Origin of the sequence: Corallococcus sp. CA054B (genome assembly GCF_003611625.1) — a bacterium.
Lineage (GTDB): Bacteria > Myxococcota > Myxococcia > Myxococcales > Myxococcaceae > Corallococcus > Corallococcus coralloides.
On sequence record NZ_RAVY01000051.1, the window covers coordinates 1 to 50,116 of the forward strand.

43 protein-coding genes and 1 pseudogene are annotated in these 50,116 nt (G+C 70.5%); 29 read left to right on the forward strand and 15 right to left on the reverse strand.

Going from position 1 to position 50,116, the window contains the following annotated elements:
* From D7V80_RS15110 to D7V80_RS15135, 6 genes are all read left to right on the forward strand, one after another.
* On the forward strand, nucleotides 1–540 hold a 540-nt coding region (locus D7V80_RS15110), incomplete at its 5' end, for an ROK family protein (RefSeq protein WP_147447111.1).
* Between the two features lie 137 nt (nucleotides 541–677).
* Complete coding sequence (locus D7V80_RS15115) at nucleotides 678–2,168, forward strand: MraY family glycosyltransferase (RefSeq protein ID WP_120588830.1); 1,491 nt, start codon at nucleotides 678–680, stop codon at nucleotides 2,166–2,168.
* Nucleotides 2,169–2,172: 4 nt separating this feature from the next.
* Complete coding sequence (locus D7V80_RS15120; RefSeq protein WP_199738650.1) at nucleotides 2,173–3,249, forward strand: nucleotidyltransferase family protein; 1,077 nt, start codon at nucleotides 2,173–2,175, stop codon at nucleotides 3,247–3,249.
* Between the two features lie 39 nt (nucleotides 3,250–3,288).
* Nucleotides 3,289–4,260: a nucleotidyltransferase family protein gene (locus D7V80_RS15125; RefSeq protein WP_120576822.1), complete on the forward strand. Its 972-nt coding sequence runs from the start codon at nucleotides 3,289–3,291 to the stop codon at nucleotides 4,258–4,260.
* A gap of 105 nt (nucleotides 4,261–4,365) precedes the next feature.
* Nucleotides 4,366–5,667 carry a UDP-glucose/GDP-mannose dehydrogenase family protein gene (locus D7V80_RS15130; protein ID WP_120588831.1) on the forward strand — a complete coding sequence of 434 codons (1,302 nt, stop codon included), beginning with the start codon at nucleotides 4,366–4,368 and terminating at the stop codon, nucleotides 5,665–5,667.
* Entirely contained in the window at nucleotides 5,668–6,855 is a 1,188-nt protein-coding gene (locus D7V80_RS15135; protein ID WP_120588832.1) for an acyltransferase, read from the forward strand. It abuts the gene before it with no gap.
* 94 nt (nucleotides 6,856–6,949) lie between these two features.
* Here D7V80_RS15135 and D7V80_RS15140 read toward each other — a convergent pair whose 3' ends face one another.
* Entirely contained in the window at nucleotides 6,950–7,225 is a 276-nt protein-coding gene (locus D7V80_RS15140; protein ID WP_120588833.1) for a hypothetical protein, read from the reverse strand.
* A gap of 186 nt (nucleotides 7,226–7,411) precedes the next feature.
* Between D7V80_RS15140 and D7V80_RS15145 the strand changes: the two genes are divergently transcribed.
* Entirely contained in the window at nucleotides 7,412–10,036 is a 2,625-nt protein-coding gene (locus D7V80_RS15145) for an O-antigen ligase family protein (protein WP_120588834.1), read from the forward strand.
* A gap of 5 nt (nucleotides 10,037–10,041) precedes the next feature.
* Here the strand turns inward: D7V80_RS15145 and D7V80_RS15150 are convergent, their stop codons facing one another.
* Together D7V80_RS15150 and astB are read right to left on the reverse strand one after the other, a co-directional pair.
* On the reverse strand, nucleotides 10,042–10,575 hold the full coding sequence (locus D7V80_RS15150; RefSeq protein ID WP_120588835.1) for an aminoacyl-tRNA deacylase: 534 nt from the start codon (nucleotides 10,573–10,575) through the stop codon (nucleotides 10,042–10,044).
* Between the two features lie 132 nt (nucleotides 10,576–10,707).
* Entirely contained in the window at nucleotides 10,708–12,030 is a 1,323-nt protein-coding gene (astB, locus tag D7V80_RS15155) for an N-succinylarginine dihydrolase (protein ID WP_120588836.1), read from the reverse strand.
* Nucleotides 12,031–12,048: 18 nt separating this feature from the next.
* On the opposite strand from astB, the gene D7V80_RS15160 reads away from it, so the two are divergent.
* The 13 genes from D7V80_RS15160 to D7V80_RS15220 all read left to right on the forward strand — a co-directional run bounded on the left by D7V80_RS15160 (nucleotide 12,049) and on the right by D7V80_RS15220 (nucleotide 23,948).
* Nucleotides 12,049–13,002, forward strand: a complete 954-nt coding sequence (locus tag D7V80_RS15160) for a lysophospholipid acyltransferase family protein (RefSeq protein ID WP_120588837.1) — start codon at nucleotides 12,049–12,051, stop codon at nucleotides 13,000–13,002.
* A 13-nt stretch (nucleotides 13,003–13,015) separates the two neighbouring features.
* Complete coding sequence (gene lptC, locus D7V80_RS15165) at nucleotides 13,016–13,564, forward strand: LPS export ABC transporter periplasmic protein LptC (RefSeq protein ID WP_120588838.1); 549 nt, start codon at nucleotides 13,016–13,018, stop codon at nucleotides 13,562–13,564.
* On the forward strand, nucleotides 13,561–14,214 hold the full coding sequence (locus tag D7V80_RS15170; RefSeq protein ID WP_120588839.1) for an LptA/OstA family protein: 654 nt from the start codon (nucleotides 13,561–13,563) through the stop codon (nucleotides 14,212–14,214). The genes lptC and D7V80_RS15170 overlap by 4 nt, the downstream gene beginning before the upstream one ends.
* Nucleotides 14,211–14,951, forward strand: a complete 741-nt coding sequence (gene lptB, locus D7V80_RS15175; protein WP_120588840.1) for an LPS export ABC transporter ATP-binding protein — start codon at nucleotides 14,211–14,213, stop codon at nucleotides 14,949–14,951. Before D7V80_RS15170 ends, lptB begins: the two co-directional genes overlap by 4 nt.
* Nucleotides 14,952–15,203: 252 nt before the next feature.
* Nucleotides 15,204–16,724, forward strand: a complete 1,521-nt coding sequence (gene rpoN, locus D7V80_RS15180; RefSeq protein ID WP_120588841.1) for an RNA polymerase factor sigma-54 — start codon at nucleotides 15,204–15,206, stop codon at nucleotides 16,722–16,724.
* Between the two features lie 60 nt (nucleotides 16,725–16,784).
* Nucleotides 16,785–17,423, forward strand: coding sequence for a GNAT family N-acetyltransferase (locus tag D7V80_RS15185; protein WP_120588842.1), 639 nt, complete (start codon nucleotides 16,785–16,787; stop codon nucleotides 17,421–17,423).
* Between the two features lie 16 nt (nucleotides 17,424–17,439).
* Nucleotides 17,440–18,225, forward strand: a complete 786-nt coding sequence (locus tag D7V80_RS15190) for a hypothetical protein (RefSeq protein ID WP_120588843.1) — start codon at nucleotides 17,440–17,442, stop codon at nucleotides 18,223–18,225.
* Between the two features lie 110 nt (nucleotides 18,226–18,335).
* Nucleotides 18,336–19,217: an SDR family oxidoreductase gene (locus D7V80_RS15195; protein WP_120588844.1), complete on the forward strand. Its 882-nt coding sequence runs from the start codon at nucleotides 18,336–18,338 to the stop codon at nucleotides 19,215–19,217.
* 226 nt (nucleotides 19,218–19,443) lie between these two features.
* Nucleotides 19,444–20,073: a ribosome hibernation-promoting factor, HPF/YfiA family gene (gene hpf, locus D7V80_RS15200; protein ID WP_120588845.1), complete on the forward strand. Its 630-nt coding sequence runs from the start codon at nucleotides 19,444–19,446 to the stop codon at nucleotides 20,071–20,073.
* A gap of 208 nt (nucleotides 20,074–20,281) precedes the next feature.
* The gene (locus D7V80_RS15205) at nucleotides 20,282–20,743 is read left to right on the forward strand and encodes a PTS sugar transporter subunit IIA (protein WP_120562033.1); all 462 of its coding nucleotides are present in this window, start codon (nucleotides 20,282–20,284) and stop codon (nucleotides 20,741–20,743) included.
* A 23-nt stretch (nucleotides 20,744–20,766) separates the two neighbouring features.
* Nucleotides 20,767–21,612, forward strand: a complete 846-nt coding sequence (locus D7V80_RS15210; RefSeq protein WP_120588846.1) for a hypothetical protein — start codon at nucleotides 20,767–20,769, stop codon at nucleotides 21,610–21,612.
* Nucleotides 21,613–21,703: 91 nt separating this feature from the next.
* Nucleotides 21,704–22,804, forward strand: a complete 1,101-nt coding sequence (locus D7V80_RS15215) for an alpha/beta fold hydrolase (RefSeq protein WP_120588847.1) — start codon at nucleotides 21,704–21,706, stop codon at nucleotides 22,802–22,804.
* Nucleotides 22,805–22,874: 70 nt separating this feature from the next.
* Nucleotides 22,875–23,948, forward strand: a complete 1,074-nt coding sequence (locus D7V80_RS15220) for an alpha/beta fold hydrolase (RefSeq protein ID WP_233585370.1) — start codon at nucleotides 22,875–22,877, stop codon at nucleotides 23,946–23,948.
* A 4-nt stretch (nucleotides 23,949–23,952) separates the two neighbouring features.
* Here D7V80_RS15220 and dtd read toward each other — a convergent pair whose 3' ends face one another.
* From dtd to D7V80_RS15240, 4 genes are read right to left on the reverse strand one after another with little or no spacing between them, the layout of a single operon-like run.
* Entirely contained in the window at nucleotides 23,953–24,414 is a 462-nt protein-coding gene (dtd, locus tag D7V80_RS15225; RefSeq protein ID WP_120588849.1) for a D-aminoacyl-tRNA deacylase, read from the reverse strand.
* Between the two features lie 53 nt (nucleotides 24,415–24,467).
* Nucleotides 24,468–25,301 carry an ABC transporter permease gene (locus D7V80_RS15230; protein ID WP_120588850.1) on the reverse strand — a complete coding sequence of 278 codons (834 nt, stop codon included), beginning with the start codon at nucleotides 25,299–25,301 and terminating at the stop codon, nucleotides 24,468–24,470.
* Nucleotides 25,298–26,212: an ABC transporter permease gene (locus D7V80_RS15235; RefSeq protein ID WP_199738652.1), complete on the reverse strand. Its 915-nt coding sequence runs from the start codon at nucleotides 26,210–26,212 to the stop codon at nucleotides 25,298–25,300. The genes D7V80_RS15230 and D7V80_RS15235 overlap by 4 nt, the downstream gene beginning before the upstream one ends.
* The gene (locus D7V80_RS15240) at nucleotides 26,209–27,825 is read right to left on the reverse strand and encodes an ABC transporter substrate-binding protein (RefSeq protein ID WP_120588851.1); all 1,617 of its coding nucleotides are present in this window, start codon (nucleotides 27,823–27,825) and stop codon (nucleotides 26,209–26,211) included. The genes D7V80_RS15235 and D7V80_RS15240 overlap by 4 nt, the downstream gene beginning before the upstream one ends.
* A gap of 134 nt (nucleotides 27,826–27,959) precedes the next feature.
* Here D7V80_RS15240 and dacB point away from each other — a divergent pair, with 134 nt between their 5' ends.
* Together dacB and D7V80_RS15250 are read left to right on the forward strand one after the other, a co-directional pair.
* Complete coding sequence (gene dacB / locus D7V80_RS15245) at nucleotides 27,960–30,197, forward strand: D-alanyl-D-alanine carboxypeptidase/D-alanyl-D-alanine-endopeptidase (protein ID WP_120588852.1); 2,238 nt, start codon at nucleotides 27,960–27,962, stop codon at nucleotides 30,195–30,197.
* 262 nt (nucleotides 30,198–30,459) lie between these two features.
* Complete coding sequence (locus D7V80_RS15250) at nucleotides 30,460–30,963, forward strand: single-stranded DNA-binding protein (RefSeq protein WP_014393863.1); 504 nt, start codon at nucleotides 30,460–30,462, stop codon at nucleotides 30,961–30,963.
* Nucleotides 30,964–31,061: 98 nt separating this feature from the next.
* On the opposite strand, the gene D7V80_RS15255 is transcribed toward D7V80_RS15250, so the two are convergent.
* Complete coding sequence (locus tag D7V80_RS15255; protein WP_120588853.1) at nucleotides 31,062–31,745, reverse strand: succinate dehydrogenase; 684 nt, start codon at nucleotides 31,743–31,745, stop codon at nucleotides 31,062–31,064.
* A gap of 272 nt (nucleotides 31,746–32,017) precedes the next feature.
* On the opposite strand from D7V80_RS15255, the gene D7V80_RS15260 reads away from it, so the two are divergent.
* The 5 genes from D7V80_RS15260 to D7V80_RS15280 all read left to right on the forward strand — a co-directional run bounded on the left by D7V80_RS15260 (nucleotide 32,018) and on the right by D7V80_RS15280 (nucleotide 39,690).
* A complete protein-coding gene (locus D7V80_RS15260; protein WP_043321052.1) occupies nucleotides 32,018–32,911 on the forward strand; it encodes an Hsp33 family molecular chaperone HslO in 894 nt (297 codons plus the stop codon).
* A 172-nt stretch (nucleotides 32,912–33,083) separates the two neighbouring features.
* Complete coding sequence (locus D7V80_RS15265) at nucleotides 33,084–33,779, forward strand: phosphoribosyltransferase (protein ID WP_120588854.1); 696 nt, start codon at nucleotides 33,084–33,086, stop codon at nucleotides 33,777–33,779.
* Between the two features lie 27 nt (nucleotides 33,780–33,806).
* Complete coding sequence (gene selB / locus D7V80_RS15270; RefSeq protein ID WP_120588855.1) at nucleotides 33,807–35,735, forward strand: selenocysteine-specific translation elongation factor; 1,929 nt, start codon at nucleotides 33,807–33,809, stop codon at nucleotides 35,733–35,735.
* On the forward strand, nucleotides 35,732–38,242 hold the full coding sequence (locus D7V80_RS15275) for an ATP-binding protein (RefSeq protein WP_120588856.1): 2,511 nt from the start codon (nucleotides 35,732–35,734) through the stop codon (nucleotides 38,240–38,242). Before selB ends, D7V80_RS15275 begins: the two co-directional genes overlap by 4 nt.
* A complete protein-coding gene (locus tag D7V80_RS15280) occupies nucleotides 38,239–39,690 on the forward strand; it encodes a sigma-54 dependent transcriptional regulator (protein ID WP_120588857.1) in 1,452 nt (483 codons plus the stop codon). Before D7V80_RS15275 ends, D7V80_RS15280 begins: the two co-directional genes overlap by 4 nt.
* Before the next feature lie 531 nt (nucleotides 39,691–40,221).
* On the opposite strand, the gene D7V80_RS15285 is transcribed toward D7V80_RS15280, so the two are convergent.
* From D7V80_RS15285 to nuoE, 7 genes are read right to left on the reverse strand one after another with little or no spacing between them, the layout of a single operon-like run.
* Nucleotides 40,222–41,781, reverse strand: a complete 1,560-nt coding sequence (locus tag D7V80_RS15285; RefSeq protein WP_120588858.1) for an NADH-quinone oxidoreductase subunit N — start codon at nucleotides 41,779–41,781, stop codon at nucleotides 40,222–40,224.
* Between the two features lie 15 nt (nucleotides 41,782–41,796).
* A complete protein-coding gene (locus tag D7V80_RS15290; RefSeq protein ID WP_120588859.1) occupies nucleotides 41,797–43,488 on the reverse strand; it encodes a NuoM family protein in 1,692 nt (563 codons plus the stop codon).
* Entirely contained in the window at nucleotides 43,485–45,713 is a 2,229-nt protein-coding gene (gene nuoL / locus D7V80_RS15295; protein WP_120588860.1) for an NADH-quinone oxidoreductase subunit L, read from the reverse strand. The genes D7V80_RS15290 and nuoL overlap by 4 nt, the downstream gene beginning before the upstream one ends.
* A gap of 25 nt (nucleotides 45,714–45,738) precedes the next feature.
* Entirely contained in the window at nucleotides 45,739–46,041 is a 303-nt protein-coding gene (gene nuoK / locus D7V80_RS15300) for an NADH-quinone oxidoreductase subunit NuoK (RefSeq protein ID WP_014393873.1), read from the reverse strand.
* A gap of 25 nt (nucleotides 46,042–46,066) precedes the next feature.
* Nucleotides 46,067–46,573 carry an NADH-quinone oxidoreductase subunit J gene (locus D7V80_RS15305; protein WP_120588861.1) on the reverse strand — a complete coding sequence of 169 codons (507 nt, stop codon included), beginning with the start codon at nucleotides 46,571–46,573 and terminating at the stop codon, nucleotides 46,067–46,069.
* Complete coding sequence (nuoF, locus tag D7V80_RS15310; RefSeq protein ID WP_120588862.1) at nucleotides 46,570–47,913, reverse strand: NADH-quinone oxidoreductase subunit NuoF; 1,344 nt, start codon at nucleotides 47,911–47,913, stop codon at nucleotides 46,570–46,572. Before nuoF ends, D7V80_RS15305 begins: the two co-directional genes overlap by 4 nt.
* A 40-nt stretch (nucleotides 47,914–47,953) precedes the next feature.
* Nucleotides 47,954–48,442 (reverse strand): NAD(P)H-dependent oxidoreductase subunit E, encoded by a 489-nt coding sequence (gene nuoE, locus D7V80_RS15315; RefSeq protein ID WP_120588863.1) that lies wholly within the window; start codon nucleotides 48,440–48,442, stop codon nucleotides 47,954–47,956.
* A 105-nt stretch (nucleotides 48,443–48,547) separates the two neighbouring features.
* Between nuoE and D7V80_RS15320 the strand changes: the two genes are divergently transcribed.
* Together D7V80_RS15320 and D7V80_RS15325 are read left to right on the forward strand one after the other, a co-directional pair.
* Nucleotides 48,548–49,300, forward strand: coding sequence for a TIGR02266 family protein (locus tag D7V80_RS15320; protein WP_120588864.1), 753 nt, complete (start codon nucleotides 48,548–48,550; stop codon nucleotides 49,298–49,300).
* Nucleotides 49,301–49,369: 69 nt separating this feature from the next.
* Nucleotides 49,370–50,116, forward strand: a pseudogene (locus D7V80_RS15325) (serine/threonine protein kinase); the annotation flags it as partial.

Consider the following 50,116-nt stretch of genomic DNA (forward strand, 5'->3'; position numbering starts at 1 on the left):
GGGGTGGGCGGGGGCCTGGTGCTCAACGGCGTGCCGTGGCGCGGGCAGGGCTCCGCTGGCGAGATTGGCCACATGGTGGTGAAGCCCAACGGCGCACGCTGTGGCTGCGGCCGGCGCGGCTGCCTGGAGGCCTACGCGGGGCGCGCGTGCATGGAGCGCAAGGCGCGCTCGGCGGCGAAGAAGGGGGAGAAGACCATCCTCTTCGACATCATGCGCGACAAGAAGCGCACGCGCCTGTCCAGCAGCGTCTGGGCGAGCGCGCTGAAGCAGAAGGACCCGCTGGCGACGCGGCTCATCGAGCGGGCCATCGACATGATGGGCGTGGCCATTGCCTCCGTCATCAACCTGCTGGACCTGGAGGCCGTCGTCATCGGAGGCGGGCTGGGGTCCCGGCTGGGCCCCATGTACATGGGCCACCTCCAGGACGCCATGCAACCGCACCTGTTCATCACGGAGCGCAAGCCCGCGATGCGCATCGCCGAGCTGGGGGACCTGTCCGGCGCCATTGGCGCGGCGCTGCTCGCGGGCCCGCAGATGTAGGGCCTGGAGGGCTCACCTGGCCCGACATCGCCGCCCGTCCCAGCAAGGAGGCAGGCGGGGCGTGACGCAACTGCGACGCCAGGACGTTGACGCGCTGCTCCGGTGGCCGTCACGATGCGGGTGGACGCTCCTCTCGCATGGTCACCTTCTTCATCGCCTTCCTCGTGTCGCTCCTCGTGGCGCTGGTGCTCACGTGGCGCGTGCGTGAGCGTGCGCTGGCGTGGGGCTGGTTGGACCAGGTGAACTCCAGCCGCAAGGTGCATGTGCGGCCCATTCCCCGGCTGGGCGGCATTGGCATCGTGGGCGGCTTCTTCGCGCCCTTGTGCGCGCTGTTCATCGTGGACTCGGGCGTGGGGGACCAGTTTGTCTCGCAGACGTCGCTCATCGTCGGCCTCTTCGTGGGCGGCGCCATCATCGCGGGGCTGGGCTTCTACGACGACCTCAAGGGCGCGGGCGCGAAGCTGAAGTTCTCCGTGCAGGTCGCGGTGGCGCTGGGCCTGTACGCGCTGGGCTTCCGCATCGAGGTGCTGGCCAACCCCTTCGGCGCGGAGCTGACGCTGGGGCTCCTGAGCCTGCCCCTGACCGTGGTGTGGGTGGTGGGCGTCATCAACGCGCTCAACCTCATTGACGGGTTGGACGGGCTGGCGGGCGGCGTCGCGTTCTTCGGCGTGGGCACCCACTTCCTGCTCGCGCTGATGCGCGGGGACGTGCTGCTGTGCCTGCTGATGGTGTCGCTCGCGGGCGCCATCCTCGGGTTCCTGGTGTTCAACTTCAACCCGGCCTCCATCTTCATGGGGGACACGGGCAGCATGTTCCTGGGCTTCGTGCTCGCGGCGGTGTCCATCAAGACGTCGACGAAGAGCGGCACCGCGGTGGCGCTGCTCGTGCCGGTGATGGCGCTGGGCCTGCCCATCATGGACACGCTGCTGGCCATGGTGCGCCGCTCGCTCCTGGGCAGACCCATGTTCAGCGCGGACAAGGAGCACATCCACCACCGGCTGATGAGCCGCCTGCTGTTGTCCCACCGCACCACCGTGCTGGTGCTCTACGCGCTGTGCACGCTGTTCATGGTCACCGCGCTGGCGCTCAACTTCGCCAACAGCTTGCAGAGCGCGCTGCTGCTCTGTGGCGTCGGCGTGGTCATCATGGTGCTGATGCGCAAGCTGGGCTACCTGGACGTGCGCCGCATGGACGCGGTCCAGCAGACGCGCCATCGCAACCTGGAGCTGCGCTCGCTGGTGCGCTCCGTCACCGCGGCGGTACGCGCGGCCGGTTCGTTCCAGGAGGTGTGGAACGCCGTCCGTCCGCTGTCCGCGGGGCTGAGCCTGTCCGCGCTGGAGCTGCGCCTGCGCCGCCCGCACGAGGACGTGAACGCGGGCGTCGTCTTCGAGTCCCAGCACCCGGACGCCGGCGCCGAGGCCGCGCTGGAGGTTCGCCTGGACGTGAAGGAAGAGGAGGCGGCCCTGCTCGGCGCGCTGCGCCTGGTCTGGCGGGATGGCCGGGCCGCCATCGACCGGGACGAGGAGCTGGCGCTGGAGGTGGTCGCGGACGTGGTGGCCGAACGCGTGGGGCAGCTGGTGGCGCTGGAAGCCGCGGAGCCCCAGCGCATCATCGCGCTCCGGCGGTGAGCCCATGAACGCCACCCCGGCCCTGCTGACCCTGCTCCATGCGTGGCCGGAGGTGCCGGATGCTCCCAGGCCTGCGAGCGAAGGCGACTGTGACGCGCTGGTGAAGGCCGCCGTGCGCCACGGCCTGGCGGGCTTCGTCGAGCACGCGCTCGCGAAGGCGGACTGGACGCTGACCCCGGACGCCGCCGCGCTGCTCACCCGCGAGGCCCGGCTGAGCGCGGCGCGGGGCATGCGCGTGCGGTCGCTCCTGTCGCGGAGCCTGACGGCGCTGACGGCGGTGGGCGTGACGCCGGTGCTGCTCAAGGGCTACGGGCTGGCGCTCAGGCTCTACCCGGAGCCGCTCCAGCGCGCGACGAACGACGTGGACCTGCTGGTGCCGCGCGCCCGGGTGCTGTGCGCCGTGCATGCGCTGGAGGGGATGGGGCTCACCACCCAGGCCGGCGACGTGGACCGGGACGACGCGCACCACATGGAGCTCACCGGCCCGGACGGGTTGGTGGAGCTGCACTACCGCGCGCTCACGGGTTACGGCCTGTCGCTGGAGGGCGACGCCTTGGTGGCGCGGGCGGTGGACGCGACGCTGGACGGCCACTCCGTGCGCTACCTGTGCCCGGAGGACGAGGCCGTGTACCTGTCCCTGCACGCGAGCAACCACCTGCTCCAGCGGCTGGCCTGGCTGTTCGACCTGAAGCTGCTGGCGCGGGCGCACCCCTGGCTCGACTGGGACCGGGTGGTGACGCGCGCGCGGCGCACGGAGCTGCCCCACCTGGTCTGGTACGCGTGGGATGCCGCGCAACGGCTGCTGGACGCACCCGTGCCCGCCTGGGTGCTCAAGGCGCTCTCACCGCCCCGGTGGCAGCGTGCCCTGGCGACGCGGCTGTTCTCCGGGCCCCGGCTGGTGGGCGCGGAGCTGGCGAAGAACAAGCCGGCATGGATCGCCGCGAAGCTGGCCCTGGCGCCCCGGGCCCGGCCCATGGTGCGGTACGCGCTGCGGCGGCTGCGCGGCATCCGGCCCCCGCCCGGGACGGGAGCGGAGCCAGGGGCGCCACGGCCCGTCCGCTCGCCTGCTGGAAGACGGTGATTGCGGCGGGCAGCCCCGGCCCATTAAAGGTGCCGCACCATGGCGCCCAGCCTCCTTGATACCTTCCGGGTCCTGTCCTCCTTCGAGCCCCCGCGCGGAAAGCTTCGGGGCGCGCCCTGGGAGGCGTACGTCGACTGGGCCATCGCGCAGGGCCTGGCGCCGCTCGCGGCGTACAACCTGGAGTACCGGATGGGCGGGGGCGAGGCGCCCGAGTGGGCCCGCGACCGGATGATGTCCATCTACACCGGCTCCGTGAACGACAACGTCATGAAGCTGGTCCACTTCAAGCGCATCGTGGATCAGCTGGAGGGCCGCAAGATCCTGCTGCTGGGCGGCGCGGCCTTCGCGGAGGCGCTCTATCCGCACGTGGGCTTCCGGCCCGTGCTGGACATCCAGGTGCTGGTGCGCCGCATGGACGTGGACGGCTTCGCCGGCTACCTGTCCAACCACGAGTTCGTCCCGGAAGAGGACACGACGAACAGCGGCGCGGCGCGCGTCGTGTCCGACGGCCGCACCCCCATCCACATCTACGCGGACGTGCTGGGCGCGAACCGACGTGAGCAGTTGGCCGGCATCTTCGAGCGCGCCCGACCCATGAAGGTCTACGGACAGTCCGTCTTCCGCCCGGAGCTGGAGGACGCGCTGCTCCTCACCGCGCTGGACCAGGCCCACCACGGGTATGACGTGCCGTGGCTGTCGTTCGTGGATTTGCGCGAGCTCATCACCGGCGCCACCTGGATGGGCGGCGTGTACTCGCGCCCGATGGATGTCCCGGCGCTGCTCGCGCGCGCGGAGGCGTTCGGCCTGGAGCGCGCCCTCTACACGTCGCTGGCCATCGTGGCGCGTCTGTTCCCGGAGGCGGAGGCACAGGCGACCGCCGCGTTCCCGCCGCTGCGCCGCGCGACCCGTGAGCTGCTGGACCGGGGCGTGGTGGGTCCGGTGAGCACCCCCGGACGTTCCTCCGCCCTGCGGGGTGTGGATCGACTGCGGCGCCTCCTCACGGGGCGATAAGGCTGTCTGGTCGCTCGGCGGTCCGTCGTGCCCGGGCTTTCTTTCAGTGCTCCGGTCGGCGTATGAGTTCATGACGCCACCTGTCGAAACCAGGACACTCAAAGAATGCGCATTGCCATTATCGGATCGGGTTACGTCGGACTCGTCGCGGGCACCTGCTTCGCGGACTCGGGCAACGACGTCGCGTGCGTGGACATCGACGAGCGGAAGATCCGCATGCTCCAGGATGGACAGGTCCCCATCTACGAGCCGGGTCTCGAGGAGCTCATCAAGAAGAACGTGAAGGAGAAGCGCCTCACGTTCACCACGAACCTGGCGGAGGGCGTGCAGAACGCCCAGGCCGTGTTCATTGCCGTGGGCACGCCGGAAGGTGAGAGCGGCGAGGCGGATCTCCAGTACGTGCTCGCGGCGGCGCAGGCGGTGGGCCGCGCGATGAAGCAGTACACGGTGGTGGTGGACAAGAGCACCGTGCCGGTGGGCACCGCGGACAAGGTTCGCGAGGCCATCGCCAAGGTGACGGACGTGGAGTTCGACGTCGTCTCCAACCCGGAGTTCCTGAAGGAAGGCGCCGCGCTGGACGACTTCTTCAAGCCGGACCGCGTCGTCATTGGCGCGGACACGGAGCGCGCGCGCAACATCATGGGGGAGCTGTACGCGCCGTTCGTGCGCACGGAGAACCCCATCCTGTTCATGGACACGCGCTCCGCGGAGCTGACGAAGTACGCGGCGAACGCGATGCTCGCGACGCGCATCTCGTTCATGAACGACGTGGCCGCGCTCTGCGAGAAGGTGGGCGCGGACGTGGACTTCGTGCGCAAGGGCCTGGGCGCGGACAAGCGCATCGGCTACCCGTTCCTCTTCCCCGGCGTGGGCTACGGCGGCTCCTGCTTCCCCAAGGACGTGAAGGCGCTCGTCACCACGGCGCGTGAGTACGGCCTGGAACTGGACCTGCTGCGCGCGGTGGAGCGCACCAACGAGCGGCAGAAGAAGCTGCTCGTGAACAAGGCCGTGAAGCACTACGGGTCGCTGGAGGGCAAGAAGTTCGGAGTCTGGGGCCTGGCGTTCAAGCCGAAGACGGACGACATGCGCGAGGCGCCGTCCATCGAGGTCATCGAGGGCCTCATCGGCAAGGGCGCGACGGTGATCGCGCACGACCCGGTGGCCGCGCACGCGGCGAAGCGCGTCTTCGGCGACCGCATCCGCTACGCGGAGCTGCCGTACGACGCGCTGGAGGGCGTGGACGGCCTGTTCGTGGTGACGGAGTGGAACGAGTTCCGCCACCCGGACTTCGCGCGCATGAAGTCGCTGATGAAGACGCCGGTGGTGTTCGACGGCCGCAACATCTTCCAGCCCGCGCGCATGCGTGAGCAGGGCTTCACCTACTTCGGCATCGGTCGCAACAAGTAGATGAAGCAGCAGTCCGGAGGCTCGCTGGATGCACTGACAGGGCTGCGCTTCCTGGCGGCCCTGCACGTTGTCTTGTTCCACTTCGGCACCCCCTGCCTGCAGGGCGTGGCGCCGGAGTGGATGGTGCAGGTGGTGGCCTCTGGCTATGCGTCCGTGGGGGTCTTCTTCCTCCTGTCCGGCTTCGTGCTCGCGTACAACTACGTGGACACGGCCGGCGGGATGCAGACCCCGCCCTGGGCCTTCTGGAGCGCGCGGGTGGCGCGCGTCTACCCGGTGTTCCTCCTGATGTTCCTGCTGTCGGCGGTGCCCACGGCGCAGGGCTCGCTGGCGGCGAACTCCGTGCCGGTGGCGGCGGCGAAGCTGACCACGGCGGGGCTCACCACGCTGATGCTGCTCCAGTCATGGGTGCCGAAGCTGGCGCTGTACTGGAACCCGCCGTCCTGGTCCGTGTCGGTGGAGGCGTTCTTCTACGCGGTGTTCCCGGCGCTGGCCGGGCGGCTGGAGCGCTTCCGGGGCGCGCGCATGACGGCGGCCCTGGTGGGGGTGTGGCTGTTGGGGCTGCTGCCGCCGGTGCTCTATCTGGTGCTGCGGCCGGACGGGCCGGGCACGCTGGACGCGGCGTCCGGCGGCATGTGGCTGGCGGTGGTGAAGTTGAACCCGCTGGCGCGCCTGCCGGAGTTCCTGCTGGGCGTGCTGCTGGGGCTCGTGTTCGTGCGGGAGCGGGCGGCGGCGACGGCCCGGCGCTCCGGCGCGGTGATGGCGTTGGCGGGCGCGGCGCTGCTGGTCGCGGGCTTCTCTCAGGGCGCGTGGATTCCGTATCCGCTGATGCACAACGCGCTGCTGGCGCCCGCGTCGGCGCTGCTGGTGTACGGGCTGGCGCGCGGCGGTGGTCCGCTGGGGCAGGTGCTGGCGCGGCCGTGGCTGGTGCACCTGGGCGGGGCCAGCTACGCGCTGTACCTGCTGCAGTACCCGGTCAGCGAGATGGTGCACTGGCTGGAGCGGTTCGTGGACCTGTCGTCGCCCACGCGCTTCCTGGCGGTGCTGCTGGTGTTGCTGGTGCCCGCGTCGGTGGCGGTGCACCGGTGGGGGGAGACGCCGTGGCGCACGCGGGTGCGGCGCGGGCTGCAGCCGTGGGTGGATGGCGCGTCCACGCAGCCGGCTCCGGCGCGAGTGGCCCCGGGCGCTTGAGCCTCGCGACAGCGCGCCTTCAGCGGGTGATGCTCAGCGGCTGAGGCTTGGCCCCTTCGGGGCCGGGAAGGTCGAACCTCGCGGCCTGGCGACTTCAGCGAGCGAGGCCGCAGGCCTTCTTGCCCTCTTCGGTCTCGATGGCGCGGCAGTCGCAGCCGTCGAGCTTCGCCTCGCAGACGGCCTCGTCCTCGGCGACGGGCTCCACGCGGCCCTCTTCGTCGGCGGCGCGCTGCTGGCAGGCCTGCTTCTCCACCGAGTTCAGGGCGCACTCGCAGAGCTTCTCGGACAACTCGCGGCATGCGCTCTTGCACGCGGTGAGGCCGGAGAGGGAGGCGCAGAGGACGGCGGCGGTGAGCAGGAAGCGACGCATGGGGTCGGGGGAAGATGCCAGATGGTTCCCCGGATGCAAGCGGTGTCCCGGGCGGGGCGTTCATTCGCGGGCCCAGGCCCTGGAAGAAGGCCGCGCCGGGGAGGAGGCATCCAGGCGTCACGCCCGCTGGCCAAGGGGACAAGCTCCGGAGACTCGCCATGAGCGTGACATACTCCCGCGCCGCGCATGGCTCCTGGCTCCCACCGCGTCTCCCGGTACACCGTCTACGCGGAAGTGGCGCTCGCGGCATTGGTGGTGCTGGGCCCGGTGGCGCTCGGTGGCGCGGCGCACTGGGTGTCCTGGCCGCTGGGCGTGCTGTCCGGAGCCGCGGCGGTGCTGGCCTTCGTAGGGGCCCGGCGCCAGGGAGAGACCCCGCGCGTGCCGCTCCTCGCCGCGCCGCTGGTGGGCGCCGTCGTGCTGTGCGCGTTGCAGCTCGTGCCACTGCCACCCGGACTGCTCGCCTGGGTGAGCCCGGAGGCCGCGGCGCTGCGCGAGGACGTGCTCGTTCCGCTGGGGCTCACGGGCTGGCGGCCGGTATCGCTGGAGCCTTCCGCCACCTGGCGTGAGCTGGCGAAGCACGTGGCCTATCTCCTCACGTTCGTCGCGGCGGTGCAGGTGTGTCGCGCTCGTGTGTCTCGGCAGCGGCTGCTCGCGGTGTTGGCGTTCACGGGCGCGGCGGTGGCGACGGTGGGGTTGGGACACGCGTTGTTCGGCGTGGAGACGCTGTTCGGACTGCGGGCGTACGTGCATGCGCGGCCTCCGCTGGTGACGCCGTTCGGAAATCCCAACCACCTGGCGGGCTTCCTGGGGCTGTGCGCGACGGTGGCGGTGGGGCTCGCCCTGTCGAAGCAGCCGCGTGCGCGCGCATGGCCCTTCGCGATGGCGGCGCTCGTCTCCGGCGCGGGCGTGCTGCTGTCGCTGTCTCGCGCGGGCATCGTGTTCTTCGTCTTCGGGCAGGTGCTGCTCGCCGCGTGGCTGATGAAGCAGCGTCGCGAGGCGCGCACTCCCGCTCGGCCCGCATGGGGACGGGGCGCGGCGGTGCTGCTGGGACTGCTGGCGACGCTGTCCGTGGGCGCGTACCTGGCGGCGGATCAGCTGTGGGCGGAGGCGCGCACCGTGGACGGGGTGGAGTCCCTGCGCCGCGGCAAGGTGGAGCCCTGGCCGATGATGGCCCGCGCGGCCCGCGCCTTCCCTGTGCTGGGCATGGGGCGCGGCGCGTTCGAGGCCGCCTTCCCGCGCTACCAGACCGAGCCCAACCCCAACACCTTCACGCACCCGGAGAACGCGGTGTTGCAGGTGGCGGCGGAGTGGGGTGTGCCGGGACTGCTGCTGCTCGGGCTGGCCATCTGGGCCTTCGTGAAGCGCGTGCGGCGCGAGGACCATGGGCCCGTGGAGCTGGCGGCGCTGTCCGGCGTGGCGGCGCTGGCGCTGCACAACCTCTTCGACTTCAGCCTGGAATTGCCCGCGTGCGCGGTGGCGGTCGCGGTGGTGCTGGGCGCGGTGGCCCGGCCCCGTGAAGCCGAGCGCATGGCCGCGCGCCGCACGAAGACAGGCACGCTGCCCGTCAGGCCCGCGCTGGCGATGGCGACAGGGCTCACGGTCGTGATGCTCATCGCGCTCGTGCCGGGGCGGCGGAGGATGGCGGACGCGGAGGCGCTGCTGGCGGAGCGCGTAGCGGCGAGGGCACCGGTCGCGGAGGTGCGAGCGCTGGGGCTCCAGCTCATCGACGTGCACCCGGCGGACTACCTGCTGTACCGGCTGATGGCGATGGCCTCCGCGTCGAATGGCGCCGAAGGCGCGAAGGACGCGCTGAGCTTCGTCAATCACACGCTGTACCTGCGGCCCCTGGATGCGCCCGCGCACCGCGTGGCCGCACGGGCCCTGCTGCACCTGGGCCGGCGCGAACAGGCCTTCCTGGAGTACCGGCTCGCGCACGAGACCGGGGACACGCGCGTGCTGATCAGCGAGGCGATGCCCCGGGCCCGCACGGTCGAGGAGCTGAAGACCCTCACGTCCGAAGCGCCAGGGCAGGGAGTGGAGCTGGCGGAGGCGCTGCTCGCCGGGCCCTCGCGTCGCGCGCTGGGACTCGAATGGCTCGTCTGGGCGCGTGAACACTTCGAAGGCCGGCCCGAAGCCACCGCGCTGTGGATGCAGGAAGCGCGCGGACGGCTGGCCCAGGGAGAGCTCCCCGCGGCGGAGGCGGCCTGCGCGGAGGTGGAGCGGCGCGCCCCGGATGCACTGGCCACGCACCTGCTGCGCGCGGAGGTATGGCGTGCGCAGGGAAAGCGCGCGGAGGCACTCCAGTCCCTGGAGGCGCTCGTGAAGCGCTTCCCACATGACGTGGAGCTGTCCTTCACGCTGGCCACGCGGCAGCAGGAGGATGGGCTCACGCGCAAGTCGAGGGACACGCTGGCCGCCGTGGTGCCGTACCTGGCCGACCTGCGGCAGCGCGCACGCCTGCTGTCGCTGGAGGCGGACAGCTTCGAAAAGGAAGGCCTGCTGGCCCGGGCGCTGGAGCAGCGCCGCTCGGTCGTGGGACTGCTGCCCGGTCCGGAGAGCCACTTCGCGGTGGCCCGGTTGCAGGAGCTGCTGTCGCGCTACGACGCGGCGGCGCGCTCGGTGCACGAGGGCCTGCGACTCATGCCGCTCAAGGATGCTCGGCGCGCGGAGGGTGAGGCCTGGGCGGCGCGGCTGGAGGACCGCGAGCGTGCGCTGCAGGACGCACACAAGAAGGCGCTGCTGGAGGATGCGAAGGGCCAGGAACCGGAGCCGCCGGGGTCACCAGCGGTCAGCGACGCTCCCCTGCCCTGAGGACCTCAGGCCGACGCGCCTGAGTCCTCCGAGGACGCTCCGTATGACGGCGCCTTCTCCTCTTCTTCACGCGAGAGCGGCTGGATGAAGGAGGCGACCAACGGCCACTCCAGGCGCGCGAAGTCCTGGAAGCGCATCTCCAATGCCTCCTCGTGCGAACCGGCGCGGAACAGCAGCCGCTCGTTGACGCTCAGGGATTCGTCCATCGCGACGGGCAGGCCGTACAGCTCGCCGAAGGGAGGCTCGGCGCCCGTCTCGCAGTCGGGGAAGTGGTCGGTGAACTCGGACTCGGCCGCGAGCCGCGTGGTGCGGACGCCCAGCGTGTGGCGGACCTGCCGCAGGTCCACGGTCGCCATGGCGGGCACGACGACGATCCACGGCTGCCGGTCGGCCAGCACGATGACGGACTTGGCCACGCGCCATGCGGGCACGTTGAGGGCATCCACGAGCTCCATCGCGGTCACGGCCCGGGCATGGGCATACCGCTCGAAGGGGACGCGATGGCGCCGCAGATAGCTTTGAATGGCACTCGGAATCATGGGGGACATCACCTCCTTCGCCTACAAGGTGTGTCCGGACGACGCGGGCGGCCATTGCCACCCGAACGGGACGGCCATGGGTGCCTGCCCTCGTCGGGTGCGCCGGAGGGCAGGCGGGCGGGCCGCCTCACGTCACTGCTGGAAGTCGTAGACGCTGCCCAGCTTGAGCAGGCGCGTCAGTTCGTCGAGCGCGGTCATCGTCTCGCGCGCGAGCTGCGGATCACGCACGTCCTCCGGCTTGAGCACGTCGCGGTAGTGCTTGCGCACCCACGCCGCGAGCCCTTCATGCAGGGCCGGCGAGTAGAAGACGTCCGCGGTGATGGCGGCGCGCTCCGCGTCCGTGAGCGAGATGCGCTGACGCAGGCACGCCGGGCCGCCGCCGTTGTTCATGGACTGCCGGACGTCCAGGTAGTGCACCGCCTTCACCGGGTTGTCCCCGGCGACGACGCGCTCCAGGAAGGCGCGGGCGGTGGGCGTCTCGCGGCTCTCGATGGGCGCGATGATGGCCATGCCGCCGTCCGGCAGCGACAGCACCTGCGAGTTGAACGGGTAGGCGCGCACCGCGTCCTTCACCGGCAGCTCGGCGTCCGTCGCGACCTCGAAGCGGAAGGCGTCGCCCAGCTTCTCGCGCAGCGTCTGGAGGAGCTTCGGGTGCTCCACGAAGGCCAGCGCGTGCAGCATGAGGAAGCGCTCGTTGCCCACCGCGAGCACGTCCGTGTGGAACGCGCCCGCGTCGATGCCGTCCGGATGCTGCTGCGGCAGCACCACCTGCTCCGGCGCCAGCTGGTGCAGCCGCGCCAGGGCCTGGCTGGACTCCAGCGTCTGTCGCGCGGGGAAGCGCTGCGGCCCCTTCACGTCCTGCCACGCGCTGCGCCCCCAGGCGAGCACGTGCACGGCCTTGTGCCCCGGCGTGAAGAGGCGCGTGTGGTTGGCCGCGCCCTCGTCCGCGAAGTGCGAAGCGCCCGGCAGCGGCGCGTGCACCTGGAAGTGCTTCGCGTCCGCGAAGATGGCGCGCAGCACCGCGTGCGTGGTGTCCGCCTCGATGGCGCGGTGGAACATCTGCGTGAGGTTCGCGGGCGTCAGGTGCACCCGGCCGTCCGCGGTGTCCGCCGACGGCGCCACGGTGGCCGCGTTCGCCGTCCACATGGCGGAGGCGCTGGAGGTGAGGCGCAAGAGGTGCTCCCCGTCGCGCGCGGCGCGGGTGATGACCTCCTCGTCGGTGCCGGTGAAGCCCAGGGCCCGCAGGGTGCGCAGGGAGGGGCGCGGCTGGGGCGGCAGCACCGCCTGGCCCACCCCCAGCTCCGACACGAAGCGCATCTTCTCCAGCCCCTGGAGCGCCGCCTCCCGGGGGTGGCTGGGCTGGCCGCCGTGGTGCTGTGACGCCAGGTTGCCCGGCGAGAGGCCGGCGTAATTATGGGTCGGGCCAATGAGGCCGTCGAAGTTGTATTCGCGCATGGGATATGGAGACGCGTCGTGGAGCGTCCCCCTTTAACAAAGCGCCTCAAGCGTTACCTGCGCTACCTGCTCATCGCCGGGATGTTGCGCCTGCTCCAGTTCCTGCCGCTGGGCACGGCCCGCGCCCTGGGTATGACGCTGGGCGGCTGGGCGTACGCGCTCGCGGGCGGGGAGCGGAGGAAGGCGCTCAAGTCGCTGGCCCGTGCCTTCCCGGAAAGGACCGGGGCGGAGCGTGACGCGCTCGCCCGTGACGCCTTCCGCCATCTGGCCGCCGCGGCCCTGGAGGTCGCCTCCGCGCGGGCGCTGGAGGCCGGGCTGGAGTCCCTGGTGTCCTGGCCGGACGCGGACCGTCAGGTGCTGGAGGCCGCGCTGGCGAAGGGGAAGGGCGTCGTCTTCGTGTCCGGCCACGTGGGCAACTGGGAGCTGCTCGCCCGGCGCGTGGCGAGGGCGGGCTACCCCAGCCAGAGCATCGCGAAGGAGACCAGCGACCCGCGCCTCACCGCGCTGGTGGAGGACTTCCGGGCGAAGGGCGGCGTGCGGAGCATCTGGCGCGGCCAGGAGGGCGCGGCCCGGGCCATGCTCCGCGCGCTGCGCAACGGCGAAATCCTGGGCATCCTCATCGACCAGGACACCAAGGTGCAGTCCGTCTTCGTGCCCTTCTTCGGGGAGCTGGCGGCCACCCCGCGCGCGGCGGCGGACCTGGCGCTGCGCACCGGCGCGGCGGTGGTGGTGGGCTTCTGTCAGCGAGACGGCCAGGGCTACCGGCTCACCATGGAGGAGGTGCCGCACCCGGACGCGGCGGAGCGTGAAGCCGCCGTGCAGGCGCTCACCGCCGCGCTGTCCCAGCGCATCGAGGCGGCCATCCGCCGCGCCCCCGAACAGTGGGTGTGGATGCATCAGCGCTGGAAGACGCGTCCTCCCGAGGACGCTCCCCCGGCCCTCGCCGACGCACCGTCCGCCCCGGCGCGGTGATAAGGAGGGCCTCGTGCCGCGCCTGCTTGCCTTGAGCTTCCTGGGACTCCTCGCCACCGCCTGCGCGCCGCGCCGTCCGGCCCCGGGCGCGAACGAGCCGCGCCCGGACGTGGTGCTGGAGGGCGCGCACCTGCGCTCCTACGAGGGCGGCACGCTCCAGGTCTCCGGCACCGCCTCGCGCGTCAACTACCGGCGCGCGGGCGGCGAGGTGCAGGCCACCGAGGTCGTCGTGCGCCTGCCCCCCGGGAAGGGCGCGCAGGGCTCGCCTGACGGCTCGGGGGCGGACACCCTCATCACCGCGCCGAATATGGACGGCAGCCTCGCGTCCAAGAGGTGGGTGGGGTCGGGCGGTGTCGTCGTGCAGACGGCGGAGGGCCTGGTGGCCAACACCCCCCGGCTGACCTACGACTCGGACGCGCGGCGGGCCCACGGCGACGAGGGCGTGACGATGAGGGGCCCCGACTACCAGATGCGGGCGGACCGCTTCACGCTGTCCTCCGCGGACCAGACGTTCACCTTCGAGGGCACGGTCCAAGCCGTGCTGGGTGGAGCGACGGAGTGATTGAGTTCCTCGTGATGGCGCTGTTCCTGGCCCAGCCCGCGTCCTCCCAGGCCGCCGTGCCCGCACCGGCCGTCGCGCAGGCCGGCCGCCCGGCAGCCCCGGCCCCGCCGAAGCCCGGTGCCCCCGCCGCGCCCGCCGCGAAGCCCTCGGCTCCCGACGCGGGCACTCCGGCCGCTCCGCCGCCCGCGCCGGGCTCGTCGCTGGCGCCCACGGGCCTGCGCAACCCGGTGGACCTGTCCGCGGACCACGTCACCGGCGACCGCAACCAGGCGGTGCTCACCGGCAACGTGGTGGTGAAGCACCAGACCATGGACATCCGCTGCGAGAAGATGACCGGCTACTACAACGCCACCCGCCAGGTGACGCGCGTGGTGTGCGCCGGCAACGTGCGCGCCGTGGACGGCGACCGGCAGGCCCGGGGCGAGCGCGCCGACTACGACGTGCCCTCGGGCGTGCTGGTGGTGACGGGCTCCCCGGAGGCCCGTCAGGGCAACACCTACCTCACCGGCACCAAGGTGCGCCTCGTCCTGGGCAGCGAGCGCCTGGAGGTGGAGAACGCCCGCATCCTCGTGGACTCCCCGTCCACCACCGCCGCCCCTGGCACCCGCAAGAAGGCCCCCGCGCCCAAGGCCCCGGGCACGACGCCATGAGCGACGCGAAGCTCTTCGCCGAAGGGCTCCAGAAGTCCTTCCGCAAGCGACAGGTGGTCCGCGACGTGTCCTTCAACGTCGCACCCGGTGAGGTCGTGGGCCTCTTGGGCCCCAACGGCGCCGGGAAGACGACGAGCTTCAACATGGTGGTGGGCCTGGTGACGCCGGACGCGGGCCGCGTGCGCGTGGGCGACGAGGACCTCACCCACCTGCCCATGCACCGCCGAGCGCGCCGCGGCGTGGGCTACCTGCCGCAGGAGGCCTCCGTCTTCCGCAAGCTCACGGTGCGCGAGAACTTCCTGGCCGTGCTGGAGCTCCAGAAGGGGCTCACCGCCCAGGACCGCAAGCAGCGCGCGGACAGCCTCCTGGAGGAGTTCGGCCTCTCCCACGTCGCCGACTCCTGGGGCGAGACCCTCTCCGGCGGCGAGCGGCGGCGCGCCGAGATCGCCCGCAGCCTCATCCCCGCTCCCCGCTTCATCCTCTTCGACGAGCCCTTCGCCGGCGTGGACCCCATCAACGTGGGCGACCTCCAGCGCCAGATTCACCTCCTGCGCGAGCGGGGCCTGGGCATCCTCATCACCGACCACAACGTCCAGGACACCCTGGGCATCTGCGACCGGGCCTACATCATCGCACAGGGGCAGATCCTGGAAGAGGGCACCCCCGCGCAGATCGCCGGCTCGGCTCGCGCGAGGGCCGTCTACCTGGGAGACCGGTTCCGTCTCCAGGCTCCGTGAAAAGCCGCTCTCCCCGTATGTCTCCAGATGCTCGTGGTGAAGTTGGCCCCGCTTTTGCGTCGACGTCTGAACATCTGCCAGGCGAGCAGGGGTTGCGACAACCTGTCGGATTTCCAGCGGATTTTTGACGCTGCAAATCAGAAACCATGTGCTGGGGCACTGGACGTAGCCGGGGGTCCTTGTTAGGTTGGCACGGTCCTTGATTGGAACCTCCAATCAAGTGGCACGCTAGCCTTCTGGAGACGCCCCCACATGGCGATGGAACTCAAACAGAGCCTGAAGCTCGCCCAGCAGCTGGTGATGACGCCCCAGCTGCAGCAGGCCATCAAGCTCCTCCAGCTCTCGCGAATGGAGCTCCTGGACCAGGTCCGCGAGGAGATGGAGCAGAACCCCCTCCTGGAGCAGCCCGAGGAGGGCATGCCCGGCGAGGTGAGCGAGAAGGAGCCTGGCGAGGCCTCGCTCGAAGCGGACAACACGGAAATCGCGCGCGACGTGGATTTGCCGTCGGCGACGCCGGAGACCGCCCAGGAGTTCAAGGCGGACGGCGAGGGCCCCCCGGAGATTGACTGGGAGTCCTACCTCAACAGCTACCAGTTCAACGAGCCCACCACCGCCTCCAACAAGGGCAACGTGGCCACGGACGACCTGCCGTCGTTCGAAGCCAACATGGTGAAGAAGGAGGACCTGGTCGACCACCTCCAGGAGCAGCTGGGCACGCTGCGGCTCAACGAGGCCGAGCGCCGCGTGGGCGTGCTCATCCTGGGGAACCTGGATGACGACGGCTACCTCAAGCTGCCGGAAGTGGAGGGCGATCCGCTCATCCGCCTGGCCAACGAGGCGGACGTGCCCATGCACGTGGCCGAGCGCACCCTGCGCCGCATCCAGAACCTGGAGCCCCGCGGCTGCGGCGCGCGCGACCTGCAGGAGTGCCTGCTCATCCAGCTACAGGCGATGAAGGACCCGAACGCGGCGCTCCTGGGCCTCATCATCAAGCGGCACATGAAGTACCTGGAGAGCAAGAACCTGCCGGCCATCGCCAAGGACCTCAAGGTCACCTTGGAAGAGGTGGTCGCGGCGGCGAAGCTGCTCCCGAAGCTGGACCCGCGGCCGGGCCGCAACTTCAGCGGGGATGACGCGCAGTACATCACCCCCGACGTCTTCGTCTACAAGCTGGGGGACGACGACTACACCGTGGTCCTCAACGACGACGGCCTGTCCAAGCTGCGCATCTCCGGTATGTACCGGAACGCGCTCAAGACGGGCGCGGTGAGCCCCGGGCAGACGAAGGAGTTCATCCAGGACAAGCTGCGCAGCGCGATGTGGCTCATCCGCTCCATCCACCAGCGGCAGCGGACCATCTACAAGGTCACCGAGAGCATCGTGAAGTTCCAGCGGGACTTCCTGGACAAGGGCATCGCGCACCTGAAGCCGCTCATCCTGCGCGACGTGGCGGAGGACATCGGCATGCACGAGTCCACCGTCAGCCGCGTCACCACCAGCAAGTACGTGCACACGCCGCAGGGCATCTTCGAGCTGAAGTACTTCTTCAACTCGTCCATCGCGCGCGTGTCCGGCGAGGACACGGCCAGCGAGGCCGTGAAGCACCACATCAAGCAGTTGGTGTCGCAGGAAGACCCTCGCAACCCGTACTCGGACCAGAAGATCGTCGAGCTGCTGCGCTCGCAGGGCACCGAAATCGCCCGCCGCACGGTGGCCAAGTACCGCGAGGTGCTGGGCATCCTCCCCAGCAGCAAGCGCAAGAAGTACTTCTGAGCCGGCCTGGAGTCTCACCGGCCCTGCACGCCAGGGCCGGTTTGGGGCATGAAGCGGTCCATGGACCCCGTGCTCCCCACCGATGTCGGCGTTCCCCGCCGTGACCCCGTGCCGCTCGTCGTCCCGCCCGTCACCCTGGAGGGGAGGGCGGTGCGGCTGGAGCCGCTGACGCTTGCGCACGTGCCCGCGCTCGCGGCGGTCTGCGAGCCCGAAATCTTCGCCCACTTCTCGCGCGTGCTGCGCACGGAGGCGGACGTCGCGGACTACGTCGCCAGCGCGCTGAAGGCGGCCGCCGCGGGCACCGAGCGGCCCTTCGCCATCGTCGAACGGGCGAGCGGAGCCGTGGTGGGCACCACGCGCTACCTGGACATCTCCCGCGACTACCGCACGCTCGAGATCGGCTCCACGTGGCTGGCGCGGCGGGCCTGGCGCTCGCGGGTGAACACCGAGTGCAAGTACCTGCTGCTCACGCACGCCTTCGAGTCGCTGGGCGTGATGCGCGTGCAGCTCAAGACGGACAGCCGCAACGCGCGCTCCAGGGCGGCCATCGAGCGCCTGGGTGCTTCCTTCGAGGGCATCCTGCGCAACCACATGCTGGTGCGCGGCGGCGTGGTGCGGGACAGCGCGTACTACGGGTTCATCGACACGGAGTGGCCCGGCGTGAAGGCGCGGCTCGAAGGACTGCTGGCGCGGGAGTGATAGGGTGCCGGCCGCCATGACCCTTCCCGCCCCGAGCCCGCGTCGAACCGTGTCCCGCTTCACCGTCCTGGGGGCGCTCGTGGCGCTCACCGGCTGTGGCGGCGGTGAGACGAAGGTGATGTCGCTGGCGGAGCTCTCCGGCCGCTCGCTCACCTTCGCGCTGGCGGACGTGGACGACGCGGAGACGCCGGACGCGCAGGGCGCGCACCGGGTCACCGTCAGCTACTCGGTGGCGGACGGCCCGTGCTCGCGCTTCGCCGACGACGTGACGGCCACCCTCAACGGCCAGCCCATGACGTTGGTGCCGGGCGGCGCGTCGGACGTGGGCGGGCGCTCGGAGGCGTGTGAGAACAGCCGCGTCTACTTCAACTTCGACCCGGCCGCCTGGGGCCGCGAGCCGGTGGAGGACCTCGTCGTGCAGCTGCAGGACGCCACCAGCACCGTGCGCCTGGTCGTCCAGAACGCCAAGGCCAAGCGCAAGTTCACGTTCCAGGGCGAGGGCACCCCGGACAAGCTGCGCGTGGGGCAGTCCTACGACTTCCTCTGGGAGCCCTCCTCGGAGGTCCCCGGTCCCGTGGAGGCGCTGCTCCTGCGCGAAGGGGGCCGGGCCCCCGGCGAGCTCCCCGTCACACAGGACGGGAACAAGGTCACCGTCTCGATTCCCGCGGCCACCCCGCAGGCGAACCACACGCTGACGCTGGGCGCGGACCTCACGGGGGCCGTGACCGAATGCACGGGCGTGGCGTCGTGCACGGGCGCCATCTTCCACTCGCAGGACTTCGTGCTCTCCGTGGTGCCCTGAGTCATCCGGGTCGCCGGGCGGCGGGCGGGCAGGCGGCCCTCGCGTGATTGCCGCCCCGCGCCAGTGTCTCCACCGTGTGGAAACGCCTTTCCTTCCCACGGAGCGATGACATGGCCCGCAATCCCGATCCCCGCAACGCTGGCCCCAAGCCGCCCTTCCCTGAGCAGACGCAGCCCACTCCCGGCCATGAAGGCCGCATGGAGCCGGAGCCTGACTACGGCGAGCAGTCGTACAAGGGCTTTGGCCGGCTGCAGGACCGCGTCGCGCTGGTGACGGGCGGGGACAGCGGCATTGGCCGCGCGGTGTGCCTGGCCTTCGCGCGCGAGGGCGCGGACGTGGCGTTCGCGTACCTCAACGAAGGCGACGACGCGAACCACACCCGCCGCGTGATTGAAGGCTCCGGACGGCAGGCGCTGGCGCTCGCGGGCGACATGGCGCTGGAGGCCACCTGCAAGCGCATCGTCGAGGACACGGTGAAGAAGTTCGGCCGCATCGACGTGCTCGTGAACAACGCGGCCTACCAGGGCAAGGCGGTGGAGAAGTTCGAGGAGCTGGACGCGGAGCGCGTGGAGCGCACCTTCCGGGTCAACATCCTCGCCATGTTCCACCTGGTGAAGTACGCGCTGCCGCACATGAAGCCGGGCGCGACCATCATCAACACCGCGTCCATCCAGGCGTATCAGCCCTCCGCGGAGATCCTCGACTACGCCGCCACGAAGGGCGCCATCGTCGCCTTCACCAAGGGCCTGTCGCAGGAGCTCATCAGCCGCGGCATCCGCGTCAACGCCGTGGCCCCAGGCCCGGTGTGGACGCCGCTCATCCCGCAGTCCTTCGACGCGGAGAAGGTGAAGGAGTTCGGCAAGAGCTCGCCCACGGGCAGGCCCGCCCAGCCCGCGGAGCTGGCGCCCTCCTACGTGTTCCTCGCGTGTGACGAGTCGCGCTTCGTCAACGGGGACATCCTGGGCGTCACCGGAGGCATGTTGCTGGCCTGAGCGCCACGCACGCGGTGTGGGGGAGGGCTGTCCGGAAAATGAGGCCCGGGTCGGAATCCCCTCACCGTGCCATGCAGCGGACACCAGACGTGTCCTATTGCGGTCGCTTTCGCGAGCGCGGGCCGTGAACGGGAAGTTCCAACCTGGGGGACCGGGTTGCTTTCGGCGTGGGCTCCGTTTCTGATCTGTGACGGAGCTTACCTCTCTCCCTAGGAGGCGGCCACGCATGCAGCTCAACATCACCTTCCGTCAGTTCGGCTCGTCGGATTCCCTCAAGGAGTACGCCCGTGAAAAGGTCGAACGGGTGAACCGACTGCTGGACCGGGCGGGTGAAGCCCACGTGGTGCTGTCGTTGGAGCGGCACCTGCACCATGCGGACATCACCATCCACTCCGGCGCCTGGGTCCTCCGGGGGCGTGAGAAGAGCGATGACATGTACGCGTCCATCGACCTGGCGATGGACAAGATCGAACGGCAGCTGCGCCGCTACCGCGACAAGCTCAAGTCGCACCACGGCAAGGAGAAGGTCCACCACCGCCAGGACCTGGTGAAGGTCCGCCACGACGTCTTCGAGGTCCCCGAGCCGGAGGAGACCGCCGAGGCTTCCGCGCCCGCCGCCCAGGCGCCGGTGGCCGAGTCGGGCGTCGCCCGCCTGGTGCGCACCACGCATCTGGCCATCCAGTCGTTGTCCGTGGACGACGCGGTGATGCAGATGAACCTGATGAACAACGACTTCTACGTGTTCCAGAACCAGCAGTCCCAGGCGCTGTCCATCGTCTACCGCCGCAAGGAGGGTGGGTTCGGCCTCATCGAGCCGCACCTGCCCGCCGCACCGGTGGCCGCCACCGGCACCTGACAGGCAGTCGTCCGTGCTTGGGGACCGGGTCCGGGGCCGTTTCCGGACCCGGGGCCCGGGGCCCGGGGTGTGGGGGACCGGCCCGGGCTGACGCGCAGTGAGCGAAGCGCCTGTCACCGCCCAGGCGACCCTTGCGCGAATCCAGTGTGAGGAGTAATTGCCGGCCGAGGAATCATTGCCGGCCCGGAGCGCCAGTGCGGGAGCGCCATTGAGAATCGCCGATTTCCTCAGCCCCCAGGCGGTCGTCGCGGACATGCAGGCCCGGACGAAAGCGGAGGTGCTGCGCGAGCTGAGTGCCACGTTGGTCCGGGCGCACCCGACGCTGCGCGAGGACCGGCTGGTGGCGGTGCTCCAGGAACGCGAGAAGCTGGGCAGCACGGGCATTGGCGAGGGCGTGGCCATCCCCCACGGCAAGCTGGCGGGCATGGACAGCCTCCAGGCGGCCTTCTGCGTGTCGCGCGCGGGGGTGGACTTCGAGTCCATCGACGGCAAGCCCACGCACCTGTTCTTCGCGCTGGTGGCGCCGGAGAACAGCGCGGGGGTGCACCTGAAGGCGCTGGCGCGCATCTCGCGGCTGTTCAAGAACCCGCGCTTCCGGGCGGCCATCCTCGAGGCGCCCTCGGCCGCGGACATCCACGCCCTCATCGTCCAGGAAGACGCGCGGCCCTGAGGGCCTGATAGGAGACGCCCCGCATGGACGTCGTCCTGCGTCCCATCAACGACCGCTTCTTCCACGAGCAGGTGCTGCCGTTCTTCACGCGCGCCATGGGAGATGCCTCCGGCGCGCTGGAGGCCCTGTCCAACCACCTGGGTGACGCGCAGGCGTTCACGCTCTGCCAGCGGCTGGCCTCGTCGGCGTTGCCGGGGGGCGTGGGCTCGGTGGACTCGGACGGGTGGATGGACCTGGTGGACCGGCTGGTGTTCCAGCCCTGGCGCGAGGCGCCCGGCGGCTGGGAGGTGGGCGGGGCCCCCGGCGGCTACGCGGACGAGTGGGACGAGGCGCTGAACCTGGCGCTGATGGTGGAGGACCCGGCCTATCCCTATTGGGACACGAAGGCGGCGCGCGTGGTGCGGGACAACTTCCGCCGGCGCCCCCCGGGCGAGCAGGGGCTGGCGTCGCTCCTGGCCGGGCAGTGGGACCCCTTCCCGGAGTTCCCGCCGGACCGCGTCTTCGTCACGCAGGGCCGGGGGGAGTACGCGGTCCGCGAGCGGTTCGCCTTCGCGGACTGGGCCTGGCGCCCGGCGAAGACGGTGCTGCACTGGCAGGTGAACCTGCCGCGCAAGCTGGAGCGGCTGCTGACGCGGGAGCAGGAGCGCCTGAAGCTGCCGGTGCTGCCGGAGCGCGACGAGGTGCTGGGGTACTGGACGGGGAAGCTGCCGCAGCCGCCGCCCCTGTCCGTGCTGTTCTCCGGCCTGGGTCCGAACGCGGCCACGTGGATCCGCGAGCTGGGCGCGCTCACGCTGCACCTGCGCACCGCCGCGCAGACGAAGCAGGGGCTGGCCGCGCTGGTGACGCGCGGGACTACCGTGCGGCTGTGAGCCGCTAGGTTTCCTCCGCAATGGAGCGCCGGTCCTCGCCGTAGGCTCTCCATCCGATGGCGGCCCACCGAGGGCCCGGAGGAATCCACCCATGTCCCTCTCCTCGCGCTGTTCCTTCCGCGCCGTGCTCCTGAGCTCCGTGGCACTGCTGACGGGTGGCTGTGCCTCTTCGCACGGCGCCGGACAGGCCGCGGCGCCCGCCACCGCGTCGACCTACGAGAGGGACCGGGTCCATGCCGTGGGGCTCGGGTCGCTGACCGTGGAGGACACCGTGCGGCACCGCTCGCTGAAGGCGGTGCTCTGGTATCCGGCGGCGCCCGGCACGCGGATGGAGTCGCAGGCGACGTCGCCCATCTTCGCGCCCTTCCTCGCCGCGAAGGACGCGCCGGTGTCGGACGCACGGGAGCGCTGGCCGGTGGTGTTGCTGTCACATGGTAGCGGCGGGACGGCCATCAACATGTCCTGGCTCGGCGCGCACCTGGCGGCGCATGGGTTCCTCGTCGTGTCGGTGAACCACCCGGGCAACACCTACGGGGACGACAGCCCGGAGGGCTACGCGCGCGGCTATGAGCGGCCCCGGGACTTCTCGGTCCTGCTCGACCACCTGCTGAAGGATTCGAAGTGGGGCCCGCGCATGGATCCGGAGCGCATTGGCGCGGCGGGGCACTCCATGGGGGGCTACACGGCGCTGGCGCTGGTGGGCGCGCGCCTGAACTTGCAGTGGATCGCCGAGGGCTGCACCGCGCCGGAGACCCGCGACCATGTGGGCTGCGAGGGCCTGCGGGACGTGGACTACAGCCGCATCGACATGAAGGTCGCGCGAGCGTCGTACCGGGACCCGCGCGTGAAGTCGGCCTTCGCGATGGCGCCGGGCATGGCGGGCTCCTACGAGGCCCGGGACTTGAAGGACATCCATGCGGAGGTGGGGCTGGTGCTCGCGAAGGGCGACGAGCTGATGCCGCACGAACTCATGGGCATGAAGCTGGCGAGGCAGCTGCCTGCCGCGTCCACGAGGACGCTGGTGCTGGACGACGCGGGGCACTTCACCTTCCTCCCCGAGTGCAGGCCGCTGGGCTTCGAGGTCGCGCCCCCGCTGTGCCGGGACGCGGTCGCCGGGACGCGCGCGGCCTCGCATGAGAACACGAAGATGCAGGCCGTGGAGTTCTTCCGACGCACGCTGGACGTCCGCTGAGCAGTTCCAGGGTTCCCTTGCTCCGCTGTTCCCGGCCATGCTCCGGGCCATGTTCCGTTTGCGCTCTCCGATGGGTCCCGTCCTCCTCGTCTCCGCGCTGCTGACGGGCGGCTGTTCTTCCTCGAAGAAAGCGGAGGCTCCGCGCACGGACCACACGTCGCTCTACGGAGCGGACGCGGCCTACGCGGTGGGAGTCACGCAGTCGCTGACGTACAAGGACTCGGTCCGCCGCCGCACCCTGAAGCCGGTGGTCTGGTACCCGGTGGCCCCCGGCACGCCGATGGACAACCGCGCGCCGTCGGACCTGTTCAAGCCCTTCTACGGCGCGAAGGACGCCCCGCTATCGGACGCGCGGGTGCGCTGGCCGGTGGTGCTGCTGTCACACGGGAGCGGCGGCTCGGTGATGGACCTGGCCTGGTTCGGTGCGAACCTGGCGGCGCATGGCTTCGTCGTGGTGGGGCTGAACCACCCGGGCAACACCTTCGGCGACACGAGCCCGGAGGGCTTCGCGCGCGCCTACGAACGCCCGCAGGACTTCACGGTCATCCTGGACCACCTGCTGAAGGATCCGAAGTGGGGCCCGCGCATGGATGCGGAGCGCATCGGAGCGGCGGGGCACTCCATGGGTGGCTACACGGCGCTGGCGCTGGTGGGGCTGAACCTGAACCTGGAGTGGATCGAGAAGCGCTGCAAGACGCCGGGAACCAAGGAAGAGATTGGCTGCGAAGGCCTGCGCGACGTGGACTACAGCCGCATCGACATGAAGCACGCGCGAGCGTCGTATCTGGATCCGCGAGTGAAGGCCGCGTTCGCGATGGCGCCGGGCATGGCAGCCTCCTTCGAGGCGCGCGACACCGCTGACGTCCAGAAGCCGGTGGCGCTGGTGCTCGCGAAGGGCGATGAGCTGATGCCGCACGAAGGGCACGGCATGCACCTGGCGGGGCTGCTGCCCCCCGCGACCACGACGACGGTGGTCCTGGACGACGCGGGCCACTTCAGCTTCCTGCCCGAGTGCTACCCGAAGGGCTTCGATGTCATCGCGATGCTGTGCAGCGACCCGGTGAAGGGGACGCGCGCGGCCTCGCACGCGCGCACGAACGCGGAGGGCGTGGCCTTCTTCCGCCGCACGCTGGACGTGCACTGAGGCTTCAGGCCGGAGGCGCGGCCTTCGGCGGGCTCTCCAGCAGGATGGTGACGGGCCCGTCGTTGACGAGCGCGACCTTCATGTCCGCGGCGAAGATGCCGGTGCCCACGGTGAGGCCGCGCTGGCGCAGCGCTTCGCAGGTGCGCTCGTAGAGGGCCTTGGCCGCGACGGGCTCCATCGCGTCGATGAAGCTGGGCCGGCGGCCCTTGCGCGCGTCGCCGTAGAGCGTGAACTGGCTCACGACGATGAGGTGCTTGGAGGTGTCCTCCAGCGACAGGTTCATCTTGCCGTCGGCGTCCTCGAAGATGCGCAGCGTGGCCAGCTTCTCCACCATCCACGTCATGTCCGCGTCGGTGTCGCCCTTGCCCACGCCCAGCAGCACGAGCAGGCCCGGGCCCATCTCGCTCACCCGCTGTCCGTCCACCGTCACCGACGCTTCCAGGACCCGCTGCACCACGGCCTTCATGTCTTCGTCACCTCCGTCCCTGCTTCCTGCCAGGGACGCCCGGGGCCTTCAAGTCACCGGCCTTCGTGGCGTGGATCCATCGCGTCGCGCAGCGCATCGCCCAGCAGGTTGAAGCCCAGCACGGTGACCGCCAGCGCGATACCGGGGAAGAGGGCCACGTGCGGAGCCACCAGCAGGTACTGCGTCCCCTGGTCCACCAGCGCCCCCCACGACGGCGTACCCGGCGGGACGCCCAGTCCCAGGAAGCTCAAGGACGCCTCCGCGACGATGGCGCCCGGCAGCGCGAACGTCGCCTGCACGAGCAGGGGCCCCGCCGCGTTGGGCAGGATGTGCCGCACGAGGATGCGGCCCGGTCCACTGCCCAGCGCCCGAGCAGCCTGCACGTAGTCGCGCTCGCGAAGGGTGAGCACCTGCCCGCGCGTCAGCCGCGCGTAGCCCGTCCACCCGGTGAAGGACAGGGCGAACACCACGTTGGCGAGGCTGGGGCCCAGCACCGCGGTGATGAACAGCGCCAGCAGGATGCCCGGGAACGCGAGCAGCACGTCCACCAGCCGCATCAGCGCTTCGTCCACGAGCCCGCCCGCGTATCCCGCGATTCCGCCCAGCGTGATGCCCACTGCGGCGGACAGCACCACGGCGAAGAAGGACACCTCCAGTGACACGCGCGCGCCGTACAGCACGTGCGTGAGCACGTCGATGCCGTTCTCCCCCGTGCCCAGCAGGTGGCCGGACGTCGGGGGCGACAGCTCGCGCGTGAGGTCGATGGCGTCCGGCGCGTGGGGGCTGAGCCACGGCGCGAACAGCGCGGTGAACACCCAGACGCACGCCACGGCGAACCCGAACCGGGCGCCCCACGAGTGCAACCGGAAGCGATGGGCCGCGCTCATGACCGCCTCCGCACGCGCGGGTCGACCCACGCATACGCCAGGCCGGTGAGCGTGTTGACCACGACGTAGCAGAAGGTGAAGAGGAGCACCGTGGCGCGCACGGTGTTGTAGTCGCGCTTCTCGATGGCGGTGAGCAGCAGCGTGCCCATGCCCGGCCACGCGAACACCTTCTCCGTCACGATGGCGCCGCCCAACAGCGCGCCGAACTCCAGGCCCAGCACGGTCACCAGCGGCAGCAGCGCGTTGCGGAACGCGTGCTTCCACAGCACCACGCGGGGCGACAGGCCCTTGGCCCGGGCCACCGTGACGTAGTCCTCGCGCAGCGCTTCCAGCATCGTCGCGCGCGTCATCCGGGCGAGGAACGCGGCCAGCGCGGTGCCCAGCGTGAACGCGGGCAGCACCAGGTGCCGCCACGACTCCGCGCCCGACACGGGCAGCCAGTCCAGCTTCAGCGCGAAGACGATGATCAGCACCGGGCCCAGCCAGAAGCGGGGCAGGGCGACTCCCGCCACGGACACGCCCATCGCCGCCGCGTCCACGGGCGTCCCTCGCCGCGCCGCCGCCATCACGCCCAGGGGCAGCGCCAGCACCAGGGACACGGCCATGGCCGACACCGTGAGCAGCAGCGTGTACGGCAGCGCCGCGCCCAGGGCCGGAAGCACCTTGCGCTGGAACGGAGGCAGCGACGTGCGCAGCTCTCCGGTGGTCAGGTCGCGAGCGAACGTCCAGAGCTGCGCGTACCACGGCAGGTCCAACCCCACGGCCCGCCGCAGCGCCGCGCGGTCCACCTGCGTCGCCTGCTCCCCCAGCATCACGTCCACCGGGTCCCCAGGCACGAGGTGCAGGAACAGCGACACCAGCAGCAGCGCCCCCACCATCGCGATGACCGCGGACACGAGCCTCCGCGTCACGGCGTGCCCCCACGCTCGGGCGTCACTTCCCGCGCCTTCGCCAGCGGCAGCAGCAGGCCGTGCGCGCTGGGCTCGAAGTCCGCGAGCCGCGAGGACACCACCGCGACACTGGCCTCGTGCCACAGCGGGATGACGGGCATGTCCGCGTCCAGCTCCCGCTGCGCCTCCGCGTACAGCGTCTTCCGCTCCTCCCGAGACGCCTGCGTCGCCGCTTCCAGCACGCGGTCCAGCTTCGGGTCCTTCAAGGCTCCGCGGTTGAACCCGCCCCAGTGGTTCTCCGGCCCGGGGATGTTCGCGGAATGGAACGCGCCCCGGAGCAGGTCCGGCTCCATCACCGCGGCCCACTTCAACGTGAACAGCTCGAAGCGTCCCCGGCGCACGTCCTCGAAGAACGTCCCGAACTCCAGCGCCCGCACCTCCACCGCGATACCGCCCTTCGCCAGTTGCTCCTTGAGCACCAGCGCCACCGCGCGCCGGAAGCGATCCGTGCTCGTCTTGAAGGTGAAGGACAAGCGCGGCTGTCCCCCGGGCCCGTCTGGATCCGGATACCCCGCCGCGTCCAGCAGCCGGGCCGCCTCCTCCGGCGCGTAGCCGCAGCCCGGTGTCTGCGTGAAGGCCCAGTGCTCGCGAGGCAGCATGCTGGACGCGGGCTCCGCCAGCCCGTGCAGCTTGTGCTCCACCAGCGGGCGCACGTCGATGAGGTGACACAGCGCCTGGCGCACGCGCACGTCCGCGAGCGGCCCTTCGCGCAGGTTGATGCCCAGGTACGTGAAGCCCGTGCCCGGCTTCGTCACCACGCGCAGGTGGGGCGACTTGCGCAGCGCGGGCAGCACCGCCGGGGACACGTTGTTCACCACCAGGTCCGCGCGGCCCTTGAGCAGCTCCAGCACCCGCGTCGTCTCGTCCCGCACCACCCGGAACGTCAGCCTCGACACGGCGGGCCTGCCTCCATGCCAGCCCTCGAAGGGGACCAGCGTCAGGTGCTCCTCGTCCGGCCATGACTCGAACCGGAACGGCCCCGCGCCCACCGGGTGCGTTCCCTGCGCCTCGATGCCTCCGGGCCCCACGCGCTCCGAGGGCAGGATGGCCGCGGACAGCTCCGCGAGCAGCGGCGCATAGGGCCGCTTCAGGTGGAAGCGCACCGTGCGGGCGTCCACCACCTCCACCCGCTCCACCGGCTCGTACCGCTCGCGCTTGGGACTGCCCAGCTTCGGGTCTCGCAGGGCGTCGAAGGTGGCCTTCACGTCCTCGGCGGTGAGGGCGCTCCCGTCGTGGAAGGTCAGCCCGGGACGGAGGACGAACTCCACCACCGTGGGCGAGACCTCCCGGAAGGACTCCGCCAGCTGGGGCACGGGCCGGCTCGAGTCATCGAAGGTGAGCAGCCCCGGGCTGACGAGCTGCGCCAGCCGCTGTCCATGGGCCGTGAGGGCGAAGCGATCGTCCAGGCTGTCCGGTGGGGCCTCCAACAACACCGTGATGCCCGCCGGAGGCGCCGGGTCGCGGCAGCCGGAGTCAAGCGCCAGCGCCAGCGCGATGAAGAACACCCGGGCGGCGCGGGAGGGCAGGGGAGGCATGGCGTCTGTCACGAGGTGGATGTCAGGCGGGACGTCCATGCTGCGACAGGCTTCTTCCTGTTTCCAGGAAGCAGGCAGGCGTGCAGGGTAACGGCCGCCGTGGATCCTCCCCCCACCCTTGCCGCCCCTTTCGTCCCTTCTTCATAATGGATCGCGACTTCCCTGGAGCGTGCGTGCAGCTTTTTCGAACCAGACCCTTCTGGGCAGCGACCGCCATTGCCTTGTGGCTCCCTTCCGCCACCCTGGCCGCGTCGCCGTCCGCCGAGAAAAAGGCTGAACGCGAGGCGCTGAAGAACGCGCTCGTGCAGGTGATGCAACGCACCGCGCTCAAGAGCAGCCGTGTCGGCGTCCACATGCAGAGCCTGGACGACGGCACCGTGGTGTTCAGCCACAACGCGGACGAACTGCTCAACCCCGCCTCCAACGTGAAGCTCGTCACGTCCTCCGCGGCGCTCGTCGCCCTGGGGCCGGAGTTCCGCTACGAGACGGAGTTCCTGGTCGACCAGGAGCTGCCCGCCGACGGCAAGGTCAAGACGCTCTACGTGCGCGGCAAGGGTGACCCCACCGTCACCACCGAGCGCCTCTATGGCATGACCTCCGAGCTGCTCCACGCGGGCCTCAAGGAGGTGCAGGACATCATCGTGGACGACTCCTGGTTCGACGCCGAGCGCACCCCGCCCGGCTACGACCAGGAGGACTCCGACCGCGCGTACATGGCGCCCACCGGCGCGGTGAGCCTCAACTGGAACGCGGTCGCCGTCTACGTGCGCGCCGCTCCCGGCGGCAAGGCCGCGGTGGACATGGAGCCGCCCAGCGACTTCTTCGTCGTGGACAGCTCCGTCACCAGCGGCCCCGGCCGTGCCCGGCGCGTGTCCGTGAAGTCCGACGCGTACGGCGACAAGCAGAAGGTCGTCGTCAAGGGCCAGGTCCCCGACGAGCGCGGCGCCGTCAGCGTCTGGAAGAAGATCGACAACCCGCCCATGTACTTCGGCTACACGCTGAAGCAGCTGCTCACCTCGCGCGGCGTGAAGGTGAAGGGCAAGGTGAAGCTGGGCCTGGCGCCTTCGCGCGCGAAGGTCGTGCACGTGGCCCAGTCGGACACGTTCGACATCGTCCTCAAGCGCCTCAACAAGCTGTCCAGCAACTTCGTCGCGGAGACGCTCCTCAAGACGATGGGCGCGGAGCTGCGCGGACAGCCGGGCTCGTTCACCAAGGGCGTCGACGTGGTGGAGGAGTTCCTGGACCGCGACGTGGGCATCCCGCGCGGCACCTACGTGATGAAGAACGGCAGCGGTCTCAACGACGCCAACCGCTTCTCCACCGCGCAGATGGACCGGCTCCTGCGCCACATGTACGAGCGCTTCCCGCTGGCCCCGGAGTACCTGTCCTCGCTGGGCATCGCCGGCAAGGACGGCACGCTCAAGTACCGCTTCGACGGCACGGACGCCGTGGGCCGCCTGCGCGCCAAGACGGGCACCTTGGAGGGCGTCTCCGCGCTCAGCGGCTACGTGCAGTCCGCGGGCGGAGAGAAGTTCTCCTTCTCCATCATGGTCAATGACTACGCGGGCCGCGCCGGTCCCGTCGTCGCGGGCATGGACGCGCTGGGCGCCGCCGTGGCCGCCACCGGCTCCACGCTGGGGCCGGGCACCGCGCTGGCCAACCTCAATGAGGGCCAGAAGCCGCAGGGCGGCCTGCCGGACATCGCCAACCGCGTGAAGACCTACCTGGAGCTGGGCAAGCAGCGCGATCAACGCAACATCGGCTTCCTGCGCACCGCGTGGCGCAGCGAGCGCGACCCCGCCGTGCGCGCCGTGCTGGCGGAGAGCCTCTACCAGTCCAACCCGCACGACTACCTGGGCACCCGCACGCTGCTGGACAGCTACTCCGCCACGGATGACGTCTACGGCCGCCTGCGCCAGGTGGCCCACGCCCTGTCCGTGGGCGTGCCCGGCGTGAGCAGCATGGTGGAGCTGGCCTCCGGCGGAAACACGGAGGCCCTGGCCCGCGTGATGGAGCTGTGCCGCGCGGCCGGCGCCGCCCGTGACGTGGAGGCGCAGGACGAACTGGCGGACGGCCTGGGCGAGGTGGCCCGCACGGCCCCCGAGGAGCTGGTCGTCGCCCTGCGCACCGCCAGCACCGTGGAGCGCGACGCGACCGTGCCGCTCCTGGCCCAGGGGCTGGTGAAGGCCGGGGACACCACCCACCCGTTCTGGAAGTCCCTGCGCAAGCTGGGCGCCGGCGGGACGGACCCGCAGCTCGTCGCCTTCGCCAAGGGACTGGACTCCACCCTCACCACCAAGACGGCCGAGGCCCGGACCTCCCAGCGCGCCCAGCCCGTCCAGGTGGTCGCGCCGGCTTCCGCCACGCCCAACGTGGTCCCTGCCTCCGGCGTCCTCCGCCCGGGCGGGTAGGCTTCTTCCGCCGCGCCCTTCCGCCCGGACGTCCCCGTCCGGGCGGGCTGTCCCCCCAGCCGGCTCCCGGCACCTCCCAACACCTCGGAATCCTTGAAGCCTCCCGCCTGGGAAGCAGGCGGGCGTGCGTCCCGGGCGCCCCCGGTCGTTTAGTGGCCCGGGGAATGTCAGTGGTGGATGCTATGGGCTGAAGGACCTGTCGGGGCGTGTGGCCTCGCAGGTTTGTTCCTGGCCCTAGAGGGGTCAGGTATCGGGAGGAAACATGGCTGGAGGCGTGAACAAGGTCATTCTCATCGGCAACCTCGGGGCGGACCCCGAAGTGCGCTTCACCCCGGGCGGTCAGGCCGTGGCGAACTTCCGCATCGCGACGAGCGAGAGCTGGAACGACAAGAACGGCCAGAAGCAGGAGCGCACCGAGTGGCACCGCATCGTCGTCTGGGGAAAGCTCGCGGAGCTGTGCGGCGAGTACCTCAAGAAGGGACGGCAGTGCTTCGTCGAAGGCCGTCTGCAGACGCGCGAGTGGATGGATAAGGAGAACAAGAAGAACTACACCACCGAGGTCGTCGCCACCTCCGTCACCTTCCTCGGCGGCCGTGACGCCGGTGAGGGCTACAGCGGCGGCAATGGCGGTGGTCGCCGGCAGCAGCAGGGCAACGGCGGCTACTCGCAGGGGCGTGACGACTACGGCCAGCCGCCGCCTCCCATGGATGACGGTGGCGGCATGGGCGGCAACCACGGCGGCGCGGACGACGACATCCCGTTCTAACGCCCGGGGGCCATCCCCCTGAAAAGCGAACCGGCCGCTCCTGGACATCAGGGGCGGCCGGTCGTGTTTCCAGGCTCCGGAGCTGCTTCAAGCCTGCTTCAGCCGACGTCCATGCCCGCCGGGCCGTACGCCGCGCCCGCCGTGTAGAGGGCGTAGATGGCGCCCCAGGACATGGCCAGCAGGATGAGGAAGATGAGGATGGAGACGGGCTCGAAGCGGCGCATGGAGCGGTCGCTCGCGAGGATGCCCCAGCCCATGCCGAAGGTCTGCAGGCCGTTGGCCAGGTGGTACGCGGTGCCCAGCGTGCCCAGCAGGTAAACCATCAGCGTGGGGCCGTGGTAGTGCATCTCCCGCGCGATATCCATGAAGGGCTCCGCGTGGCCCTCCATCAGGCGCGGCTGCAGGAAGGCCAGCCAGATGTGGGCGCCCAGGAACGCGAGCACGCCCAGGCCCGCCACGCGCTGCACGATGTACTTGAGGTTGCCGTAGTTGTTGTAGGCGAGGTTGTTGGGCTTCATGGTGAAGATGCGCACCAGCCCCCACGCCGTGTGGATGAGCAGCGGCAGCATGACGATGATGAACGTGAACGCCTGGGCGAACGGGTTCGCGTACTCCGTCACCGACTTTTCCCAGGCCGTCGCGCCGTAGAAGGCGGACAGGTTGTCCCACAGATGGTTGATGACCCAGATGCTCAGGGGCACCACGGCGAGGAACGACCCCAGTCGCGACTTCAAGAGGGGGTTCCGGTCGGTGAGGGCTTCGGCGGCGGCTTGGGTGCTCATCGAGTCTCCAGCGGGGCGCGCGGATGGGTGGGGTGAAGACCCCCGCGAGCCCAAGTCAGGGCCTGGGTGATACGGCCTTCCAGCGGTTTATAGCCGTTCCGTCACGCGGGCTGGATTTCTTCCGCACCCGCCCGTGCCAGCCGGGGAACACCGACTCATAAGCCCTGGCGATGCCAGCCCCCCGCCCTGACTGCTGGCCGCCAGGCGGGCGTCCCGTCTTCGCCCCTCTTCCGTTGGCGGGCGCGAACGGGTGGGGCACGCTAACCAGCCCTATGCCTGATGAGCTTGTCAGTGGATTGTTGAAGGCGTCGGACCTGCGCCTGGTGCTCGCCACCACCGGAGACCTGTCCCGCCAGGCCCGCGCCACGCACCAGAGCATGCCGGCCTCCGCCGCGCTCCTGTCCCAGGGCCTCACCGCCGCCGCCCTCATGGGGTCGCTCCGCAAGGGCACGGACTCCCGGATCAACCTGCAACTGGAGTGCGACGGCCCCCTGCGCGGCCTCTTCGTGGACGGCGACGCGAACGGCGTCGTGCGCGGCTACGTGAAGAACACCCTGGTGGAGTACACCGGCTCGGAGGGGCGCTATCACTGGCGCCCGGTGCTGGGGAACCAGGGCTTCCTGTCCGTGCTGCGCGACCAGGGCGGCGGGGAGTACTACCGCTCGTCCGTGGAGCTGGAGCACTTCGACCTGGTGGCGGACCTGGAGCGCTACTTCCACCAGTCGGATCAGGTGCCCTCGCATCTGATGGTGGCGCAGCTGCCCGGCCTGGTGGACGGCCAGGAGGATCCGCTCGCCACCGTGGTGGGCCTGCTCGTGCAGCCCCTGCCCAACGGGGACCGGGACGCCTTCAAGGCGCTGGGCACCCGGCTCAAGGCGCAGTTCCAGACGGCCGTGCAGGCGCACGCGCAGGACGGTGCGGCGACACTCCTGCGCTCGCTCGTGCCGGAGGCGGACCTGGAAATCATGTCGCGCTACCCGCTGCGCTTCACCTGCTCGTGCAGCCGCGACCGCGTGAAGCTCGCGCTGCTCGCCATGGGCCGCGAGGAGCTGAAAGACCTGCTGGAGAAGGAAGGCCAGGCGGAGGCCACCTGCCAGTTCTGCACGACGCGCTATGTCATCCCCGGCGCGGAGATCCAGCAGATGCTCACCGAGGGCAGCGCCTGACGTGGGGCGCCCCGGCGCCAGGCCTTGGCGCCGTTGTTCTGAAGACAGACATTTCCCGGTGACCGGGGATGATTCAGCGCTTCACATCATCCGGAGGAGCACGCGCGGCGGTTGTGGCGGGGTCGCGGTGCTCGGGATATGACAGGGCCGCACCTCACCCGGAGCTTTCGCCGTGGCCATCAAGCGGGCAGCGCCGCCGAAGTCCCAGGACCAGCGCAACCCTTCCCCGAAGTCTTCCGTGCCCTCCGCCGCCCAGAAGGACGGGGCGGAGAAGCTCGTCTCCATTCCCAATGACATGGTGCTGGCGCCCCAGGTGGAGGCCCCGCGCCAACCCACCGGCCGCGACCAGTCCCGGCACAAGTCCACCGGCGTGGTGGAGCTGTCGTGGGCGGAGTTCGACCGGAAGGTGCAGCAGCTGGCGCGCACCATCCGGCAGGCGTGGGAGCCGCAGGCGGTGGTGGGCGTGGCCCACGGCGGCGTGTTCGTGGGCGGGGCGCTCGCGGGCGCGCTCGGCTGCGAGTTCTTCCCCGTGCGCATCAGCCGCCGCAGCCGCGACAAGGCCGAGCGCCCCCAGGAGCGCGGCCAGCCGCAGGTGAGCGGGGAGATGCCCCCGGAGCTCAAGGGCCGCCGCGTGCTCATCGTGGACGACATCGCCTCCAGCGGGGACACGCTGGAGCTGGCCACGGCGCTCGCGAAGAAGGTGGGCGCGAAGGAGATCCGCACCGCGTGCCTGATTGCGCGGCCGGAGGGCTTCACGCCGGACCACGTGGGGCTGTCCACGGACTCGCTCTTCGTCTTCCCGTGGGACTACCAGCCGGTGATGGGCGACGCGCACCTCGACGACGACCCGGACAAGGCTGGGGCCTGAGCCCCGCCGAAGGGCGTTGACGCGGCGATGATCATCGGGACGGCGGGGCACATCGACCACGGCAAGACGTCCCTCGTGAAGGCGCTGACGGGCACCGACACCGACCGGCTCCCGGAGGAGAAGCGGCGGGGCATCACCCTGGAGCTGGGCTTCGCGCATCTGCCGCTGCCGGGCGGACAGGTGGCGGGCGTGGTGGACGTGCCCGGCCATGAGCGCTTCGTGAAGGCCATGGCCGCGGGCGCGGGCGGCGTGGACCTGGCCGTGCTGGTGGTCGCGGCGGACGAAGGCGTCATGCCCCAGACGCGCGAGCACCTGGACATCTGCCGCCTGCTCGGCGTGAAGGCGGGCGTCGTCGCGCTCACCAAGGCGGACCTGCTGGAGGGCCTGGGCGACGACTGGCGCGCGCTGGTGGAGGCGGACCTCGCCGCGCTCACCGCCGGCACCTTCCTGGAGGCCGCGCCCGTGGTGCCGGTGTCCGCGCGCACGGGGCAGGGCCTGGAGGCGCTGAAGGCGGCGCTCGCGAGCGCGGGCGCTTCACTGCCAAGGCGCCCCTCGGAGGGCCCCGTGTTCCTCCCGGTGGACCGGGCCTTCACCATCAAGGGCTTTGGCACGGTGGTGACGGGCACGCTGTTGTCCGGCGCGCTGGCGGTGGACGACGCGGTGGCGCTGCTCCCCTCGGTGGCCGGCGCGCGTCCAGGCCCCTTCCGCGTCCGCGGCGTGCAGGTGCACGGCCAGCCGGTGGCGCGCGTGGAGGCGGGGCAGCGCGCGGCGGTGAACGTGGCGGACGTGCAGACGGAGGACGTGCACCGGGGCATGGTGCTCACGCGCGCGGGCGAGCTGCCGGAGACGTCCATGCTGGACGTGGAGCTGACGCTGCTGCCCGCCGCGGAAGCCCCGCTGCCCAAACGCCGCAAGCTGCTCTTGCACCTGGGCACCGCGCAGGTGGAGGCCACGGTGGCGCTGCTGGACCTGGAGTCGCTTTCGCCAGGGGAGACGGGGCTCGCGCAGCTGCGGCTGGAGTCTCCGGTGGGCGCGCTCGTGGGCCAGCGCTTCATCCTGCGAGGCTCGCGTGCGCTGCCGGGGCGGGGGGCCACGGTGGCTGGAGGGCGCGTGCTCTCCATCACGCCGCCGCGCCGGCGCAAGGGGGCGTCCTCGGTGGTGCGGCCGCTGCTGGAGGCGGACGCGGCCGGACTGGTGGGCTGGCTCCTCAGGCAGGCGGGCTACGCGGGGCTCACGCAGACGGAGCTGTTCGGCCGCTCGGGGCTTTCGCCCAAGGTGCTCACGCGCACGCTGGAGCTGTCGGGCGCGAAGGGGCAGGTGCTGCTGGCGGACCGCGACCGGCGGCTCTACGTGGCGCAGGAGGTCTTCGAGGGCCTGCGCCAGCGCTCGCTCGCGCTGCTCGCCGCGTTCCACGAACGCGAGCCCATGCGCGAGGGCCTGTCCCGCGAGGAGCTCCGTCAGCGGCTCTCCGCCCAGCTGGACGTGCGCTTGTTCCAGCGCGTGGTGCAGGCGCTGGTGGACTCCGGCGGCGTGGAGGCGGAGAAGGACCTGGTGCGCCTCAAGGGCCGGGGCCGTACGCTCACGCTGGGTGACGAGGCCGCGCGCACGCGCCTGTCCGCGGAGCTGTCCGCGGCGGGGCTCGCGCCGCCCACCGTCACGGAGCTGTCGCAGAAGCTGGGGCTTCCGCCCGCGAAGCTGCAGGAGCTGTTGAAGGTGCTGGTGTCGTCGGGCACCGGCGTGCGGGTGAGCGAGGAGCTGTGCTTCGACGCGGGCGCGCTGGAGGACCTTCGAGGACGGCTGGTGGCGTACCTGAAGGAGCAGAAGGAGATTTCCACGCAGGCCTTCAAGGAACTGGTGGGCCAGAGCCGCAAGTTCACCATCCCCCTGTCGGAGTACTTCGACCGTGAGAAGGTGACGCTGCGGGTGGGGGACAAACGGGTGCTGCGTCGCGGATGAGTACGAAGGCCTACAACGAGCAGGAACTGCGGACCCTGGTGGATGCCTTCACCCAGCCCATGCTGGTGCTGGAGGGTGAGGGGCGCGTCTGGGTGACCAATGCCGCGTACGCGCGGCTGTTGGGGCTGCCCGTGGAGCAGGTCGAGGGCCGCTCCTTCCTGGACTTCATCCAGCCGGAGGAGCGCAGCCGGATTGGGGACCGCTTCCACCGGGTGGCCACCGGAGCGCCGCTGGACGGACGCCCGCAGCTCTACAAGGTGCTCAACGTCCACGGCGCCACGGGTGAGGTCATCGTCCAGGCCAACCCCCTGCGGCTGGAGAGCGGGCGCTTCGCCCTGCTGCTCAGCTGCATGGTGATGGCGGAGCGCCCCCGGGAGCTGGTGGTGGCGGAGCGGCTGGTGGACACGTCCGCGGGGCTGGTGTCCGCGCGTTCCGAAGAGGGCGTGCGGCGCGTGGCGCTAGCGGGCCTGGAGGCCGCGGGCTTCCGGGCGCGCATCCTGCGTTGGGACGGCACGCGGTGGCTGGCGCGCGACGGGGTGTCCCTGCCCGCGGACACGCACCTGGCGCTGGAGGCGCTGTCGGACGGGCGTCCGGTGTTCGGCGGCGCGGACCAGGCGCAGTCCACGCACGCGTACCTGCCGGTGGGCGGGCCCCAGTCGGAGGTGCTCTGGGTGGCGGGCCCGTGGGTGGCGCCCCGGCACGGCTCGGTGCTGACGCTGTTCGCGAAGGTGGTGGGCGCGGCGCTCGCGGACGCCCACCTCCAGGCGGACGGCGCGCGCAGCCGCTGGGAGGTGGAGTCGGTGGCGGAGATGGCGCGCTTCGTGGCGCAGCCCGTGCCCCCGACGCCGGAGACGTTCCTCGCGCGCGTGGCGGAGCTGCTCCAGGCCCGCGCGGTGGCGCTGCACGTCGTCTCCGGGCCGGGGCAGGCCCCCAGCCTCTTCGCCCATGTGGGGCTGGAGGAGGGGAGTGACGCGGATGCCGTGCGTGCCACCGGCGTGTTGCTGGCCACGTCGCTGCGGGAGGACGGGGGCGTGCTGTCCTCGGAGGCGCAGGGGCGCGCGCTGGAGACGCTGTCCCAGGGCCGCCTGGGCAGCGGGACGGCGGCGCGCCTCACCCGCGGCGGGGAGTGCGTGGGCGTGGTGCAGGCGCTGCGCGCGAAGGAGCGCCCCTTCGACGAGCGCGACGCGCGGCTGTTGTCCACGCTCGCGGAGCTGCTGGTGACGCTGCTGGAGCAGCGCCGCCTCCGCGCCGAGTCCGCGCGCCAGCTCACGGAGACGCGCCTCCTGCTGGACCTGGCGCGCACCACGTCCGGCGTGCTGGAGACGGCGAGCATCCTGGACGTCGCGTCCGACTTCCTGGTGCACCTCCTGGACGTGTCCAACTGCTTCATCCTGCTCTACGACGAACAGGCCAAGGTGCTGCGCGGCGCGGCGGCGTCGGCGACCCACCGCGACCTGTTCCGCACGGTGGTGGTGCCGCTCGACAGCGACGACCTGGCCGCGCGCGTGGCGCTGGAGCGCAAGCCCATCGCCGTGGAGGACCTGACGTCCGCGAGCACCTCCGTGAGCGCGGTGCTCATCGACCGGCTGGGGGAGAAGGCGCTCCTGGGCCTGCCGCTCACCTCGCGCGAGGAGCTCATCGGCGTGGTGCTGGTGGACGACGTGCGCGGCCCGCGCCCCTTCGGCCCGGAGCTGATTGACCTGGCGGAGGCGACGTGCGGCCAGCTGGCGCTGTCCATCGCCAACGCGCGCCTCTACGAGTCCCTGTGGGCCAGCTACGCGGAGCTGGCCGCCACCCGCGCGGAGATGGTGAAGCGCGAGCGCTTCGCCGCGCTGGGCGAGCTGTCCGCCATCGTCGCCCACGAGGTGCGCAACCCCCTGGGCGTCATCTTCAACGCGGTGGCCACGCTCCGGCGCATCATGAACCCCGGGGGGGACACGGCCATGCTGCTGGACATCGTCGCGGAGGAGAGCGACCGCCTCAACCGCATGGTGGCGGACCTGCTGGACTTCACCCGCCCGCGCAACCCGGTGCTCCAGCCGGAGGACCTCCTGCGCGTGCTCCAGGACGCCTTCGAGGCCGCGCGGGCGCAGGCCCTCACGGAGCGTCCGGTGTACATCTCCGTGGAGGTGGAGCCCGGCCTCTCCACGGTGCCCATGGACCGGCGGCAGATCCGCCAGGCCCTCTTCAACGTGGCCGTCAACGCCATCCAGGCCATGCCCCAGGGCGGCGAGGTCCGGGTGCGCGGGCGCCGGGACACGCATGGCGGCCGGGAGCAGCTGCGCATCGACGTGATGGACCAGGGGCCGGGCATCCCGGCGGAGCTGCTCCACCGCGTCTTCGAACCCTTCTTCACCACCAAGGCCCAGGGCACCGGCCTGGGGCTGGCGGTGGTGAAGCGCATCCTGGAGGAGCACCGCGGCGAAATCGCCGTGGAGAGCGCCCCCGGACGCGGAACCACCTTCACCTTCTGGCTGCCGCTCACGCAGCCCCAGTCCCTCTCATGACCGACGCGACCACTCCGGTTCCCCGAGGCCGCATCCTCGTGGTGGACGACCAGCGCAACATGCGCGCCACCACCGCCCTGCTCCTGCGCGCGGAGGGCTACACCGTCAACGAAGCCGCCACCGGCGAGGAGGCCCTGGGCATGCTCGCGCAGGAGCGCGTGGACCTGCTCCTCACGGACCTGAAGATGGAGCCCATGGACGGGCTCACGCTGCTCAGGCGCGCGCTGGAGGTGGCCCCGCGCCTCCAGGTCATCATGATGACGGCCTTCGGCTCCATCGACAGCGCGGTGGAGGCCATGCGCCTGGGGGCCTACGACTACGTCACCAAGCCCTTCAAGGAGGGCGAGCTGCGCTACCGCGTGGAGCGCGCCCTGGAGCGCGCCCGGCTCCAGGCGGCGGTGGACAACCTGGCCACGGAGTTCAACGAGCGCCACGGCCTGTCCGCGCTGGTGGGCCGCAGCCAGGCCATGCGCGAGCTCACCACGCGCCTGTTGCGCGTGGCCCAGAGCGACGCCACCGTCCTCATCCAGGGCGAGAGCGGCACGGGCAAGGAGCTGGTGGCCCGCGCCCTCCACGCGCACAGCCGCCGCAGCAAGCAGCCCTTCGTGCCCGTCAACTGCGCGGCCATCAGCGAGACGCTGCTGGAGAGCGAGCTCTTCGGCCACGCCAAGGGCGCCTTCACCGGCGCGGTGAAGACGCGCCGCGGCCTCTTCGAGGAGGCGGACAACGGCACGCTCTTCATCGACGAGGTGACGGAGACGAGCCCCACCTTCCAGTCCAAGCTCCTGCGCACGCTCCAGGACGGCGAGGTGCGCCGCGTGGGCGAGTCCACCGCGCTGCGCGTGGACGTGCGGATCGCCGCGGCCACCAACCGCGACATCGAGCTGGAGGTGAAGGAGAAGCGCTTCCGCCAGGACCTCTACTACCGCCTCAACGTGGTGCTCCTGCGCGTGCCCCCGCTGCGCGAGCGCCTGGAGGACGTGCCCGCGCTCGCGCAGCACTTCCTGGACCGCGCCAACGCCCGCAGCCCCCGGACCCGGCGCCTGTCCGCCACCGCAGTGGAGCACCTGATGACGTACAGCTTCCCCGGCAACGTGCGCGAGCTGGAGAACCTGGTGGAGCAGGCCGCCGCGCTCGCCGAAGGGGACGAGCTGCTCCCCGAGGACTTTCCGCTGCGCCCCCAGGGCCGCGTGCTCGCCGCCGCGCCTCCGCCTGAGGCCACGGGTCTGCCCCCCGCCGACATCGCGCGGTCCACCAGCGCGGAGGCCGGAGGCCCCACGCTGGCGGCGGTGGTGGAGGACGCGGAGCGCCGCGCCATCGTCCAGGCCCTGGAGCGCCACGGCGTGGACCTGGCCCGCGTGGCGGACGAGCTGGGCGTCTCCTCCACCACGCTGTGGCGGAAGATGAAGCGGCTCAACCTGCGGCCCCCTGCCGGTGCCCGCGAATAGCCTCCCAGCGAACTCGCACCTGCCTCCCGGTACGAGTTCAGATCCGAAATCACCGCCGTTCAGGGATGAAAAAACCAACCTCCTGAATTCGTTGGCTGTTTTCATCCCTGAAACGCGATTTCAGGGCTGCAATGGGAAAGGGCGGGGGTGGGAGTGTTGCCCGGTCGTTCAAACCCCTGAGAACTCTAGATTTTCGTCTCAAGCGGGCATTGGCACGACGCCTGCTAAAGGCTAGCTCGGGACGCATCGAAGCGAGGCTGAAAGTGGTTCCCCCCCACCCTTTCAGCACTTCCGGTGCGTTACCTTGAGAAGACCCGCGGCCCGACACCCTCACGGGTGCCGGGCCGCCTTCTTTTCCGCTCCCCGCATCGTCCCCGGCGTCGCAGCCGCCCGCATGACGCGGCGCGGATCCATTTCACTTCTGCAATGCCCCCACGGCCATGACGCCGTGAGCCATGCCCCGCAACGACAACGCCCGCCAGGGCCAGGGGCCGAGGCGGGCGTCGGGTGCCGCGAGCTGCCGGCGAACGGCTACTGACCGAACAGCGTGCCGGCCTGGGCCAGCCAGTCGGTGACGTGGCCGGGGAGGATGCCCAGCAGCACCACCGCGACGGTGGCGATGACGAGCGCGGCCTCCGTGCCCCAGTTGCGCTCCAGCGGCTGCGCGCCTTCAGGGACGGGGTGCATGAACATGTAGACCACGACGCGCAGGTAGTAATACGCGCCCGCCGCGCTGCTGAGCACCGCGACCACGGTGAGGCCCACCAGGCCCACGTCGATGGCGGCCTGGAAGATGAGCAGCTTGCTCATGAAACCCACGGTGGGGGGGATGCCGCCCAGGGACAGCATGAAGGCCGCCATGGCGAACGCCCAACCCGGACGGCGCTGCGCGAGGCCCGCGAAGCGCTCCAGGTCCCAGGCGGTTCCCTTCTCCTCGTCCTCGCGGCGCTCCAGCGCGGAGACCATGGCGAAGGCGCCCGTCGCGCTGAAGGTGTACGCCAGCAGGTAGTAGAGGATGCCGCGCAGCGCGTCCGAGCGCGCCACGTCCAGCGGCGTGCCGCCGGACAGCGAGGACGCGGACAGCAGGCGGAAGCTCTCGCCCGGAGCCGCGACGAACAGCGCCGCCACGCCCAGGAGCAGGTAGCCCGCGTGCGCGATGGAGGAGTACGCCAGCATGCGCTTCACGTTGCGCTGCGGGATGGCCATCAGGTTGCCGGCGATCATCGTGAGCAGCGCCAGCGTGGCGAAGAGCATCAGCGGCAGCTTGGGGTCCATGCCCTTGCCCACCGTGACGAACACGCGCACCAGCGACGCGAACGCCGCCGCCTTCACGCCCGCGCTCATGAGCGCCGTCACCGGGGTGGGGGCACCCTCGTACACGTCCGGCGTCCACATGTGGAACGGCACGGCCGCCACCTTGAACGCGAAGCCCGCGGCGATGAGCACCGCGCCCACGTAGATGAGCGCCGGCGTCGTCTGGAGCGCCTGCGACAGCGGGCCCGCCATGTCGTTGAGCTTCGTCGTGCCCGTGGCGCCGTACAGCAGCGCCGTGCCGTACAGCAGGATGGCGGACGAGAAGGCGCCCAGGATGAAGTACTTGAAGCCCGCCTCACTGGGGCGCGTGCCGCGGCGCAGGTACGCCGTCAGCGCGTACGTCGCGATGGAGAGCACCTCGATGTTGATGAAGATGGTGATGAACTCCGACGACATCGCCAGCAGGCTCATGCCCGCGGAAGCGAAGAGCATCAGCGCGTAGAACTCACCGCGCTCCGCGCCACGCTTGCGCAGGAAGCCCACCGCGCTCAGCGCCGCCAGCCCCAGGCCCACGCTCACCACCAGGGTGAGGAAGCTGGAGAAGGGGTCCAACACGCCGAAGCCGAGGAACACCTCCTGCGGCGGCTCGAACATCAGGCCCACGGCCACGGCGCCGCTAGCCACCGCCGCCACGACGGTGAGCACCGCCTGGTAGCCGCGGGACGCCGTCTTGGAGAGGAACACCTCCGACAACAGCAGGACGGAGGCCGCCACCACCATGATGATGGCGGGCAGCAGGGGGAGGAAATCCGCCAGGGTGAGATTTGGCAGGTTCATGGAGTCTTTCGGGGCCTACTCGCGGACGGCGAGCGGCGCGGCGGGAACGGAGGGGCGGGCCGCGGCGGCGGTGGAGGGCAGCGACATCACCTCCACGCGCAGCTGGTCGTCCTTCGCCTGGGTGGCGCCCGGAGCGCCCACGCTGGCGCGCGCCACGTAGCGGTCCGTGGACGGAGCGATGCGGTCCAGGAAGGGCTGCGGCATCAGGCCCATCACCGCCACCAGCACGATGAAGGGGGCCGTGGTGAGCATCTCGCGCAGGTTCATGTCGCGCAGGTGCTGGTTCTCCCGGTGCGTGATGCTGCCGAAGAACACCTTCTGCACCATCCACAGCATGTACGCCGCGCCCAGGATGACGCCCAGCGTGGCGAACGCGCCGAAGCCCAGGGGCAGGGTGCTCTTGAACGTGCCCATCAGCACCAGGAACTCGCCGATGAAGCCGTTGGTGCCCGGCACCGCCACCGACGAGAAGGTGATGATGACGAACGCCGCGGTGAACACCGGCATCACCTTGGCGATGCCGCCGTAGTCCGACATCAGGCGCGTGTGGCGGCGCTCGTAGAGGAAGCCGAACAGGAGGAACAGCGCGCCCGTGGAGATGCCGTGGTTCAGCATCTGGTACGCGCTGCCCGTGGCGCCCTCACCGGTGACGGCGAGCAGGCCCAGCATGCAGTAGCCCAGGTGGCTGACGGACGAGTACGCAATGAGCTTCTTGATGTCCCGCTGCGCCAGGCACATCAGCGCGCCGTACACGATGCCAATCACCGCCAGCACCGCGAGGAACGGACGGGCCTGGTGCGCCGCCACCGGGAAGAGCGGAATCGCGAAGCGCCAGAAGCCGTAGGTGCCCATCTTCAGCATCACGCCGGCCAGGATCATGGAGCCCGCCACCGGCGCCTGCACGTGCGCGTCCGGCAACCAGGTGTGCACCGGCCACATGGGGACCTTGATGGCGAACGCCAGCGCGAACGCGGCGAACATCCACGGCCCGTAGGTGTACAGCGTGGCGGCCAGGCCCGTGAGGCCCGCGCACGCGCCCTCCGGCCCGTTGCTGCACGCGGCGAGCTGCTGATTGGCGGCGAGCAGGTTGTTGTAGAGCGTGCCGTAGTCGAACGAGCGCACACCCGGGCCGCCGCTGATGAAGTACAGGGCCACGATGGCCACCAGCATCAGCAGCGAGCCGACCAGCGTGTAGAGGAAGAACTTCACCGCCGCCATGCGGCGGTCCTCGGCGCCCCACACACCCACCATCAAGTACATGGGGATGAGCATGGCCTCGAAGAAGATGTAGAAGAGCAGGACGTCCATCGACGCCAGCGCGCCCAGCATCGTCGTCTGGAGCACCAGCAGCGCCAGGTGGAACTCCTTGATGCGGTGCTGGATGTACGTGGTGGAGGCGAGCACCACCAGCGGGCCCAGGAACACCGTCAGGAGCAGCAGGCTCACGGCCAGGCCGTCCACGCCCAGGTGGTAGCTCATCCCGAACTGCTGGAACCACGGGACGCGGTACTCCATCTGGAACTCGGCGCCGGACGGGTCGAAGCGGAAGTACGCCCAGACGCCGAACACCAGGTCCAGCAGCATGCCCACGAAGGTGATGGTGCGGACCTGCCCGTGCTCACTGGCAGGCAGCGCGAGCACCAGCGCCGCGAACACGAGCGGCAGGTAGATGACGACGTTCAACAGGTGGGTGTCGAAGAAGCTCATGAAAGCACCTGCACGAGGGCGTAGACCGCGCCGCCCAGGATGGCGAGCGCCATGATGGCGGCGTAGGCCTGCGCGTCACCCGTCTGGAGCCGGCGCAGCCCGAGGCCCACCTTCTCCGTGACGTACGCGGTGCCACGCACCAGCACCGTGTCGATGACGAGCGCGTCCACCACGCGGAAGAGGATGAAGGCCACGAACTTCACCGGCCGGATGATGATGAACTCGTAGAGTTCATCCACGTAGAACTTGTTGAGCGCCGTGCGGCGCACCGCGCGGGCGAAGGCCGGCACGGGCTGGCCCACGCGCGACGGGAAGAACTTCAGGTAGGCGAACGCCGCGGCCGCGCCGCCGGCCAGCGCCCACATCCACGCGAAGGCGTAGTCCCCGACGGAGGGCGAGCTCGTGTCCAGCTGCACCGTCTTGGCCACGCGGGCCACTGTCTCCGCCGGGCGCAGCACGGGGGACAGGAAGTTCTCGAACACCGGCTGCGTCCCGCCGCCCGTGCGGGGCATCAGGGGCAGGGCGTAGACGAACGTGATGAAGGCCAGGAACGCCAGGATGACCAGGGGCAGCGTCATGTGCCACGCGCTCTCATGGGCGTGCGCCAGCTTCGCCTCCGGGGACCGCTTGCCCGTGAAGGTCAGCAGGTAGACGCGCGACATGTAGAACGCCGTGGAGGCGGTGATGAGCAGGCCCAGCACGTAGACGAAGCCGGAGACCCACTCCAGGCCGTGCAGGTGGTTGTGGTGCACGCCGTGGAAGATGGCGTCCTTGGAGAAGAAGCCGGACATGATGGGGAAGATGCCCGTGATGGCCAGTGTGGAGATGAGGAACGTGGCGTGCGTCCACTTCATCTCCTTCCACAGGCCGCCCAGCTTCTTGATGTCCGTCTCGTCCCCGTTGCCGTGCATCACGCTGCCGGCGCCCAGGAAGAGGCAGGCCTTGAAGAACGCGTGCGTCATCAGGTGCATCGCGGCGGCCCAGAAGACGCCCATGCCCACGCCCATGAACATGATGCCCAGCTGGGACACCGTGGAGTAGGCGAGCACCTTCTTGATGTCGTCCTGCGCGAAGGCGATGAGCGCCGCCAGCAGCGACGTGAGCGCGCCCACGATGGCGATGGTCGCCATGGCGGTGGGGGACAGCACGAGCAGCGCGCTCATGCGGCAGAACAGGTACACGCCCGCGGTCACCATCGTGGCGGCGTGGATGAGCGCGGAGACCGGCGTCGGGCCGGCCATCGCGTCCGGCAGCCAGACGTAGAGCGGCAGCTGCGCGCTCTTGCCCGCGGCGCCCAGCAGGAACAGCAGCATGATGGACGTCATCACGCCGCCGAAGGTGTAGCCCGCCAGCGGCCCGGACTCGATGGGCGTGGCCAGGGACACCGCGCCGCCCGTGCCTTCCGGCAGGGCCAGGGCCAGCTTCTCCAGGCCCTTGAAGGTGACGGGGCCCTTCTGGGAGATGCCCTGCTCGTAGCGGGCGCGCGACGTGGACGCCGCGTTGTAGTCCCGCGGGTCCGCCTGGCGGTTGAAGGCGCCCACCGTGAGGATGAGCAGGAACGTGGCGATGAGGAACGCGAAGTCACCGATGCGGTTGGTGACGAACGCCTTGCGGCCCGCCCACGCCTTCGCGCTGTCCGTGTACCAGAAGCCGATGAGCAGGTAGCTGGCCATACCGACGCCCTCCCAGCCCACGAAGAGCAGGACCAGGTTGTCGGCCATCACCAGCGTGAGCATCGCGGCGACGAAGAGGTTCAGGTACGCGAAGAAGCGCCAGTACCCATCGTCGTGCTCCATGTAGCTGGTGGAGTACAGGTGGATGAGGAAGCCGACGCCCGTGATGATGAGCAGCAGGATGCCCGACAGGTGGTCCACCAGCAGGCCGAAGTTCACCCGGAAGTCACCGGCGGCGAACCACGTCCCGTAGTCGTACGCGATGGCGTAGCGGATGGTGTCCCGCTCCAGGCCGAACGGGTTGGCCATGCTCACCACGCGGCCGCCGGCGGCGTCGCTGGTGGCCCAGAAGGCCAGCAGGCTCAGCACGAAGGCGCCGGCGATGGCGGAGCACGCCACCAGGTGCACGTTGGCCCGGCCCAGCCACTTGCCGAACACGCCGCACACGAACGCGCCCAGCAGCGGCAGCAGGATGATCAACCCCAGCGAGGGCGAAAACACCTCGGGGGGGATGGGGGCGGTTCTGAAGAACTCGACGAGGGATCCGTCCATGGGTGTGCTCAGGGGTGACGGGGCGTTAGTGCTTCATCGTCCGGATGTCGTCGACGTTCACGGACCCGCGACTGCGGAAGACCGCGATGACGATGGCCAGACCGATGGCCGCTTCCGCGGCCGCCACGGCGATGACGAAGAAGGCGGACACGTGGCCGGTACCTTCGCCGTGCATGCGCGCGAAGGCCAGGAACGTGAGGTTGACCGCGTTGAGCATCAGCTCCACGCACATGAAGACGACCAGCGCGTTCGTGCGCACCAGCACGCCGAACATGCCCATGCAGAAGAGGGCCGCGGCCAGCAGGAGGTAGTAGGAGATGGGGACCATTGGGTTGTCCGGAAGGTCGCGAGGATCAGATGCGGGACTTGGCCACCACCACCGCGCCCACCATGGCCACCAGCAGGAGCAGGCTGACCGCTTCGAAGGGCAGCAGCCAAATGGTGAAGATGGTCTCGCCGATGGCCGCCATGGTGCCGAACGCCGCCTGGCCCTTCGCGTCCAGCTGCGCGGGCTGCGCGTTCAGCCGGCCCAGCGTCACGGCCAGCACCGCCAGCAGGCCCACCGCGGAGGCGCCACCCAGGAGCCGCGTCGCCGTGGGCTTTCCGCGGTGGGGGGCGTCACCCAGGTTGAGCAGCATGATGACGAACAGGAAGAGCACCATGATGGCGCCCGCGTACACGAGCACCTGCACGGCGGCCACCGTGTGCGCCCAGAGCAGCACGTAGATGCCGGCCAGGAAGAAGAACGTCGACACCAGGGCCATGGCGGAGTTGATGGGGCTCCGCGCGGTGATGACCAGCCCCGCCGACAGCAGCGTCATGACGGCGAAGACGCCGAAGAGGACCAATTCGATGTTCAAGACCAGTCTCCGAAGGAACCCCAGGGGTGGTCACCGTACGGGCAGCGGTGCTCCCGTACGTGAGCCTCGAACTCGTCCCGGAACCGCATGAGGAAGGAGTGCGTGGGCAGCGCCGCCGCGTCACCCAGCGCGCAGATGGTGTTGCCCAGGCCGATGGGAGGGTAGGGCGCGATGGAGGAGGCGACGTTCGACAGCATGTCGATGTCGCTCATCTCCGCGCGGCCTTCCTCGATCTTGCGCAAGAGGCGCGTCTGCCACGGCGTGCCCTCGCGGCACGGGGTGCACTGGCCGCAGGACTCTTCCGCGTAGAAGCGGGCCACGCGCCAGAGGCTGCGCACCATGCAGGTGGCGTCGTCCATCACGATGACGCCGCCGGAGCCGGCCATCGTCTGCTTCATCTTCAGCGCCTCGAACTCCAGCGCCACGTCCAGCTCATCCGCGCCCAGCACCGGCGCCGAGGAGCCGCCCGGGATGACCGCCTTGACCTTGCGGCCCTTGGGCATGCCCTGGCCGTACTTGTCGTCGTGGATCAGCTCCAGGATGGTGGTGTGCATCCCCACCTCGTAGACGCCGGGGCGGTTCACGGAGCCGGACAGGCAGACCAGGTGCGTGCCGCCCGACTTGTCCGTGCCCAGCTTCGCGTACCAGTCCGCGCCCTTGGCGAGGATGGGGGGCACGCTGGCGAGCGTCTCCACGTTGTTCACCACCGTGGGGCAGCCGAAGAGGCCCACCACCGCGGGGAAGGGGGGCTTCAGGCGGGGCCAGCCCTTCTTGCCCTCCAGGGACTCCAGGAGCGCCGTCTCCTCGCCGCAGATGTACGCGCCCGCGCCGCGGACCAGGAAGCAGTCGAGCGCGAAGCCCTCCTTGCCCATCAGCGACTTGCCGAAGATGCCGGCCTTGTAGGCCTCGTCGATGGCCGCCTGGGTGCGCTCCGCCTGGAACTTGAACTCGCCGCGCAGGTACACGTAGCAGGTGTGCACGCCCAGCGCGTACGCCGCGATGGCGATGCCCTCCAGCATCATGTGCGGGTCGTTCTCCAGGATGTAGCGGTCCTTGAAGGTGCCCGGCTCGGACTCGTCGCCGTTGACGGCCAGGTACTTGGGCTTGGGGCTGTCCTTGGGGACGAAGCTCCACTTCATGCCCGTGGGGAAGCCCGCGCCGCCGCGGCCGCGGAGGTTGGACTTCTTCACCTCGTCGATGATGGCGGCGGGCTCCATCGTGAGCGCGCGCTTGAGCCCGTCATAGCCGCCGCGCGAGCGGTAGCTGTCCAGGGTCCAGGACTGGGGCTTGCCCCAGGCCGCCGAGATGACGGCTTCGACCGTCTTTGCCGTAGAGGCCATGGATGAACGTCCTAGGAAAGCGAGGGGGAGGAGGGGCGACTCACGACAGCCGGGCCAGGATGGCGTCCAGCTTCGCCTGGGTCAGGCTCTCGTGGTGATCCTCGTTGATCTGCAGGCAGGGCGCCGTCCCGCAGGACGCCAGGCACTCCGTCTCGCGCAGGGTGAACTTGTCGTTCGTCTCCCCGGCGGTCAGGCCCAGCTTCTGCTCCAGGTACGCGAGCATCTTCTCCGCGCCCCACAGCGAGCAGGACAGGTTCGTGCAGACGTCGATGACGTACTTGCCCGGCTTCTTGAGGTGGTACATCACGTAGAAGCTGGCGACCTCGTAGGCGCGCTCCGGCGTGACTTCCAGGCTCTTCGCCACCAGCCGCAGGCCATCAGGAGGCAACCACCCCTTGAGGTCTTGCAGCAGGCGCAGCGCGGGAAGCATGCCGGCGCTTTTGCGATCAGAGGGGTAGTGCGAGAGGATTTCCGCGATCCCCGCGTCGAACTTCTTCTGCTCTTCAGGAGTGAACAGGGGCTCCGCCATGGCGGGCCGGTACGTATTGCTCCAATGGCTTCGTTGTCAACATAAACCCTCGGAGGTAGACTGGGCCGCCCTCAGCAAATTACCGAGCGATTTCAACCCCTTGTTATGAGCCTGGACCCTGCGGACCAGCGGCAGCACCCTCGTATCCCCACCATCCTCCGGGTGGACTACGCCCATGGCCGGCCGCTGCGGGACGTGACGGAAAACCTCTCCGCCGGAGGGTTCTTCGTCCAGACCGAGCAGCTCTTCGCCGTGGGGGACGAGCTGCGGCTTGCTCTTTCTTTCCCGGGCCTGCTGGATCCGGTAGAAGTCGCCGGGACGGTGGCGTGGGTGCGCATCGCCGCGCCCGATCAGCCGGGCGGCGTGGGCATCCGTGTGGAGAGCGAGCAGGACCGGCGGCGACTGGGTGACATCTTGAGTGCGGCGGGACCCAACGACAGCGCGGTGACCCCTTCTGAGCAGGACGGGTACCGTGTGCTCATCGTCGAGGACAACCCGCACATCATCGAGATGTACAGCTACGTGCTGAAGAAGCTCGCGAGCAACGATCTGCACGGGAAGGTGCCGCTGGAGGTCCACTTCGCCCCGGACGGGCACCACGCCCTCTTGCGGCTGCGCGAGGACCGCTTCAGCCTGGTGATGCTGGACCTCTACATGCCGGTGATGGACGGCTTCGCCCTGGTGGAGCGCATCCGGGAGGAAGAGGAGCTCAAGGGCATCCCGGTCATCGCGATCTCCGCGGGTGGCAAGGAGGCCCAGGAGCGGGCGATGCAGCTGGGGGTGGACATCTACCTGCGCAAGCCCGTGCGGTTCGTGGAAGTGCTGGAGACGGTGAAGCAGCTGCTGCGCATCCGGTAGGCCCCCGGCTTTCTTCGACGCGGCAGACGTTGAAGCGCCGGGCGGGTGCCGCGTAGAGTCCGCGCACCCATGACGAAGCCCGCCATCCATCGTGACACCGTCAGTGGCGAGGCGCTGCTCATCCTGCAGAATCTGCGGGAGAACGGCCGCCTGGGACGCTCGAACAAGCTGGCCGACGTGAAGGCCGCCCTCGAGCCGTCCGTCTCGCTGGAGTTCGACAGCTACTTCTTCTTCCTGCGCAAGTTCCACTACATCGCCATGGACCGCGAGGCCCAGCTGAAGCTCACCGAAACGGGTGAGCGGGTGGTGGAGGGGGACCTGCAGGACCGGTTCGCTTCAGAGGTCGACGACTTCTTCGCGGATCAGCTCCTGCCGGCGGAGGACGCCACGCACATCGGCCGTCCGCTGGACGAGGACGAACCGATGAGCGTCCCGCCGCCGCCGCCGGAGCTGCTCCTGGACGAGGCGGAGGTGGATCCGTCCACCTCGGCCGGGGCCTCCGCCCAGTCCCAGGTGGGGCCGCCGCCGGTGCCGCCGTCGCGCACGCACCGCGTGGCCATGCCGGCGCTGGATCTGGGGCAGGTCGCCACCCAGATGCAGCCCGCCGCGCCGCCGCCCATCGCGACGCCGCAGCCCCAGCCGGCGTTGCGCCAGGATGGCCCGGCGGAAGGACGCCGGGAGACCTTCATCGGGCTGCCGCCGGCACCCGCGTCCCAGCCCGTCGTGGTGACCGCGCCGGCTCCCAGCGCGTCCCAACCGCTCATCATCACCCCTCCGCTCGCCGCCGCGCCCGCTCCGATGCCCCCTCCCGCCACG

Bases quoted from the DNA above. Each gene is read 5' to 3' on its own strand.
- nuoF (WP_120588862.1), bottom strand. From the start codon at position 47,913: ATGGCCTCTACGGCAAAGACGGTCGAAGCCGTCATCTCGGCGGCCTGG.
- D7V80_RS15140 (WP_120588833.1), bottom strand. From the start codon at position 7,225: ATGCGTCGCTTCCTGCTCACCGCCGCCGTCCTCTGCGCCTCCCTCTCC.
- D7V80_RS15275 (WP_120588856.1), top strand. From the start codon at position 35,732: ATGAGTACGAAGGCCTACAACGAGCAGGAACTGCGGACCCTGGTGGAT.
- D7V80_RS15150 (WP_120588835.1), bottom strand. From the start codon at position 10,575: ATGATTCCGAGTGCCATTCAAAGCTATCTGCGGCGCCATCGCGTCCCC.
- D7V80_RS15285 (WP_120588858.1), bottom strand. From the start codon at position 41,781: ATGAACCTGCCAAATCTCACCCTGGCGGATTTCCTCCCCCTGCTGCCC.
- selB (WP_120588855.1), top strand. From the start codon at position 33,807: ATGATCATCGGGACGGCGGGGCACATCGACCACGGCAAGACGTCCCTC.
- D7V80_RS15320 (WP_120588864.1), top strand. From the start codon at position 48,548: ATGAGCCTGGACCCTGCGGACCAGCGGCAGCACCCTCGTATCCCCACC.
- nuoK (WP_014393873.1), bottom strand. From the start codon at position 46,041: ATGGTCCCCATCTCCTACTACCTCCTGCTGGCCGCGGCCCTCTTCTGC.
- D7V80_RS15250 (WP_014393863.1), top strand. From the start codon at position 30,460: ATGGCTGGAGGCGTGAACAAGGTCATTCTCATCGGCAACCTCGGGGCG.
- D7V80_RS15195 (WP_120588844.1), top strand. From the start codon at position 18,336: ATGGCCCGCAATCCCGATCCCCGCAACGCTGGCCCCAAGCCGCCCTTC.
- D7V80_RS15230 (WP_120588850.1), bottom strand. From the start codon at position 25,301: ATGAGCGCGGCCCATCGCTTCCGGTTGCACTCGTGGGGCGCCCGGTTC.
- D7V80_RS15135 (WP_120588832.1), top strand. From the start codon at position 5,668: ATGAAGCAGCAGTCCGGAGGCTCGCTGGATGCACTGACAGGGCTGCGC.
- D7V80_RS15130 (WP_120588831.1), top strand. From the start codon at position 4,366: ATGCGCATTGCCATTATCGGATCGGGTTACGTCGGACTCGTCGCGGGC.
- D7V80_RS15185 (WP_120588842.1), top strand. From the start codon at position 16,785: ATGGACCCCGTGCTCCCCACCGATGTCGGCGTTCCCCGCCGTGACCCC.
- D7V80_RS15120 (WP_199738650.1), top strand. From the start codon at position 2,173: ATGAACGCCACCCCGGCCCTGCTGACCCTGCTCCATGCGTGGCCGGAG.
- dtd (WP_120588849.1), bottom strand. From the start codon at position 24,414: ATGAAGGCCGTGGTGCAGCGGGTCCTGGAAGCGTCGGTGACGGTGGAC.
- D7V80_RS15240 (WP_120588851.1), bottom strand. From the start codon at position 27,825: ATGGACGTCCCGCCTGACATCCACCTCGTGACAGACGCCATGCCTCCC.
- D7V80_RS15210 (WP_120588846.1), top strand. From the start codon at position 20,767: ATGGACGTCGTCCTGCGTCCCATCAACGACCGCTTCTTCCACGAGCAG.
- nuoL (WP_120588860.1), bottom strand. From the start codon at position 45,713: ATGGACGGATCCCTCGTCGAGTTCTTCAGAACCGCCCCCATCCCCCCC.
- lptB (WP_120588840.1), top strand. From the start codon at position 14,211: ATGAGCGACGCGAAGCTCTTCGCCGAAGGGCTCCAGAAGTCCTTCCGC.
- D7V80_RS15260 (WP_043321052.1), top strand. From the start codon at position 32,018: ATGCCTGATGAGCTTGTCAGTGGATTGTTGAAGGCGTCGGACCTGCGC.
- D7V80_RS15220 (WP_233585370.1), top strand. From the start codon at position 22,875: ATGGGTCCCGTCCTCCTCGTCTCCGCGCTGCTGACGGGCGGCTGTTCT.
- nuoE (WP_120588863.1), bottom strand. From the start codon at position 48,442: ATGGCGGAGCCCCTGTTCACTCCTGAAGAGCAGAAGAAGTTCGACGCG.
- D7V80_RS15190 (WP_120588843.1), top strand. From the start codon at position 17,440: ATGACCCTTCCCGCCCCGAGCCCGCGTCGAACCGTGTCCCGCTTCACC.
- D7V80_RS15280 (WP_120588857.1), top strand. From the start codon at position 38,239: ATGACCGACGCGACCACTCCGGTTCCCCGAGGCCGCATCCTCGTGGTG.
- D7V80_RS15290 (WP_120588859.1), bottom strand. From the start codon at position 43,488: ATGAGCTTCTTCGACACCCACCTGTTGAACGTCGTCATCTACCTGCCG.
- astB (WP_120588836.1), bottom strand. From the start codon at position 12,030: ATGCGCGAATACAACTTCGACGGCCTCATTGGCCCGACCCATAATTAC.
- D7V80_RS15145 (WP_120588834.1), top strand. From the start codon at position 7,412: ATGGCTCCTGGCTCCCACCGCGTCTCCCGGTACACCGTCTACGCGGAA.
- rpoN (WP_120588841.1), top strand. From the start codon at position 15,204: ATGGCGATGGAACTCAAACAGAGCCTGAAGCTCGCCCAGCAGCTGGTG.
- D7V80_RS15215 (WP_120588847.1), top strand. From the start codon at position 21,704: ATGTCCCTCTCCTCGCGCTGTTCCTTCCGCGCCGTGCTCCTGAGCTCC.
- D7V80_RS15125 (WP_120576822.1), top strand. From the start codon at position 3,289: ATGGCGCCCAGCCTCCTTGATACCTTCCGGGTCCTGTCCTCCTTCGAG.
- D7V80_RS15255 (WP_120588853.1), bottom strand. From the start codon at position 31,745: ATGAGCACCCAAGCCGCCGCCGAAGCCCTCACCGACCGGAACCCCCTC.
- hpf (WP_120588845.1), top strand. From the start codon at position 19,444: ATGCAGCTCAACATCACCTTCCGTCAGTTCGGCTCGTCGGATTCCCTC.
- D7V80_RS15115 (WP_120588830.1), top strand. From the start codon at position 678: ATGGTCACCTTCTTCATCGCCTTCCTCGTGTCGCTCCTCGTGGCGCTG.